Genomic DNA, 56,383 nt, shown 5'->3' with positions numbered 1-56,383 from the left:
AGTCCCCCGCGCCCCCTTGAGCGGACCGGCCTGTGGCGCGAGCCACCCGCCGCCCGGGAACGGTCGTGTCCCGAGTACCGGTCGTCGCGGCCGGGCGCGCCGTTCCCCGCGCCTCTTCGGGCACGCCGCCAGAGCGGGGCCCGGCTGGTGTGGGGCACCCGCCGGCGCGGGTGGGCGTTCGGGTCAGAGGGTGCTCGGGAGGGTCTTCCACAGGGCCGGGCGGTCGGGGGCCGTGCGCAGGGCGGTGAGGACCGCCGGGTGGGGGGCGGCGTAGAGGCCCGGGTAGTCCCTCTCGTCCGCCGCGGGGTCCGGGATCCAGGCCAGTCGTTCGCCGGTCAGGGAGAACCGCGCGTCCACACCCGGCTTGTTGCCGCGGGGGTCCTGCCGGTGCCAGGCGCCGTGGAAGCGCACGGCGACCAGGCCGTGGAGCAGATGGCCGCCCGCGTCGTCGGTCAGCCGCTGGTAGCACAGGGCCGTCGGGATGTCCTCGGCCCGCAGCAGGGCGGCCAGGGCGTGGGACTTGGCGTGGCAGATGCCGGTGCCCAGGGTCAGGACGTCGGAGGCGCGCCAGGTGACGCGCGGGTCGCCGGAGTCCGCGGAGTGCGGGATGGTGTCGCGTACGAACTCATACGCGGACCGCGCATATTCATACGAGTCGGTGACCTCGGCCGCGAGACGGGCGGCGGTCTCGCGGACCACCGGGTGATGGTGGTCGATGGCCTCGTCCGCGGCCAGGTAGGCGGACAGGTCGGCGGTGTTCTGGATCAGCTCCATGGCCGCAGAGCATAGGAACGCGATCACCCGGGCGTCAATGACTTTCCAGGTGATCGCATATCTATGCAAGAAGTCAGCGGGCCATCTCCTCCTTCAGCGCCGCCACGAACAGATCGACGTCGTCCTCCGTGGTGTCGAAGGAGCACATCCAGCGCACCACCCCGGCCGCCTCGTCCCAGAAGTAGAACCGGAACCGCTTCTGCAGCCGCTCGCTCACGTCGTGCGGAAGCCGGGCAAAGACACCGTTGGACTGCACCGGGTAGAGGATCTCCACGCCGTGCACCGCGCGGACGCCCTCGGCGAGCCGCTGGGCCATCTCGTTGGCGTGCCGGGCGTTGCGCAACCACAGGTCCTTGGCGAGCAGGGCCTCCAACTGCACCGAGACGAAGCGCATCTTGGAGGCCAGCTGCATGGACATCTTCCGCAGGTGCTTCATCTGCCGCACCGCGTCCTGGTTGATGACGACGACGGCCTCGCCGAACAGCGCGCCGTTCTTCGTCCCGCCCAGCGAGAGGATGTCCACGCCGGCCGCGTTGGTGAACGTCCGCATGGGCACGTCGAGAAAGGCGGCGGCGTTGGCTGTCCGGGAGCCGTCCAGGTGCACCTTCATGCCGTGCGCGTGGGCGTGCTCGCAGATCGCGCGGATCTCCTCGGGCGTGTACACGGTGCCGAGTTCGGTCGACTGGGCGATCGACACGACCTGCGGCATGGCCCGGTGCTCGTCCTCCCAGCCCCAGGCCTGCCGGTCGATCAGCTCCGGGGTGAGCTTGCCGTCGGGCGTGGGCACGGTGAGCAGCTTCAGCCCGCCCATGCGCTCGGGGGCGCCGCCCTCGTCGACGTTGATGTGCGCGCTCTCGGCGCAGATCACCGCGCCCCAGCGGTCGGTGACCGCCTGGAGCGCGACCACGTTGGCGCCGGTGCCGTTGAAGACCGGGAAGGCCTCCGCGGTGGCGCCGAAGTGGCTGCGGACGATCCGCTGGAGGTGCTCGGTGTAGTCGTCCTCGCCGTACGCCACCTGGTGGCCGCCGTTGGCCAGGGCCAGGGCGGCCAGCACCTCGGGGTGGACCCCCGCGTAGTTGTCACTGGCGAAACCGCGGACCTGCGGGTCGTGATGGCGACGCGCGTCGGTCTTGGGAGGGTTCACGGCTTCTCGGTCAGCCACAGACGGTTTCCGTTCACTTCTGCGGCGGGCTTGCTCCAGACGTCCTCGATGGCCTCGGCCAGGTCCTTGACGTCCGTGAAGCCCGCGAACTTCGCGGTGGGGCGTTCGGCGCGCATCGCGTCGTGCACCAGCGCCTTCACCACCAGGATGGCAGCCGCCGAACGCGGGCCCTGCTCGCCCCCGGCCTTGCGGAAGCCGTCGGCCATGGCGAGCGTCCAGGCCTCGGCGGCGGCCTTGGCGGCGGAGTACGCCGCGTTGCCCGCCGTCGGCTTCGACGCGCCGGCCGCGCTGATGAGCAGGTACCGGCCGCGGTCGCTGCGCTGGAGGGCGTCGAAGAAGGCGAGGGAGGTGTGCTGGACGGTGCGGACGAGCAGCTTCTCCAGCAGGTCCCAGTCGGCGAGGTCGGCGTCGGCGAAGGTGGCGCTGCCGCGCCAGCCGCCCACCAGGTGGACCAGGCCGTCGATCCGGCCGTGGTCCTTCTCGATGCGCGCGGCCCAGGCCCGGGTGTCCGCCAGGTCGAGCAGGTCGACGGTCTCGCCGGTGACCGTGGCGCCGCCGCGGGCGTAGCGCGCCGCGTCGACGGCCTCCGCGAGGCGTTCCGGGTTGTTGTCGGCGCCCACGACGACCGCGCCCGCCTCGGCGAGCCGGACCAGCGCCGCGTGCCCGGCGGGGCCGCCCGCGCCGGCCACCGCGATCACCGCACCACTGAGAGACCCGTTGTTCGCCACGTTCTTCCCCTCTTGAACCGTGTTGTGGACGCGGACGCTCATGCGGCGGTCCGCTCGGCGCCGTCCGCCGTGATGCCCTTGGTGGAGGCGATCACATTCTTCAGTTTCTTCGCCAGCGCCTCATAGAACATGCTCAGCGGAAACTCGTCCGGAAGCACGTCGTCCACCAGCTTGCGCGGCGGCTGGGTCAGGTCCAGGGCGTCGGGGCCCTTGGCCCACTTGGAACCGGGATGCGGGGCGAGGTAGGTGGAGACCAGTTCGTAGCCGGCGAACCAGTGCACCAGCTTGGGGCGGTCGATGCCGTCCCGGTAGAGCTTCTCGATCTCGGCGCACAGCTGGTTGGTGACCCGCGGAGCGCGCTCCCAGTCGATGGAGAGCCTGTTGTCGGTCCAGCGGACGACGTCGTGCCGGTGCAGGTAGGCGAAGAGCAGCTGGCCGCCGAGGCCGTCGTAGTTGCGGTTGCGGTCGCCGGTGACGGGGAAGCGGAACATGCGGTCGAAGAGGACCGCGTACTGCACGTCACGCGCCTGCGGGACGCCGTCCGCCTGGAGCTTGACGGCCTCCTTGAAGGCGGTGAGGTCGCAGCGCAGCTCCTCCAGGCCGTACATCCAGAACGGCTGGCGCTGCTTGATCATGAACGGGTCGAACGGCAGGTCGCCGTGGCTGTGGGTGCGGTCGTGGACCATGTCCCACAGCACGAAGGCCTCTTCGCAGCGCTTCTGGTCGTGCACCATCGCGGCGATGTCCTCGGGCAGCTCCAGGCCCAGGATGTCCACGGCGGCGGCGGTGACACGGCGGAACCGGGCGGCCTCGCGGTCGCAGAAGATGCCACCCCAGGAGAATTGTTCCGGCGCCTCCCGGACGGCGATGGTCTCCGGGAAGAGGACGGCGGAGTTGGTGTCGTAGCCCGAGGTGAAGTCCTCGAAGGTGATGCCGCAGAAAAGCGGGTTGTCGTACCGGGTGCGCTCCAGTTCGGCCAGCCAGTCCGGCCAGACCATGCGCAGCACGACCGCTTCGAGGTTGCGGTCCGGGTTGCCGTTCTGCGTGTACATGGGGAAGACGACCAGGTGCTGGAGACCGTCCACGCGGTGCGCCGCGGGCTGGAAGGCCAGCAGCGAATCCAGGAAGTCCGGGACCTCGAACCCGCCCTCGGCCCAGCGGCGCAGATCCTCCACGAGGGCCTGGTGGTAGGCGGCGTCGTGCGGGACCAGCGGGGAGAGCCGCCCGACCGCGTCGGCGACGCGCTCGACGGCCGCCACGGCGTCGGCCCGCGACGGGGCGCCCTCGGCGTCGAAGTCGATCGATCCGTCCTTCGACTGCCATGGCCGGATCCGCTCCACGGCATCCTTGAGCACGGTCCAGGCCGGGTGCTCAACCACCCTGGTCAGCGAAGGAACCCGCTCCTCCACGCCTGCCTGCACAAGAATTTCCGTCATGTCCCATCCTCCACGGGAGAACCTCGCGTGTGGTCACCGTAAGCCGTCCCTGTTTGCTTCAGCAAGAGCAGGGGCCGGAAATTCTTCTGCCCACCTCCATGGTCACCGATGTTTTTCCTGCCACAAACCGTGATCGCGCTCACTTTCGCCGACGGCGCGCGCTCCCCGGCGTGACGGCGCACCGGTCGGTCAAGGAGACGGGAGACACGCCCACGCGAGGGCGACGGCCGGGGCGGTTACCGGCCAACCGGCACTTGCCCGGGCTCCCCGATGCCCGGCGCAACCGCGGGTCCATCGCACGCCCCGGCCATTAGGCTGCGGCCTTGCCGCGTGGACGACGACGTCCGGGCACGGGTCCGTCGGTCCGCGCGTCGCCGAGCCGCCGTCGACGGAAGCGAGTCGAACCTTGAACTTCCTTACCATCGGTCATCGCGGGGTCATGGGCGTCGAGCCCGAGAACACCCTCCGTTCCTTCGTCGCCGCGCAGCGGGCCGGCCTGGACCTGATCGAACTCGATCTGCACCTGAGCAAGGACGGCGCCCTGGTCGTCATGCACGACGCCGAGGTGGACCGCACCACCGACGGCTCCGGAGCGATCGCCGAGAAGACCCTCGCGGAGCTGCGCGCCCTGGACGCGGGCCGCGGCGAGCGGGTGCCGGTCTTCGAGGAGGTGCTGGAGGCGGTGCGCACGCCGTTGCAGGCCGAGATCAAGGACGTGGCGGCGGCCCGGGCGCTGGCCGAGGTGATGCGCGCGCGGGACCTGACCGCCCGGGTGGAGGTGTCCTCGTTCCACGACGAGGCGATCACCGAGATCGCGCGCCTGGTGCCGGGGGTGCGTACCGCGCTGGTCGCGAGCCGGTACGGCACCGAGGTGGTGGACCGCGCGGTCGCGGCGGGCGCCGCGACCGTGTGTCTGAACGTCCGCCGGCTCACCCTGGAGATCGTCGAGCACGCGCGCGCGTCCGGGCTGCGGATCCTCGGCTGGGTGGTCAACACCCAGGAGCAGCTGCGGCTGGTGCGCGCCCTGGAGCTGGACGGGGCGACGACCGACTACCCGGAGATCAAGCGCACGGGCCGGTTCACGGCGTAGGCCCCGGCTTCACGGCGTAGGCCCCGGCGGCGGAACGCTCACGCGAGCTTCTTGACCAGCAGCTCGAACTCCAGGTCGGCACGGCGCGGGATGCCGAAGCGCTCGTCGCCGTACGGGAACGGGGACGTCTGTCCCGTACGGCGGTAGCCGCGGCGTTCGTACCAGGCGATCAGCTCGTCGCGCACGGAGATCACCGTCATGCGCATCTCGCCGACGCCCCAGGTCTCCCGGCAGCGGCGCTCCGCCTCCGCCATGACGGTCTTGCCGAGTCCGGCGCCCTGGAGGCCGGGGCTCACCGCGAACATGCCGAAGTAGGCGTGGTCGCCGCGGTGCTCCAGGTGGCAGCAGGCGACGATGCGGCCGTCCCGCTCCACCACGAGCAGCCGGCTGTCCGGCGACTTGATCACCTCCAGCACGCCCTCGGGGTCGGTCCGCTGCCCCTCGAGGATGTCCGCCTCGGTGGTCCACCCGGCACGGCTGCTCTCCCCCCGGTACGCCGACTCGACCAGCGCGACGAGGGCGTCCACGTCGGCGTCGGTGGCGTCGCGGAAGGTGAGTCCGGTGGCGGGGGTGTCCATGACGGTGGTCTCCGATCTCGGGCGTGGCCGGGGCACCGAAGAGGGTAACCCTGCTGCATGGTGCATGTACTCAGCAGCCGGATCCTGATCCGGCCCTCCGATCCCGAACGCTCCCGCGCCTTCTACGGCGAACAGCTGGGCCTTCCCGTCTACCGCGAGTTCGGGACCGGCCCCGAGCGCGGCACGGTGTACTTCCTCGGCGGCGGCTTCCTGGAGCTGTCCGGCCGGTCCGACGCCCCGCCCGCGCCCGCGGTGCGGCTGTGGTGGCAGGTCGAGGACGTGACGGCCGCGTACGAGGAGCTGCGGGAGCGGCGGGTGACGATCACGCGGCCCCCGGTGAAGGAGCCGTGGGGCCTGGTCGAGATGTGGATCGAGGACCCGGACGGCACGCCGGTCGTCCTGGTGGAGATCCCGGCGGACCATCCCCTGCGGTACCGGCCCGGCATCTGAGGTCCGCCCCGAGGACGTGCCCGGGGCGGCGGCAGCCGTCACCGGGCACGTTCGCGGGCCGGGCGGCTGCTTGCCTTCGAGGGCGCTCCAGCTCCTGACGTCGGCCGTGCCGCGGGTGAGGGCCTGCGGCCGTCCGCGAAGGGGGAGAAGCACCCGTGCGGTACACGCTGTCCGGACGGACCGGGCTGCGCGTCAACGAGCCGGCGCTGGGCACCATGACCTTCGGGGAGGACCGGGACTGGGGCGCCGGCAACGCCACCAGCACCGGTCCTCGACGTCTGAGCCGACACGGGCTGCACCTTCGTCGGCATCGCCGACCACTACACCATCCGCGCGGGCAAGGTCCTCTACGTGGGGGCGCCGGACTGGCCGGCCTGGGAGATCGCGGGGGCCGACACCCTCGCGGAACTGCGCGGTTGGACGCTTCGCGGGCCCGCAGCTGCGCTACAGCCTGCTGGAGCGCGCCCCGGAGCGTGAACTGCTGCCGCAGGCCCGGGCGTTCGACCTCGCCGTGTTCGCCCGGGCGCCGTCGGCGGCGGGGCGGCTCACCGGGAAGTACCGGCGCGGCGAGAGCGGGCGGCTGGAGCCCGGCGCAGGTGGCCCTGGCCCGGCGGCTGGGCCGGCCCGGGAACGTCGTGCCGATCGTGTCGGCCACCCGGCCGGAGCGGCTCGCGGACAACCTGGCGGCACCCACGGGGTCCGGCTCGACGCGGACGCGCGCCCGTCTGGACGAGGTGAGCGCCGCCCCGCTGGGCTTCCCGCACGACTTCCTCCGGGAGGCGCCCATCACCCGCACTGTGTACGGCGACCGCTGGCCGGAGATCGTCCACCGCCGCTCCACGTACCGCCGCACGGTGCGCGACGTCCTGTGACGTCCGGCGGGTCAGGCCCGCAGGGCGCCCATCCGGCCCTCCAGGCGGTCCAGCAACTCGGCGAGCAGGCCGGCCAGTCCGTCCTGGTCGCCGGGGGGCAGGACGGACAGCACGGCCGTCTCGTAGGCGAGTTGCTCGGGCAGGATGCCGTCCACCAGGCCGCGGCCGGCCTCGGTGAGCCGGACGTGGGCCACGCGCCGGTCGCGGGTGTCGCCGCGCCGCTCGACGAGGCCGCGCTCGGTCAGCTGCTTGAGCCGTTTGGTGACGGCGGCCCCGGAGGAGAAGGTCTCCCGGGCCAGTTCGCCGGGGGTCAGCTCGTGGCCGGTGCGGCGCAGCGCGCCGAGCAGGTCGAACTCGGGGCGGCTCAGGCCGGCCCGGCGCAGCGGGGCGTCCTCGGCCTGCTGGAGCAGGGCGGCGCAGCGGTTGATCCGGCCGATGATCTCCATCGGGCCGGTGTCCAGCTCGGGGTGGACGGCCTGCCACTGGCGGACGACGGCGGAGACGGTGTCACCGCGCGCGGCCCCGGGGCCGGGACCGGACCGCTCTCCGGTCGCGTCGCTTCCGGGCGTCGGTCCGCCGTTCGTCGCCGTCATGGCCGTATGTCCTCCGTCGTCCTGTCCGGGTTCCGGTCGCCGCCCGGCGCCCGGCCCGGGTGCTCGTCCCGGTCCCGCGGTACGAGCCCCTGGCGCCGTACCGTCGCCGCGAGCGTACGGTGTCCGGCCTGCTCGGTGAGCACGACCCGGTCCTCGGGCAGGGCGCGCTGCCACCACTCGCCGGCGGCGGCGTCGGCCGTGGCGCGCAGGTCCACCAGCGCGCCGGCCAGGGTGCGGCGGGCGGACTCCAGGGCGCGGGGCTCCGGGCGCGGCTCGGCGAGCAGGCGGGCGGCGTGCTCGCGGGCGCGTTCGGCGGCGGTCAGCGCGTGCTCCAGGCGGGCGCCGGCGCGCCGGTTGGTGACGGCGACGGCGGCGGCGAAGCCGACCAGCGCCCCGATGAGGGTGTCGACGACCCGGTCGGTGATCAGTTCGGCCGCGTCCTGGCTGCGCGCGAACTCGGTGATGAGCAGCGCCATCGGGGTGACGCAGACGCTGCCCAGCCAGTAGTTGCGGCCGATCAGTGCCTCGGCGCCGAAGTTGAGGGCGAGCGAGACCAGCACCAGGGCGGCGGGGTGCAGATGGGTGAGCGGGGCGAGGGCGGCGAAGACGAGGACGCCCACGAGGTTGCCGACGACCCGCTGGACGGCCCGGTTCCAGGTGAGGGTGACGTTGGCCTGGTAGAGGGAGGCCGCGGTGACCAGCGCCCAGTAGGGGCGGCCGACGCCGAGGGCGAGGGCGGCGTAGCCGGCGAGGGCGCAGCCGAGCGCGGTGCGTACGGCCAGCGGGGCCAGGGGGGCGAGGCGGCGCCGGAGGGAGGGGGACGGCAGGGACTGCTCGGCGGCGACGCCGAGGAGTTCGTCGGCGGAGGCGGCGGTCGGCGCGACGCGCGGGACCCGGCCGGTGCCGCGCAGGGCGCGGGCCCAGGCGCGCAGCCGCTCGGGGTCGGTGTCGGCGGGCGCGGCGAGGGCGACCTCGGCGCGGACCAGGAGCTGTTCGAGGGCGCGGCGGGTGCCGTCGGGGCGGGCGCCGGCGGCGAGCAGCGACTGCCAGGCGGCGTGGATGGCGGCGGCGCAGGCGGCGCGGGCCCGGGCGTGGCCGTCGCCGGTGCCACGGGTGCCGGCGTACGCGGCGGCCGCGTTCAGGGCCTGGGCGGTGGCACGGCGCTCGGGGCCGTGCGGGCGCAGCAGCCCCGGCGCCATGCAGACCAGCCAGGCCCAGGCGCCGGCGGCCAGGGCCAGCCCGAGGTGGCCCGGCAGCCCGCCGAGGGCCTGCGGGACGAAGAGCGAGGCGGAGCTGATGAAGGTGAGGACCACGTTGCCGGGCGGTCCGACCCGGGTGGCGTCGCAGACGGTCTTCTGGACCGCGGCGAGGACGGCGCCGACGGTGACGAGGACGACGGCGCTGGTGGTCAGCGCGGCGGCGAGCAGGGACACGGCGAGGCCGCCGACCATGCCGAGCACCACCCAGGCCAGGGTGCGGGCGCGGGCGGCGTAGGGCCGGTTGTGGCCGTAGAGCGCGCACAGCGAACCGGCCATCGTGTACATGGCGAGATCGAGCCGGCCGAGCGCGAGGAGCGTCAGGTTGGGCGGGGCGACCGCGACGACCGCGCTCAGCGCGGGCTTGAACCAGATGTCGGAGGGGCGGCCGAGGCGGAGCACTCCGGCGAGGGGAAGACGGTGGGGCGTCGCACTGCTCATGCCATCAAAATTAGCACGTGTTTTACTCGTAAAATAATCTGCCCGGCCAGAGTGTGACGGCGTGTGCTCCCCCGGATGCTCCCCGCGTACCTCCTTGCGCTCGCGTGCACCCCGCCGCCCTTGGGCATGGCGTCCCTGGAGAACGGGCCCGGAGCGTTTCCGGAGCGACCGTCGAGCGGGAGGTGCGCATGCACGGACCGGTGTCGGCAGCCTGGCTGCTGGTGGCGCTGTGCGCGGCGACCGGGGCCTACTGCCTGCTGCGGATGCGCAGCGGTGTGGCGGAGCAGCGCCGGGCCGCGGGCGGCGAGGCGCTGATGGGCTTCGGCATGGCCGCGATGGCCGTGCCGGCGGCGGTGTTCACCCCGCCGGGGTGGGCGTGGCCGGTGTACGCGGCGGTGTTCGGCGCGGCGGCGCTGCGCGCGCTGTGGACCGTGCGCGGCGGCCTCGCCCATCTGCACCACCTGGTGGGCAGCGCGGCGATGGTCTACATGGCGGTGGCGATGGCCGGGGCGCCGCCCGCCGCCCACCACGGGCACGGCGGCACCGGCGTACCGCTGCTGACCGGCGCCCTGCTGCTCTACTTCACCGGCTATGTGCTGTTCTCCGGCGCCCGGCTGGTGCCCGCCGCCGCCCCCCTGGCCGGGACCGCACCGGACCGCTGGGGCGACCGCCCGGAACTGGCCCGGGCCTGCCGGCTGTCGATGGGGATCGGCATGGTGACGATGCTGCTGGCGATGTGAGGACGCCGCGCCGCGGGCCCGTGCGGGGGCGCCCCGCCGTGCCACGCGGGCTCGTGTTCCGCACCGCGCGGCGCTCGCTCGTGGACGCGTACGCCCGCGCTCCCCTCCGGCCTCCGGCCATGCCGGGCTTGGCCGTGGCTCGCGCATCCACAAGGATCACGGCATGCGCGATCGTCCCACCACTCCCCCTCCGCCGCCACCGCCCTCCCCCGGCCGGCCGCCGCACCGCACGGCCGCCTGGGCCGCCGTGGTGCTCGGGGCCTGCTCGGTCCTGCTGCTGGCCCTCGTCGCGGTGCGCTGGCACCCGCTGCTCACGCTGGACGGCGACATCGCCCGCGCCGCCCACCGCTGGGCGGTCCGCGACCGGGCGGTGACGCGGGCGTGCCGGGTGCTGACGGACTGGGTGTGGGACCCGCTGACCATGCGCCTGGTGTGCGCGGCGGCCGTCGTGTGGCTGGTCCGGCGCCGCGCGGCCTGGTGGACGGCGCTGTGGCTGGCGGCCACCGTCGCGGTGGCGACGCTCGTGCAGCAGTCGGTGAAGGCCGCGGTCGGCCGCCCCCGGCCGGTCTGGCCGGACCCGGTCGACTCCGCCCACTACGCGGCCTTCCCGTCCGGTCACGCGCTGACCGCGACCGTGGTCTGCGGCCTGCTGCTGTGGCTGCTGCGCCGAAGTGGCGCCGGCCGTGTCCTGTGGCGTACGGCGGTGACGGCGGCGGTCGTCTCGGTGGCCGGGGTGGGTGTCACTCGGGTCTGGCTGGGCGTCCACTGGGCCTCGGACGTGGTCGGCGGCTGGCTGTTCGGCGCGCTGCTGGTGGCGCTGGCCGTGCTGGTCCACGAGCGGCCTCGCAAGGGGCCGGGGGCTGCGGAGCACCGGCGCGGGTAGAGTCGCGCGCATGACCGCTGTGTTGTTCGACTTCTCCGGGACGCTGTTCCGCGTCGAGCCCACCGAGTCCTGGCTGCGCGCGGTACTGACCGAGTCCGGACACCGCCTGCCCGAGCCCGAACTCACGCGCCTGGCACGGGCGTTGGAGGAGGCCGGCGCGCTGTCGGGCGGTGCCGCGCCGAAGGAGGTGCCGGCGGACCTGGCCGGCCTCTGGGCGGTCCGGGACAAGAGCGCGCGGCTGCACCGGGCCGCGTACACGGGCCTGTCCCGCCGGGTGCCGCTGCCGGATCCCGCCCTGCACGACGCCTTGTACGAGCGGCACATGACACCGGCCGCCTGGACGCCGTACCCCGACGCTCCCGAGGTGCTGCGCACGCTGCGCGAGCGCGGGATCGGCGTCGGCGTGGTCAGCAACATCGGCTGGGATCCGCGCCCGGTGTTCCGCGCGCACGGGCTCGACCGGTACGTGGACACCTACGTGCTGTCGTACGAACACGGCGTGCAGAAGCCGGATCCGCGGCTGTTCGCGGTCGCCTGCGAGGCGCTCGGGGCGGATCCGCGGCGGGTGGTGATGGTCGGTGACAGCAGGGCGGCGGACGGCGGCGCGGCCGCGCTCGGCTGCCGGGTCCACTTCGTGGACCATCTGCCCGTGAACCGGCGCCCGGACGCGCTGCTGCCGGTGCTGGACCTGGTGGTTTGAGCGTGCGCGCCGGTGTCCGGCGCCCCGTGCCGTCCGTCTGAGACGATCCCCCGCGTCGCCCCAGACGGACGGCTGCTCCGGGCGATCCCGAACACACGGGTGCCCCGATGCGTTGAGTATAGTTGGCTGGCAGCCAGTCAACGCAGGAGTTACAGGATGTCCCCGCGCAGCGCTTCGGTCAATGAAGAATTGCGGCGGCGTTCCAGAGAACGGCTGTTGCAGGCCGCCGTCGAACTGGTGGGCGAGCGTGGGTTCGACGCCACGACGCTGGGCGACATCGCCGACCGGGCCGGCTCGGCACGCGGACTGGTGTCCTACTACTTTCCCGGCAAGCGCCAGTTGGTGCAGTCCGCCGTCCACCGGCTGATGCACCGCACGCTGGAGGAGGCGCTGGAGCGGGACCCGCGCACCGAGGACGGGCGGGAGCGGCTGGCCCGGGCCATCGACGCGATCCTGGGCCTGGCCCGGGACCGGCCGGTGCTGATGCGCCAGCACATGGCGGGCCTGCTGCACGCCGAGGGCTTCGTGCAGTGCCCGGAGCAGCGCCGGCTGGCGGAGCTGCTCGGCGAGACCGTGGCCCGCTACGGCTCGCAGACGGTCTCGGCCGACTACCCCATGCTGCGGGCCCTGTTGATGGGCGCGGTGTACGCGGCGCTGGTGCCGGGCGTGCCGATGCCCGTACCGGTGCTGCGGGCCGAGCTGTTCCAGCGGTACGGGCTGGACTGGGAGATGGGCACGCCCCCGGAGAGCGCGCCGTGCGCGGGGGCGGAGGACGAGGACCTGTCCCGCTTCTTCGCGACGGAGGAACGGCCAGAGCACCCCTGACCGGGCCACGCCCGGCCGCCCCGGTCACACCCGCCGACCCGGACACACCCCGTTGTCCGGGCCGCCCTCGTCGACCCGGCCGCCCCCGTCGACCCGCGCGTATCCGTCCGGATCACTCCACCGGCCCTGCCCGCCCGGAGCCGCCCGGTGCCATGCTGGACGCGTCCGCACGCCCCTCCTTCGGGCAAGGAGTACCGCAGTGCTGCGTGTCGCCGTCGTCGGGTCCGGGCCGAGCGGGTGTTACACCGCCCAGAGCCTCGTCCAGCGCGATCCGGAGGTCCTGGTGGACGTCCTGGACCGGCTGCCGTGCCCCTACGGCCTGGTCCGCTACGGCGTCGCCCCCGACCACGAGAAGATGAAGTCCCTCCAGGGCAGCCTGCGGACGGTGCTGGAGCACGAGCGGGTGCGGTTCCTCGGCGGGGTCCGGGTGGGCGGCCCCGGCGGCCTGCCGGTGCGGCGGCTGCGGGAGCTGTACCACGCGGTGGTGTACTGCGTGGGCGCCGCCGCCGACCGCCGGCTGGGCATCCCCGGCGAGGACCTGCCGGGCAGCTTCCCGGCGACCGGGTTCGTCTCCTGGTACAGCGCGCATCCGGACGCGGCCGACCCGGACTTCCTGCGCGGGGTGCGGTCGGCGGTGGTCATCGGGGTCGGCAACGTCGCGGTGGACGTCACCCGGATGCTGGTCCGGGGCGCGGCGGAGCTGCGCGGCACGGACATCCCGCAGGCCGCGCTGGACGCGCTGGCGGCGAGCGGGCTCACCGAGGTGCACATGGTGGGCCGGCGCGGTCCCGCGCAGGCCCGCTTCACCACCAAGGAGCTGCGCGAGCTGGGCGGCCTGCCCGGCACCGAGGTGAGCGTGGACAAGGCCGACCTGGCGCTCGAGCCCGCCGGCCCCGGCGCGCTGCCGGCCGGGCAGCGCCGCAATGTGGAGGTGCTGCGCGACTGGGCGGCACGGCCCGCCGGGACGGCCGCCCGGCGGATCCGGCTGCGGTTCTTCCTGCGCCCGGTGGAACTGCTCGAGGCCGGCGGCCGCGTGGGGGCCGTCCGCTTCGAGCGCACGGCACCGGACGGCCGGGGCGGCGTGCGGGGCACCGGCCGGTACGAGGACGTGCCCGCGCAGTTGGTGCTGCGCTCGGTGGGCTATCGCGGAGTCCCCCTGGAGGGGCTGCCGTTCGACGCCGCCGGCGGCACGGTCCCGCACCGCGGGGGACGCGTGCTGCGGGACGGCGCGCCCGCGCCGGGCGAGTACGTCGCCGGGTGGATCAAGCGCGGCCCGACCGGGGTCATCGGCACCAACCGGCCCTGCGCCAAGGAGACGGTGACCTCGCTCTTCGCGGATGCCCCCGCCCTCGGCCGGGCGGACGTGCCCGCGGATCCGGTCGCCGCGCTCCGGGCGGCCGGTGTCGACCCCGTGCCCTGGCGCGGCTGGCTGGCGATCGAGCGGGCCGAGGCCGAGCTGGGGGCGCGGCTGGGGCGGAGCGTGGTCAAGCTGGCCGACTGGGAGACGCTGCTCGCGGCGGCCCGGGTGCCGTAGGCGTCGCGCGAGTGCCGTAGTCGTCGCGGCGGAGCGGCGGCGGGCGGCGGCGGCGGGCGGCGGTGTTCCGCGCGCGGGACACACAGCGGCAACAGGCCTGAAATCAACAGACTGTTCAAGGCCCCTACGGTCTCGTCCTGACCGGCTGACCGGCTGACCGGCCGGCCGGATCCCGCTCCCCCACCCGCCCGCAGATGGAGACCTCATGGCCACGACCGCGGACACGCACCCCGTCGACGAGATACCCCCCGCCCGCCACCTGGCCGCCTTCGGGCTCCAGCATGTGCTCGCGATGTACGCGGGTGCCGTCGCGGTGCCGTTGATCGTGGGCGGCGCGATGCGGCTGCCACCCGCCGACCTGGCCTACCTGATCACCGCGGACCTGCTGGTGTGCGGGATCGCCACGCTGATCCAGTGCGTGGGGTTCCGGTGGTTCGGGGTACGGCTGCCGGTCATGCAGGGGTGCACGTTCGCGGCCGTGTCGCCGATGGTGCTCATCGGGACGACGGACGGCGGGCTGCCCGCGATCTACGGCTCCGTGATCGTCGCCGGGCTGGCCATCATGCTGCTGGCGCCGGTCTTCGGCAGGTTGCTGCGCTTCTTCCCGCCGCTGGTGACCGGCACGGTCATCCTCATCATCGGCGTCTCACTGCTGCCGGTGGCGGGCAACTGGGCGGCGGGCGGCGCCGGCGCGAAGGGCTTCGGCGAGCCGCGGAACCTGGCGCTGGCGGGCTTCGTCCTGGCCGTGGTGCTGGGCGTGCAGCGGTTCGCGCCCGCCTTCCTGTCCCGGATCGCCGTGCTCGTCGGCATCGCGGCCGGGCTGGCGGTCGCCGTGCCGCTGGGGTTCACCGACTTCGGCGGGGTCGCCGACGCCGCATGGGTGGGCGTCAGCACGCCGTTCCACTTCGGGGCGCCGGAGTTCCGGGTCTCCGCCATCGCGTCCATGCTGGTCGTGGCGCTGGTGAGCATGACCGAGACCACCGGTGACCTGATCGCCGTCGGCGAGCTGACCGGGCGGAGGGCCGAAGCGCGCACGCTGGCCGACGGGCTGCGCGCGGACGGCCTGTCGACCGTGCTGGGCGGGGTGTTCAACACCTTCCCGTACACGGCGTACGCGCAGAACGTGGGCCTGGTCGGCATGACCCGGGTGCGCAGCCGCTGGGTGGTCGCTGCGGCGGGCGGCATCCTGGTGCTGCTCGGACTGCTGCCCAAGCTGGGCGCGGTGGTCGCGGCGATCCCGGCGCCGGTGCTCGGCGGGGCCGGGCTGGTGATGTTCGGGACGGTCGCGGCGAGCGGGCTGCGGACGCTGAGCCGGGTGGACTTCCGGGGCGACGGCAACCTGACCGTGGTGGCCGTGTCAGTGGCGATCGGCATGCTGCCGGTGGGCGTGCCGACGGTGTACGCGAGGTTCCCGGACTGGTTCCAGACGGTGATGAACAGCGGCATCAGCGCGGGCTGCCTGTCCGCGATCGTGCTGAACCTGCTGTTCAACCACCTTCCGCGGAAAGGCGGTTCACCCGTCGAGCGGGATCCGGCCGTCGTCGCCGAGCCGGACGGCCTGCCGTTCGGCCGCGTCGAGGACGCTGTCGAGCAGCCCCGGGAAGAGGTTCTCTAGATCGTCCCGGCGCAGGCCGTTCATCTTGGCCGTGCCCCGGTAGACCTGCCGGACCACCCCGCTCTCGCGCAGCACCCGGAAGTGGTGCGTGGTGGTGGACTTGGTCACCGGCAGTTCGAAGTGCGAGCAGGCCAACTCCACTTCCTGCGCGGCCAGTTCGCGCACGATCTGCAACCGCATCGGGTCGGACAGCGCGTGCAGCACGGATTCCAGCCGGATGTGCTCACGGTCCGGGTGCGGCAGCGCGCGGCCGGTGGTGGCTGTCTCGGTCACGGCGACCGCCCTTCGTCGCGGGACTTCTTCGATGACCATCGTACGAGATCCCTCGTAATTTGACACCTCTCGTACTTTCACGTTCCTCGTAGTACGATGAGCGCCGTACGAAGGAAGCAAGCCATCCGTGACGAAATGGAGTCCGTCATGTCCGCGCTCTTCGAGCCTCTCACCCTGCGCGAAGTGACCATCCCGAACCGGGTGTGGATGGCCCCGATGTGCCAGTACTCGGCCGAGCCGGAGGGCCCGCTCGCCGGCGTGCCGCACGACTGGCACTTCGCGCACTACGCGGCGCGGGCCACCGGTGGCACCGGTCTGATCGTGGTCGAGGCCACCGCGGTCGCGCCCGAGGGCCGGATCTCCCCGTACGACCTCGGACTGTGGAACGACACCCAGGTGGAGGCCTTCCGGCGGATCACCGGCTTCCTCAGCGCGCAGGGCACCGTGCCGGCCATCCAGCTCGGTCACAGCGGCCGCAAGGCGTCGACCGAGCGGCCGTGGAAGGGCGGCGCGCCCGTCGGACCGGAGGCGCACGGCTGGCAGCCGCTCGCCCCGAGCGCGGTGCCGTTCGCCGAAGGCCACCCGGTGCCGGCCGAGTTGAGCACCGAGCGGATCCAGGAGATCGTCGGCCAGTTCGCCGCCGCCGCGCGCCGGGCGCTGGCCGCGGGCTTCGAGGCCGTGGAGCTCCACGGCGCCCACGGCTACCTGATCAACGAGTTCCTCTCCCCGCACTCCAACCACCGCACGGACGCGTACGGCGGCTCGTACGAGAACCGCACCCGGTTCGCGCTGGAGGTCGTGGACGCCGTGCGCGAGGTATGGCCCGCCCAGAAGCCGCTGTTCTTCCGCATCTCCGCCACCGACTGGCTGGACGAGGCCGGCTGGACGCCGGACGACACGGTCCGCTTCGCCCGCGACCTGCACGCCCACGGCGTGGACCTGCTCGACGTGTCCACCGGCGGGAACGCGAGCGGCGCCAGCATCCCGACCGGGCCCGGCTACCAGGTGCCGTTCGCCGCGCGGGTGAAGACCGAGACCCCGATGCCGGTCGGCGCGGTCGGGCTGATCACCGAGGCCGGGCAGGCGGCGAAGATCCTGGCCAACGGCGAGGCCGACGTGGTCCTGCTCGGCCGGGAACTGCTGCGCAACCCGTCCTGGGCCCGGCAGGCAGCCCGCGAACTGGGCGCGGAGGTACGGGTACCGGACCAGTACCACCGGTCGGTCTGACACCGGCCGCCGGCCCCGGGGTCCGCATCACGGTCCGCGTCACGGGCGGGTCCGGCGCACGGGCGGGTCCGGCGCACGGGCGGGTCCGGCGCACGGGCGGCCCGACGCCGGCCGACCGGTCCGACGGTCCGCACCACCGGCCGGTCCGTCACCGGTCGGCCGGGGGCGACTGCGGTTCCGACGGCCGTACCGCCGCCCGGTGCGGCGCAGGCCCGATGGCCGTACCGTCGGCCGGCGCCGGGCCCAGCGGGCGTACCACTGATCGGTCCGGCCCGTACCACGGTCATACCCCCGGCCGGGCCGGGCCGCAGTCCTTCCCGAGCCGCAGCCGTCGGCCCGTCACCTCGTCGGCAGCAGTCGTCCCACGGTCCGCTCCAGGCGCGGCAGCGTCCGCTGGCCCGCCAGGGCGAGGGCGATCGCGGCCACGACGCCCGCCCACGCGACCGGACCGAGCGGGGTGCAGCCGAAGGCGCGGCTGAGCACCGGGGTCTGGACCACCGCGACGAGCGCCAGCGCCGAGCCCAGCGAGGTGACTTGCACCAGCCGGCTGTCCCGCCGGTCGAGCAGGGTCTGCACCAGCTGGGTGCCGACCACCCCGCACAGGGCCATGGTGCTGGAGCGCCGGGCGGTGCCCGGGGTGAAGCGGCCGATCAGCCAGGCCGTGACCGCGCCGAGGCAGGTGGTCAGCGCCCGGTGCCGGATCTGCCGCAGCAGCGGGGCGCCCAGCACCGCCGAGGCGTCCTCCGGCGCCCCGCCCCGCGCCCGGACCGTGCCCCGCCCGTCCGCCTTCTCCGTCACCGCCACGGCCATCGACGGGAAGAGGTCGGTGAACAGGTTCACCATCAGCATCTGCCGGGTGGACAGCGGCGCGCGCCCGGACAGCAGGGTGCCGATGATGCCGAAGGCGACCTCGCCCGCGTTGCCGCCGATCAGGATGGCGATGGCGTCGGCCACGCTGTGCCACAGCGCGCGTCCCTCGCCGACCGCGTCGACCAGGACCGTCAGATCGTCATCGGTCAGCACGATGTCCGCCGCGTTGCGGGCGGCGGCCGAGCCCCGGGCGCTGATGCCGACGCCGATGTCGGCGGCGCGGATCGCCGCGGCGTCGTTGGCGCCGTCGCCGACCATGCCGACCACCCGGCCCGCGTCCCGCAGCGCCTCCACGACCTGGAGCTTCTGCTCGGGCGCCACCCGGGCCACCACGCCCGCGTCACGCAGCATCCGGGCCCGGGCCGCGCGGTCGGCGGCGGCCAGTTCGTCGCCGGTGACCACCACGGTGTCGGCGGGCCAGCCCAGATCCGCGGCGATGGCCCGTGCGGTCTGCGGATGGTCGCCGGTGAGCATCACCGGCCGTACGCCTGCCCCGTCGAGCGCGTGCACCAGCGCCGTGGAGGTGTCGCGCGGTACGTCGGACAGCGCCAGCAGGCCGATGAACTCCAGGTTCTCCAGCGGCCGTTCGAGGGCCTCGTCCTCCTGCTCGCCCTCGTCGAGCCGCCGTTCGGCCACCGCGAGCACCCGCAGTCCGTCCCCGGCCAGCGCGTGGGCGGTGTCGGACGCGTGCCCCGGCAGCCCGGCGCAGGCGGGCAGGACGGTCTCCGGGGCGCCCTTGACCACCAGCGCGGACGGGCCGTCGCCGACGCGGCCGACGGCGGCGGCGTAGCCGCGCGCGGCCTCGAACGGCAGCTCGGCGAGCCGGGTCCAGTGCGGGTCGGGCGGCGCGGCGGCGAGCACGGCCTCGTCGGTGGCGTGCACCGGCCGGCCGGCGCCGCCGTCCGGCCGCGGACAGGCCCGCGCGGCGGCCCGCACGGTGTCCTCGGCGCCCGCCTCGGTCACGGCGTGGACCTCGCCCCCGGCGTCGGCGGTGCGGACCAGGCGCAGCCGGTTCTCGGTGAGCGTGCCGGTCTTGTCGAAGCAGACGGTGTCCATCCGGCCCAGCGCCTCCAGCGAACGCGGCGTCCGCACCAGGACACCGCCCCGGCTCAGCCGCCGGGCCGCCGCGAGCTGGGCGACCGTCGCCACCAGCGGCAGCCCTTCCGGTACGGCGGCCACGGCCACCGCCACCCCGCCGCTGACCGCCTCGCGGATCGGGGTGCCGCGCAGCAGTGCCAGACCCGTCACGGCGGCACCGCCCCCGAGGGTCAACGGCAGCGCCTTGCGGCTGAGTTCCTGGAGCCTGGCCTGCACGCCGCCGGCCGGTGGGGTGCGTGCGGCGAGGTGGACGGCGCGGGCGGCCTCGGTGCGGTCGCCGATGTCGACCACGACGGCCCGGGCCTCGCCCGCCACCACCGTCGTGCCCTCGAAGACCATGCAGCGCCGGTCGGCCACGGCGGCGTGCGGGGTGGGGTCCGTCTGCTTCTCCACCGGCAACGACTCGCCGGTGAGCGCGGACTCGTCCACTTCCAGGCCCTCCTGCCACAGCAGCCGGGCGTCGGCGGGCACCACGTCGTCCGCCTGGAGCTGGATCACCTGGCCGGGCCGCAGCCGGCCCGCCTCCACGGTGCGGGTGCCGCCGGCCGGGGCCTCGGCCTGGGGCGGCACCAGGCGCGCCTTCTGCTTCTGTTCCGCGACGAGCCCGGACAGCGCCCGTTCGGCCCGTAGCCGCTGGAGGCCGCCGACCAGGGCGTTCAGATCGAGGGCGCCGACGACGAGCAGCGCGTCCACGACCGAGCCGAGGAGCGCGGACGCCGCCGACCCGACGGCCAGGACCGGGGTGAGGGGGTCCTGGAGTTCGCTCCGGACGGCCCGGCCGAGCCGGTACGACCAGCGGACGGGCGCGGCGGCCGGGTGCCCGGCGACGCCCGTCGCCGCCTTGCGTACCCGGGTGGTCAGCGCGTCGGGCCCGGTGTCTGCGGCCGGTTCGCGGGCCAGCCGGTCCCGGGCCTCGTCCGGGCCGAGTTCGTGCCAGTGCACCCGGGGACGCGGGTGCGGGGCACGGGCCGCCGCCACTCCGAGCGCGGCGCGCACCCCGGACAGCAGCGCGGAGGCGGCGCTCGCGTCGACCGGCGCGTGCCGCAGCCCCGGCAGCAGCGACCGGCGGCCTCGTCCGCCGCCGGACTCGCCGACGGCGACGAGCAGCCCGGACAGCGCGGCGCCGGAGCGGGCCAGCGTCTGGGCCCGGCGGCCGACCCGGCGGGCGGCCGGAATCGCGGTCAGGACCCGCCAGACATCGGGCAGTCCGTGCGGGGCGAGCAGATCCGCGCCCCATACGACCGCGCCGTCCCGGTCGGTCAGGGCGAGGGCGATGTCGGCGGCGCGCAGGGCGGCCAGCACATCGTGCTCGCCGGCCCCGCGCACCCGCGCGACCACCAGGACGGCGCCCTCCTCGCCGCGTGCCTCGTACACCACGTCGTCCAGCGGCCGGCGGGGGTCGACGACCTGGTCGGCGAGGCCGGTGAAGTCCTCCAGGGCCGGATCGTCCACCAGGACGACCCGCAGTCCGGCCCGGCGGGCGGCGTCCAGCACCGGCTCGGCCCACGGGTCGGCCTCGCCGTCCCCGGTGCGCAGCGCGTCCGGGTGCAGCACGACGGTGCCGGCCAGCTCGAGCTGGCGCAGCCGCTCCGGGGCGCGGACCAGTACGCCGGTGCGGGCCAGGGCGCCGGAGAGTACGGCGTGGAAGGCGGCCGGGCCGTAGCGGGCGGCCTTCGGCGAGCCTGCCAGCACCGCTTCCGCCGCCTCGGCGGCGTCGTGCTTGACCAGCAGGGTGGCCGCCGCGCCCAGCACGCTGCCGGCGGAGGCGTGGGCGGCGTACTCCTGCGCCGGGGAGACGTGCAGCGCGGGGCGGGGCGGGCCGGACGGAGCGAGGCTGACGCGGTTCGGGGCGCACAGCTGGTCGTGCACGGCGTCGAAGGCGGCCGAACGGGCCACCGTCTCGGCCACCTGGCAGGCCCGCAGGGCGCCGTCGAGCACGAGCGAGGTGGGAGTCTGCCCGGCGCCGTGCACGGCCGCGTTGGCGCAGGCCAGGGCGAGGTCCATCCCGGAGTCGCCGAGCCGGGCGCGCAGCCGGTCGCGGAAGCGCGGGTTCTCCCGCAGCAGGGTGACGACGGCGGTCACCATCCGGGGGGAGGGCGGCAGCCTGAGGGTGTAGGCGGTCAGGGCCGTGGCGATGCCGACGGCGTCGGCGGCGAGGGGGGCCACGGCGGCGCGCACCCCGGCCGGGTCGGCCGGGTGCGTGGTCCCGTCCTCGTCCCCGCCGGCCAGCGTCAGGCCGTGCCGTTCGGCCAGGTCCGCGGCGTGCGCGAGGACCCGGTCGGCGGCCTGCTCGCCCGTCGCGGTGATCACCAGGCGGGCGAGTCCCTGGTCCCAGTAGGCGACGAGCACCTCGGGGTGTTCCCGCAGTGCCTCGGCCAGCCGGCGCGCCAGGTGCACGGTGCCGCCCGCGCGCCGGGCCCGGTCCGGCTCCAGGGGGCGTACGGCCAGGTGGGCGCGGGCGCCGGAGCGCCAGTGGGCACCGGCGCCGGGCAGCGCGTTGCGGACCACCCGGGCGACCCGTGCGGCGGCGTCCGCGCCACGTACACCGGCGCGCGCGGTACCCGCGGCAGCTCCGGCGGCCACGCCGACCGCCGGTGCCGCCGCCCGCGCGAGCAGGCGCGGTGCCGCGGGCAGCAGCCGTACGGCGGCCGACGGTGCGGTCAGCAGACCGGCCACCATGACCTCCTAGAGCGTGGTGCGGTCGGGCCGGGCGGTCGGCCCGAGGGGACCGGAGGACGCCCTGCTCGCGGACGTTCCGCCGCCGTGGCCCGGTCCGGGCCCGGGCGCGCCGGAGTGCCCGGCTCCTCCGGTCCGGCCGGCCGGGGCGGTCCCGCTGCCGCCGGGCGCGCCCTCGACCGGCCGGCCGTGTCCGGCACCGGACCTGAGGGCCGCGGTCCCGAGGTCGTGCGCGGGCTCGGGATGCCGCCCGCCCGGGTCGCCGCCCTCGCCCGGCCGGTCGGGCCTGGGCTGGGTGAGCCAGGCCACCGCCGCGCCGGTGAGGGCCACGGGCCACTCCACCACGCCCGCCGCGCCGAGCACCCCGGCGCCCGTGTACACCGCGATGCGCCGGCCTCGGGGCGAGACCGCGCCGATCTTGTCGAGTGTCTCCTCGGCGGCCCTGCCGACCGTTCCGGCGCCGGGCACCCTGCGCAGGACCGAGGCGGCGCCGCGCAGGGGCGCCGTGAGGGCCGACGACGACTTCTGCTCAGCCATGACTCTCCTCGGGTGAGATCCCCGTACGTGCCCCACCGAGTGCCCGCGACCGCGCAGGCCATCCCCTTCTTCCCCGGGAACGCCCACTGCTACCAGGGAACTCCTTTGGCGCACCCGACGCCACCCTCCCCGCCCGCGGGCATGCCGGACGGTGCCCGGGACGCCGGGCACCTCACGGTCGTACGCCGGGTGCGCGCCCGGTGATCAGCCCACCGTGCACGCGCTGCCGTTGAGGCGGAAGGCCGTCGGGGCCGCGCTGTTCCCGGTGTGGGCGGCCTGGTAGCCGAGGGTGACGCTCGCACCGGGGGCGATGCTGGCGTTGTACGTGACGTCGGTCGCCGTCACCGTGCCGGTGCGGGGGCTGTAGCCGGCGTTCCAGCCGTTGGTGATGGTCTGGCCGGCCGGGAGGGTGAAGTCGAGTCGCCAGCCGTTCACCGGGGTGGTGCCGGTGTTGGTGACGGTCAGGGAGGCGGTCAGGCCGGTGCTCCAGGCGCTGGTGCCGGCCGTCACCGCGCAGGGACCCGGGCGGCTGCGGATCGGTGCCGCCGCCGTCGTCGTCGTCGAGGCCGAAGAAGGTGAGGGCGCGGGAGGCCATGCCCCAGCTGTAGAGGTTGTGGCCCACGCCCTGGAGGCTGATCGCCTCGACGGGCGCCCGCTCACCGGTGCCGCCGTAGCGGGTGCGGGACCAGCCGGCGGCGGGGGTGTCGGTGGCGGCGGGGGTCTGGCTCACGCCGAGCACGTTCGTCCACTGCTTGATCTCCTCGCCGAAGTCGGCGTAGCGCAGGGTGTCGTCCTCGGTGCCGTGCCACAGCTGCATGCGCGGGCGAGGGCCGGTGTAGCCGGGGTAGGCGGCGCGCACCAGGTCGCCCCACTGCTGCGGGGTGCGGATGAGGGTGCCGCCGGAGCAGGCGCTGTTCCACTCGGAGCCATCGGTGGTGGCGAAGCAGCCGAAGGGCACGCCGGAGAAGGCGGCGCCCGCCGCGAACACGTCGGGGTAGTCGCCGAGCAGGACGTTGGTCATCATCGCGCCGGAGGAGATGCCGGTGACGAAGATCCGGCCGGTGTCGGCCGCGTAGGCGCGGGTCGTCCAGTCGACCATGGACCGGATGCCGACCGGGTCGCTGCCCCCGTCGTGGCGCAGTGCCTGTGGGGAGGCGACGTCGAAGCACTTGCTGGCGCGGGTGACGGAGGGGTAGACGAGCACGAATCCGTGCTGGTCGGCCAGGGAGGGCCATTCGGTGCCGGAGTACATGGCGGAGGCGGAGCCGCCGCACCAGTGCACGGCCACCACGACCGCGGGGTGCGGGCTGACGTTCCGCGGCACGTGGACGTACATCTGGAGGTTGCTGGGGTTGGCGCCGAAGCCGGTGACCTCGGTGAGGGTGGCCGCGGGGACGGCCTGGGGGCGCGCCTCGGCCGGGGGCGCGGCGAGGGCGAGGGCCGCGAGGAGCGGCAGCAGGGCGCCCAGTAGGGCGACGAGCGACTTGCGGAGACCGGTTCTCGGGCGGGGCGGTGTGGGGGGCACGTCACCTGTCCCTTTCTGATCGCGGGTCGTACGGAGGCGTACTGCGTGCGTGCGCGTCGCGCGAACCGTGCGTGTCACGCGAAGGAGAACATCGGGCATCGTGGCATGCACACGCCCGTCATGGAAGCGCTCCCACACCGCTCCCACACCACCGCCCCGCGTCCCCGCGAGGCCGGAAAGAGTGCTGCGCGACCCGTTGACTAGAAAGCGCTTGCATCCTACGGTCCGTTCATCAGCGTGACCGATCGGCACGCAAGGCAGTCGTTCCGGCCACGCGAGCCGCAGTCTGCGTTCCACGTGACGAACGCCATTCACGTACACAACCCCCACAGGGCAGCACCCCACGGAAGAAGGCATTTCGGGACATGACCTCATCAGCGACCTCGCGCGGTCTGCTCGGCGGACTCGCCACCCTCGGACTCACATTTGGCATGCTCATGACTTTCGGAGCACCGGCGGACGCGGCCACCTGGCCCACTCCGAACGGCAGCCAGGCGGTCTCCTCCACGATCTCGGTGTCCGGCACCAAGGACTACGGGATGAAGCGGCTGTACGGCAGCGGCGACCTCGGCAGCGACAGCCAGGACGAGGACCAGGGACCCCTGCTGGAGCTGGCTCCCGGCGCGGTCGTCAAGAACGTCGTCATCGGCTCCCCCGCCGCCGACGGCATCCACTGCCTGGGAAGCTGCACGCTGCAGAACGTGTGGTGGGAGGACGTCGGCGAGGACGCGGCCACCTTCCTCGGCTCCTCGTCCTCCAACGTCTACACCGTCAGCGGCGGCGGGGCGAAGGAGGCCAGCGACAAGGTGTTCCAGTTCAACGGCGCCGGCACGCTGAACGTCTCGGACTTCGCGGTGAAGAACTTCGGCACGTTCGCCCGCTCCTGCGGCAACTGCAAGACGCAGTACAAGCGGACGATCAACCTCAGCGGCATCGAGGCGACCTACAAGGGCAGCAAGCTCGTCGGCATCAACACCAACTACGGCGACAGCGCGACCCTGCGGAACATCACCATCGTCGGCGACACCAGCAAGAAGATCATTCCCTGCCAGAAGTACATCGGCAACAGCACCGGTGCGGAACCGACCACCAACGGCTCGGGCCCGGACGGCACCTACTGCAAGTACTCCGGCTCGGACATCACCTACAAGTGAGCCCGGCGGGCCGGGCCGCCGGGGGCGGCCCGGCCGTGGATCAGGCGTCCGCCGTCCGCCCGCGCCGGTGTCCGGACAGGACGAGGTGGGCGGCGACGCCGAGGACGAGGCCCCAGAAGGCGGAGCCGATGCCGAACAGGGTGACGCCGGAGGCGGTGGCGAGGAACGTGATCAGCGCCGCCTCGCGGTCCCGCTCCTCCTTGACCGCGCCGGTGAGGCCCCCGGCGAGCGCCCCGAACAGGGCGACCCCGGCGACGGCCGCGACCAGTTCCCCGGGCAGTCCGGTGAAGAAGGCCACCAGCGTTGAGCCGAAGGCACCGACCAGCAGGTAACAGGCCCCGCAGGAGACACCCGCCACGTACCGCCGCCGCGGATCGGGGTGCGCCTCCGGGCCGGTGCAGATCGCGGCGGTGATCGCGGCCAGGTTGACCGCGTGCGACCCGAAGGGGGCGAGCACGGTGGACGCCACCCCGGTGGTGCCGATGAGCAGCCGGTCCCCGGGCCGGTAGCCGGAGGCGGAGAGCACCGCCATGCCCGGGGCGTTCTGCGAGGCGAGGGTGGCCACGATCAGCGGCACCGCGATGCCGACGAGCGAGGCGAGGGAGAACTCCGGGACGGTGAACACCGGCCGGGCCGGCTCGATCGTGCCGACGTGGACGTGCAGCCGCGAGGTGACCGCACTGCCGGCCACCCCCGCGGCGAGCGCGATCAGCACCGCGTACCGGGGCAGCAGCCGCTTGGCCAGGAGGTAGGCGAACAGCACGGATCCGGCGATGACCGGCGCCGTCTTCAGCGAGGTGAAGACATGGGTGCCGAAGGCGAACAGGATGCCCGCCAGCATCGCCGAGACCACCGCCGCCGGCACCTGGCGCATCAGCCACCCGAACACCCCGGTCAGCCCGATCAGCGTGATGACCACGCCGGTGACCAGGAAGGCGCCGACGGCCTCGGCGTAGGAGTACGCGCCCAGGCTCGTCACCAGCAGCGCCGCGCCCGGTGTCGACCATGCGGTGATGACCGGCATCCGGGTGCGCAGGCTCAGCCCGACGCAGGTCAGGCCGCTGCCTATGCAGATCGCCCACACCCAGGAGGTGGTCTGCGCAGGGTCGAGGTGTCCGGCCGAGGCCGCCGCCAGCACGATGACCAGCGTCCCGGAGCAGGAGACGACGACGGCCACCAGCCCCGCCAGCACGGCGGACGGCGACGCGTCGCGCAGCAGCCGGGGCCGGCCGTCCGGTCCCTGTTCTCCGGCCGGTGGCCCGGCCGGACCGCCGGCGGCGGGCGCCGGGTCCGTCGGGGTGTACGTCTCGGGGGACTCAGGGCTCAACTGTCTTCCTCCACCGCCCTTTCGGGCCTGTTCCAGGTCGGCGACGCCCCCGACCGTACAGCGGCGCCCGCGCAAGGACGCCACGGAATGCGCTCCTCCGCTACGCCCCGAGCCCCGCGCCCAGTTCCCGTCGGTAGCCGGCGTACGCCGCGCGCAGTTCCTCCCCCGGCCAGCCGGCGGGCAGCAGGGCGTCGGGCAGGACGGGGTCGGCGAGCAACTGGCGGACGGCCGCCGCGTAGGCGGTGAACCGGTCCGCCGGGTGGCCGGCCCGGGTGGCACGGTCGAGCAGGAAGCGGGCGGTGGCCGCCCAGCCGGCCAGCGGCCACAGCCGGGCGGCCAGTTCACGCGGCGGCTCGTCGGGACGGGCCGTGTACGTCAGCGCCACCCGGTGCACCTCGGCGGGCAGCGGCCGGTCGAGGTTGGCCGGACGCAGCCACACGCCCTCGCGCAGTTCGGCCAGGCGCAGCGCGGTCAGCCGGTTGCGCAGCTCGGCGCGTTCGGCGGGGCCGCGCCCGGTCGCCGTGATCACCACCATCTCCCAGTCGCCGTGCCACGCGCGCGTGCGCGGCCGTACGGCGTCGTCCTGGCGCCGCTGCCGCTCCAGCAGCCGGTCGCTGAGCCGGTAGACGGCGTCCGTGCGCCGCAGATCGCCCGCGGCCACCATCCGGCTGAGCGCGGCCCGCAGCGTGGAGCCGCCGATCCCGAACGGCTCCACCAGCCGTACCAGGTCCCGCACCGGCAGCTGCGGCGGGTGCACGCCGAGGAGCAGGCTCAGCACCACCGACCGGGCGGACAGCGGGCGCAGGGCCGCCGCGTCCGGCACCGGCCCCGGCCCCTCCGGAAGGTTCACGCACATGGATCCGTACTGTACGTGGCGCTGCTTGTTGCACCATTGCTACGGCCGCATGGAAGGTGCAACATGCTCGTATGGTCTCGATTCCCGCGCAGTCGCCGATCCAGCCGCAGTCCGTGACGCACGACGTCACCAACCAGCCCCCGCCGCTCGCCCCGTACGACGCCTCCGACGACCCGGCCCTGCTGGAGGGGGTGCGCCGGGAGGGCGCCGGGTGGGCCGAGGAGGACCTCCGTCGGCTGGGGGCGCGTGCCGGGAGCGCGGAGGCGCAGGAGTGGGGCGAGCTGGCGAACCGGTACGAGCCGGTGCTGCGCACCCACGACCGCTACGGCCACCGCGTGGACGAGGTCGACTTCCACCCCTCCTGGCACCACCTGATGCGGACGGCGGTCGCCGAGGGCCTGGCCGGCGCGCCGTGGGCCGACGCCCGGCCGGGCGCGCACGTGGCCCGGACCGCGGGCGGCCTGGTGTGGGGGCACACGGAGGCGGGGCACGGCTGCCCCACCTCGATGACGTACGCCGCCGTACCCGCCCTGCGCGCCCAGCCGGACCTGGCCAAGGTGTACGAACCGCTGCTCACCAGCCGGGAGTACGACCCCGAGTTGCGCGTGCCCGCCGACAAACCCGGGCTGCTCGCCGGGATGGGCATGACGGAGAAGCAGGGCGGCTCCGACGTCCGCACGAACACCACCACCGCCACGCCCACCGGCGAGCCGGGCGTGTACACGCTGCGCGGGCACAAGTGGTTCACGTCGGCGCCGATGTGCGACGTCTTCCTGGTGCTCGCCCAGGCCCCGGGCGGGCTGTCGTGCTTCCTGGTGCCGCGCGTCCTGCCGGACGGCAGCCGCAACACCTTCCGCATCCAGCGGCTGAAGGACAAACTCGGCAACCGCTCCAACGCCTCCTCCGAGCCGGAGTTCGACCGGACCGTGGCCTGGCTGGTGGGGCCGGAGGGGCGCGGGGTGAAGACCATCATCGAGATGGTCAACTGCACCCGGCTGGACTGTGTGATGGCCTCGGCGACCCTGATGCGCAAGACACTGGTCGAAGCGGGTCACCACGCCCGGTACCGCCGCGCGTTCGGCGCCCGGCTGATCGACCAGCCGCTGATGCGCAACGTCCTGGCCGATCTCGCGCTGGAGTCGGAGGCCGCGACGACGCTCACGCTGCGGCTGGCGGGCGCGGCGGACCGCGCGGTGCGCGGGGACGCCGGGGAGCGCGCCTTCCGGCGCATCGCCACCGCCGTCGGCAAGTACTGGGTCACCAAGCGGGGTCCGGCGTTCACCGCCGAGGCCCTGGAGTGCCTGGGCGGCAACGGGTACGTCGAGGACTCCGGCATGCCCCGGCACTACCGGGAGGCCCCGCTGCTGTCGATCTGGGAGGGCTCCGGGAACGTCAACGCGCTCGACGTGCTGCGTGCCCTCGGCCGGGAACCGGACACCGCTCAGGCGCTGTTCGCCGAACTCGCCCTCGCGCGCGGGGCGGACGCCCGTCTCGACGCGACCGTGGCCGCGCTGAAGGACGAGTTGGCCGGAACCGATCAGGTGGGTGCCCGCCGGCTGGTCGAGCGGATGGCGCTCGCGCTCCAGGCCTCCCTGCTGGTGCGGCACGCCCCGCACCCGGTCGCGGACGCCTTCTGCGCGTCCCGCCTCGGCGGCGACTGGGGCCACACGTTCGGCACCCTGCCCGCCGGAACCGACCTCGACCCCATCCTGACCCGCGCCCTCCCCGACCGGGACTGACCGGGGGCCACCCGGACGGCCCGGGGCGCCGAGACGCACCGGGCCGCGGGAACCGCCCAGGCCCCTGGGACTGACCAGGCCGCTGGACTGACCAAGGCGCCGAGGCCGACCGGGGCGCCTGGGCCGACGGGCGCGGCGGCCGGGGGGCCAGACGGCCGACCGGAGGGCTCGGCGACGCAACGGACGCGGGCAGGCGGCCAGGTGGCCGGTGGGCGAGGTGGTTGACCGGTTGACGGGATGGTTGGCCGGCGGGCGAGGTGGTTGGCCGGTGGACGGGGCGGCCGAACCACGGCCCGCAGACCGTGTGGTCCGCCGGCCGCCAGCGGGCCAGCGACGCAACCGACATGACGGCCCTGCGGCGCACCGGGCGCCGGCCGACGGGCGAGACGACCGGTGGGGCGAGGTAACCGGCGGGAGAGCGGTCGGCTCGAACCCGCAGGGCCTGTGACGCACCGGGGGCGAGCCTGCGGGCGACGAGGTCGCACCGGGCGCCTGCGGACGCGGCGGCCGACCGACCAGCCTGCCCGGTGACGCACCGGGCACGACCCGGCTGGCGACGCGACCGATCCGCGGACCCGCGGGCCCCGCGGCCCACCGGGGCGTCGGCCGGTGGGCCAAGTGGCCGATCGGTGGGCCCCGTGGCGCACCGGGCGCGGGTTCCGGCCCTGGTGAGGGGCCTGCGTCTCCGTGCTGGGACTCGGGCGGCGGCAGGGGTCAGACCATGCGTCCCCACTGGGGGCCCAGGCGGGCCCATTCCGTGTCCCACGCCCGCATGCGGCGGCGTTCCAGGCGGCCCCGTACGGCCAGGCCCGCGACGCAGGGGACGGCGGCGGCGCTCACGCCGACCAGAAGGCCGACCAGCGTTGCCCGGAGGGCGGCCTCGGAGGCGGTGACGGGTCGGCTGACGATTCGGCCGCGCGGGTCGGTCCAGACGGTGACCGGCGTCCCGGGCCCGCTGCCGGACGGTACCCGGACCCGGCCGGTACGGGACGAGCCGTCAGCCGCCGTCCAGCGGACCACGGTCCGGACCCGCGCCCCCTCCGGAGCGCGCTCCCCCCGCGCGGAGGACTTCGCCGGGCCCCCTGAGACCACCCGGGCCACGGTCGGCCTGCGCAGGGCCCGCTCGCGGGCGAGCCCGTGCTCCACCGAGCCGGCCGTGAACAGGCCCGCCAGGACCCCGCCCAGGACGGTCAGTACGAAGGCACCGAGCACGACCCAGGCCTCCACCACGTCGGCCCGGCGTCTGAGCGGGTTCCGCCGCCAGCGCCACAGCCACACCTTCGGACCACGGAACGCCTTCAAGGGCATCCTCCTCACGAGCGCACCGACCGGCCGGACCGCCCTCCCGTAAGGAGGGATCGCTCCGCTGCTCACGACGAGCCGTCAACCGACGGTCGCACGAGAGACCCTTCTTGCGCAGGCGTACCGCACAGGAACCGGCCGATCTTCGCCACGGCCGGTGAACTCAAGTCGTGGCCTGCACGGATGCCCGGGTTGAGGGTGATTGTCAGTGGTGGGGTGCACACTGGCCGACATCTGACGACACCATGGACAGGCGAGGTCACGTCGCCCGCCCCCCACGGACGAAACCGGCAGCCCCCGCCGGTGAACCCGGCCGCACACCGGTGCCGAGGACGGCCGGTGACGGTGGCCGGTCCCGGTCGTGGTCCGGCCGTCGATTGATCGGCGGCGGGTGTACGGCAGTAGGGTGACGCCCGTGGCACCACGACCGTTGCATGAAATCGTCGAACCGGGCTGGGCGAAGGCCCTGGAACCCGTCGCCGGACGGATCGCCGAGATGGGCGACTTCCTGCGCGCGGAGATCGCCGCGGGACGCACGTACCTCCCCGCCGGACCGAACGTCCTGCGGGCCTTCCAGCAGCCCTTCGACGAGGTCCGCGTCCTGATCGTCGGTCAGGACCCGTACCCCACCCCCGGGCACGCGGTGGGGCTGTCGTTCTCCGTCGCGCCGGAGGTACGCCCGCTGCCGCCCAGCCTGATCAACATCTTCCGCGAGCTGCACACCGACCTGGGACTGCCGCAGCCGTCCACCGGAGATCTCACCCCGTGGACACAGCAGGGCGTCCTGCTGCTCAACAGGGCGCTGACCACCGCGCCGCGCCGCCCGGGCGCCCATCGGGACAAGGGCTGGGAGGAGGTCACCGAGCAGGCGATCCGGGCCCTGGCGGCCCGTGGCAAGCCGCTGGTGTCCATCCTCTGGGGCCGGGAGGCCCGTAATCTGCGTCCACTGCTCGGCCGTCTGCCGGTCGTCGAGTCCTCGCATCCCTCGCCCAAGTCTGCCGACCGCGGCTTCTTCGGCTCGCGCCCGTTCAGCCGGGCCAACGACCTGCTGATGCAGCAGGGCGGACAGCCGGTGGACTGGCGCCTGCCGTGACGGCCTCCGGGTATCTCGCCGTGGATTCCGGCGGTTCCGGCCTCCGGGTCGCCGTCGGTGTGCCAGGGCGGGAACCCTCGGCGCGGGGCGAGACGCGGGAGCCGGTCCGCACCGGTGCCCGGGGCATCGACCCCGCCCATCTGATGGACCAGCTCGTGCCGGTGGCGCGCGCCTTGGCGGCCGAGGCGGGACTCGGCGCCCTGGACACGGCGGTCGTCGGGGCGGCCGGGTTCGCCAGCCTCGGCGACGCCCTGCGCGCCGAACTGCCCGGCGCCCTCGCCGGGGAACTGGGCGTGCGGGCCATGGCGCTGGCCGCGGACGCCGTCACCGCGTACGTCGGCGCCCTCGGGCCGCGTCCGGGCGCCGTACTGGCCGCGGGCACCGGACTGATCGCCCTCGGCACGGACCTGACGGGCTGGCGGCGGGCCGACGGCTGGGGGCATCTGCTGGGCGACTGCGGCGGCGGCGCCTGGATCGGTCGGGCCGGTCTGGAGGCCGCGCTGCGTGCCCACGACGGCCGGGACGGCGGTTCCGCGCCGCTGCTGGCCCGCGCCGAGGAGCGGTTCGGCCCGGTGCGCGGCCTGCCCGGCCTGCTGTACCCCCGGTCCGACCGGGCCGCCGTACTGGCCTCCTTCGCGCCCGAGGTGGCCGGGTGCGCGGCCCTCGACCCGGTCGCCGCGGACATCCTGCGCGCGGCGGCCCGGCACCTGACCGACTCCGCCGCCGCCGTGTGCCCGCCCTGCGGCGCCCCCGAAGTGGCGTTCACCGGCGGTCTGTTCAAGCTGGGCGACCCACTCCTCGTACCGCTGCGCGAGGAGCTGGGGCGCAGGCTGCCGCATGCCCGGCAGGTGCCGGCCGAGGGAGACCCGCTGCACGGCGCGGTGCGCATCGCGACGGACCTGGCGACGGACCGGCTCGCCCTGCCGGGCGATCCGGCGCTGCTGTGCGTGATCCGCATCCGCGACCGGAACGACTGAGGTCTCCGTTCGGGACGGTTCCGTCCCGGTGCGGGGTCATGCGTCCGTCATGTACCCGGACCGGGTGGTTTCCGCGCACAACTCATCAGACAAAACCGGACGGATACCGCTCACCTGCACCCTCCCCGAACGGAGGAGCCCACGAAACCAGTAACATGCGGCGCCATGAGCTCCCCCACTGGACCCGCGTCCGGCCTGCCCGTACGAATGCCGCGCCCCCGCCAGCCCGGACGGCACCGCCGCCCGGAGCCGCTGGTGGCTCCCGAGGGCGCGCCCGCGCTCGTCCTCGCGGTGCCCGGCGCGCCCAGCGCCGGCACCCGTGGCCTCGCCGAGGAGGTCGTGAGCATCGCCCGCTCCGAACTCCCCGGCCTGGACGCCCGGATCGGGTACCTGGACGGGGACGACGCCGAGTTCCCCGCGCTCAGCTCCGTGCTGGCGCGCACCGCCGAGGAGCGCACCGCGCGGTACGAGCAGGCGGTCGCCGCCGGGATCGAGGGGGTCACGGAGCCCGAGGGGCCGGCCGCCGTCGTCGTTCCGCTGCTGGCCGGTCCGGACAGCGCGCTGCTGCGGCGGATCCGGCAGTCCGTGATGGACAGCCGGGTCGCCGCCGAGCTGACCGATGTCCTCGGACCGCACCCGCTGCTCGCCGAGGCGCTGCACGTACGGCTGTCCGAGGCGGGTCTGGCCCGGGCCGACCGTGCCCGGCTGTTCACCGTGGCCACCGCCGCCGACGGCATCGTCCTGGCCGCCGTGGGCGGCGAGGAGGCCGTGCAGGCGGCCGGGATCACCGGCATGCTGCTCGCCGCGCGCCTGGCCGTGCCGGTGATGGCGGCGGCCCTGGACCAGGAGGGCTCCATCTCCTCCGTGGCCGAGCAGTTGCGTTCGGCGGGCTCGCAGCAGCTGGCCCTGGCGCCGTATCTGATCGGCCCGGAGATCGACCCGGGGCTGCTCGCCGCGGCCGCCGAGGAGGCGGACTGCGCCACCGCGGAGGCACTGGGCGCGTACCCGGCGGTCGGCAAGCTCGCGCTCGCCAAGTACACGACGGCGCTGGGCATCGCCCCGCAGCAGCCGCAGGGCGTCCCGGTCCGCTGACCCGCCCGGCCACCGGCCGCGGCACGGTTCGGGGCTCGTGTACGACCCGCGGCCGGCGTACGACACGGGGCCCGCTCCCTCCCGGAGCGGGCCCGTCGTCGTACCCGGGTGATACGCGCGGCCCGGCGGTCCGGTCCCGTCCTCAGCCGAAGACGACGCAGGAGGCCGCGGCGACCCGTACCGAGCCGTCGTAGCGGGGGATGCCCGTCGACGGGTCCAGGGTGAACCAGGAGACGTCGCCGGAGCGCTCGTTGGCCGCGTAGAGGAAGCCGTTGTGTTCGGCCAGCGCGCGCGGCCAGTGCCCGCCGCAGGGCACCGTGCCGGTCAGCCGCAGCCCGTCCGCCTCGACGGCGAGGACCGAGAGGACGTCCTCGCCGCGGGTCGCGGTCCACACGAAGCGGCCGTCTGGCGAGACGACGATCCCCGACGGGTAGGCGTCGCCGGCCGGTGCGTCGCGCAGCACCGGGACCTCGGTCAGGGGCTTGAGCGTGCCGTGCCCGGCGTCCCAGCGGCACACCGTGACCGTGGGGGTCAGTTCGTTGACCACGTAGGCGCGCGTGCCGTCCGGGTGGAAGGCCAGGTGGCGCGGGCCGGAGCCGGGGCGCAGGGCGAACTCGCGGTGCACGGCGGGGCTGCCGTCCGCCAGGGTGCACACCCGGACCGAGTCCGTCCCGAGGTCGACGCTGACGGCCCACCGGCCGCTGGGGTCGGGCTGCACCTGGTGGGCGTGCGGGCCGCGTTGCCGCCGGTCGTGCGGGCCGGAGCCGGTGTGCTGGAGCCGGCCGGAGGGCGCGCCGGCGAGCGAGCCGTCCGGGCGCAGGGGCACGGCGGTGACGCTGCCGCAGCCGTAGTTGGCGGTCAGCACGTGGCCGGCGTACAGGCCGAGGTGGGTGGGGCCGCTGCCGCCCACCGGCACCGGGGCGCCGGCGGGTTCCGGCCGGTCACCGGTGACGCGGTAGGCCGCGACGGCTCCCTCACCGGTCTCGCTGACCGCGTAGAGGGTGTGCCCGTCCGGCGAGAGGGCGAGGTAGGAGGGGTCGGGGACGTCCTTGACGGCGGACAGCAGGGTGAGGGCCCCGCCGCCCGGCGCGACCTCGGCGGTCACCAGTCCGGGGCCGCCCGCCGCCGTGAACGATCCGATGAACGCCCGGCGCCTGCCCGCCCTGTCGTCCCCTGCCACCGCTGTCCCCTCTCGGTCGAGCCCGTCGAGCCGGTCCGGGGCCGACGGTAGCAGCCCCCGCCGGGCGGTCTAGACCAAGAGGGTTCGGTGGCAGGGCGGTTCGTGCCGTACCGGGCGCTCAGGCTCCGACCAGCCGGGACCGGGACGGCGGGCGCAGCGGCTCGGCGAGGTCGGCGAGGGCCCGCTCCAGGCCGTGCAGGTGGGCGAGGGCCGGTTCGGCGAGGGCGCGCTCCAGACCGTGCAGCGAGGCGAGGGCGGGTTGGGCGGGCGTTTCGGCGGGGTGGCAGACGGGCTCGGCGGGCGTTTCGGCGGGCTGGCGGACGGGCCCGGCGGACTCGGCGGCAGCGTGCCGGACGGGCTCCGCGCGGCCTGCGGTGAGGGCCTCGACGGCCGCTTCCACACGCCAGCAGGCGGCGGCGAGGCGGGCGTCGTGGGAGGCCTCGGGGTCGGCGGCGACCGCGACCAGGCCCCGGACCTCGCGGGCGCAGTCGTCGAGCAGCGCCAGGACCCGGCGGGCCCGCGCCTTGCGGGCCGGTATCGGGTTCAGCGGGTGCACCAGCGGCGCCACCGACAGCCGTACCCGGCCGAGCAGCTGCTCCAGTTCGGCGACGCGCGGGGCGGGGTCGGCCGTGGCGGAGCCGGCGAGCCGGGCCGCGGCCTCGGCGGTGCAGGCGTGCACACAGCGCAGGGCCCGCTGGATCCAGGCGTCGGTGGTGGCGTGGGTGGTGACCGGGAGCACGCACAGGACGGCGAGCGCGGCGCCCAGCGCGCCGACCCCGGTCTCGGCCAGCCGCAGCGCGAGCAGTCCGGGGCTGAGGACGCCCAGCAGGCCGTAGAGGGAGGCGGCGAGCAGGGTCACCCAGAGCATCATCCAGGTGTAGGAGACGGCGGCGGTGTAGAAGATGCCGAAGACGCAGGCGGCGACAAGGACGGCCGTCGGGACGGGCGCGCCGTGCACGGGGACGGCGACGAGGAGCCCCAGGCCGATGCCGAGCACCGTGCCCAGGACCCGGCGGAAGCCGCGCACCAGGGTCTCGCCGCGCGAGGCGGTGTTGACGAAGATCCACCAGGTGGCGCCGACGGCCCAGTACCAGCGCTGTCCGGACACCAGCTGTCCCGCCAGGAGCGCGAAACCGGCCCCCGCGGTCGCCTGGACGGCCTGCCGGGTGGTCACCCGGGCGAGGCCGGTGCCGCCGAGCGGGGCGGGCGGTGCGGCGGCCGGGGACAGCCGGCGCTCGTAGCACCACAGGCCGAAGCGGACGCCGGCCGCCGTGAGCACGGAGAGCAGCACGGCGGCGTACAGCTCGGGCAGCCGGTCCGGGGTGGCGTGCAGGAACTGGGCCACGAAGAAGGTCATGAACGCGAACACGCCGAGGCTGTGCCCGCGCGGGCCCCACCGGCGGGCGTAGACGCCGGCGCCGACGACGGCCAGGAAGGTGAGGTCGCGGGCGACGGGGTGGTCGTGCAGTCCGGCCGCCGCGGCGAGTACCGGGACGCCCACGACGGGCAGCAGCGCGGTGGTCACCGCCTGGCCGCGCACGGTCGGGTCGGCGACCGTGAACAGGGCGAGCAGCGCGGCGAGCCCCCCGGTGACCGCTCCGGGGAGGGAATGTCCGGCCAGTGCGCAGACCACGACCGCCAGCCCGATGCCGAGGACGGCCCGCGCGGCGAAACGCAATCGCGCCCGCCCTGGGTCCGGTGCCACGAACATCCTCTTCAGCACTGCTGCCCTCCCCTGGGAACACCGATACGGAAAAGGCGCCGCGGGGACCCGCAGCGCCATTGACACGTCCATGAGAGCATCACCGATCCCACTGGCTCAAGTGATCCCGAATTCACCATGCCATTGGCACAGCACCAGCCCGTCAGTCACACCTGCCGGAATGCCAACGGACCAGGTCGGGGGGTCTGCGGGACCCCGCCCCGGCTGGACCATTGGTACAGTCGTCCGTCATGGCCGTGGACGAACTCGACACCCGCATCCTGCGGCTGCTCCTGGAGCAGCCGCGCACCAGCGTGCGCGAGTACGCCCGCATCCTCGGCGTGGCCCGGGGCACCCTCCAGGCCCGGCTGGACCGGATGGAACGGGACGGCGTGATCACCGGAACGGGCCCCTCCCTCTCCGCCGCCGCGCTGGGCCACCCGGTGCTGGCGTTCGTGCACATCGAGGTCACCCAGGGCCACCTGGACGACGTGGGGGACGCGCTGGCCGCCGTGCCGGAGATCGTGGAGGCCTTCTCGATCACCGGCGGCGGGGATCTGCTGGCCCGCGTGGTGGGCCGGGACAACGCGCACCTGGAGGACGTGATCCAGAAGCTGATCAGCCTCCCGGGCGTGGTGCGCACCCGTACCGAGGTGGCGCTGCGCGAGCGGGTCCCGTACCGGCTGCTGCCCCTGGTGGAGTCGGTCGGCCGGGCGACGGCGCGCGGCTGACGGCGGGCACGCTGGACGCCATGAGCGATCCCGGCACCCTCTCGGTCATCTTCGATCTCGACGGAACGCTCGTGGACAGCGAGCCGAACTACTACGAGGCGAGCCGGCAGACCCTGGCCGCCCACGGCGTCCCCGGCTTCACCTGGGCGGACCACGAGGGCTGCGTCGGCATCAGCACCCGGGAGACGGTACGGCTCTGGCGGGAGCGCTACGGCCTGCGCGCCTCGGTGCCGGAACTGCTCGCCGAGACGAACCGCCGCTGTCTCGACCTGGCCCGCACCCGCACCCGCGCGTACCCGGAGATGCGCGCGTTCGTGGAACTGCTGGCCGCCGGGAACGTCCCCATGGCGGTGGCCTCGGGCTCCTCCCCGGAGGCCGTCGAGGCCGTCCTCACGGGCACGGGCCTCGCCTCCCGCCTGCGGACCACGGTCTCCGCCGACGAGGTCCCCCACGGCAAGCCGGCCCCCGGCATCTTCCTGGAGGCGGCCCGCCGCCTCGGCGCGCCCCCGGCCGCCTGCGTGGTCCTGGAGGACGCGGCCCCCGGCGCCGCCGCGGCCCACGCGGCCGGCATGCGCTGCATCGCCCTCCCGTCCGTCCCCGCCCAGGCGGACGCCCCCGAGTTCGCCACCGCGTCCCTGCTGCTCCCCGGCGGCCAGGCGGACTTCAGGGCGCGGTCGGTGCACGCGTGGCCGCGCGACGGGGCCCGCTGAACGGTTCCGCTACGGACGGCCCTCTGCGCGTGCGCCGTCGGCCGGGGCTGCTTAGCGTGACCCCATGAGCACAGTCCAGACACGGCCCGCCCCCGACGAGCGGCGATGGAAGGCGCTCGGGGTCTGTCTGGCGGCGGGATTCATCTCGCTCCTCGACACCTCGATCGTGAACGTGGCGCTTCCCTCCCTGGAGCACGGGCTGGGGGCCTCCGAGGCGGTCCAGTCCTGGGTGGTCTCCGGGTACGCCCTCACCTTCGGGCTCGCGCTGGTCCCGGCCGGCCGGCTCGGCGACATGCGTGGCCGGCGCCAGGCGTTTCTGTGGGGCCTCGCCCTGTTCACGGTGGCCTCGCTGGCCTGCGGGCTCGCCTCCGGTCCCGGCTGGCTGGTGGTGTTCCGGCTGCTCCAGGGCACGGCGGCGGGCCTGGTCGCGCCGCAGACCTCGGGACTGATCCAGCAGATGTTCCAGGGCGCCGAGCGGGCCAAGGCCTTCGGTGTGCTCGGCACGGTCATCGGGGTGTCCACGGCGGCGGGCCCGCTGGTGGGCGGGCTGCTGATCGACGCCGCCGGCACCGACGACGGCTGGCGCTGGGTGTTCTTCGTCAATCTGCCGATCGGGGTGGCCGCCTTCGTCGCCGGGCTGCGGCTGCTGCCCCGCTATCCGGCGGCGGGCAAGCGCGAGGAGTTCGACCTGTTCGGGGTGGCGCTCCTCGGCGCGGGCGTGTGCGCGCTGATGCTGCCCCTGGTGCAGGAGCAGCAGTGGACCGGGCGGGAGAAGTGGGCGCTGGTGCCGCTGGCGCTGGTGCTGCTGGGCGCGTTCTGGGTCTGGGAACGGCGGCAGGGGCTGCTCGGGCGCGCTCCGCTGGTGGACCTGGGCCTGTTCTCGCTGCGTTCTTTCACGCTCGGATCCCTGATCAGCCTCACCTATTTCGCGGGTTTCACCACCGTCTTCTTCCTGTACGCCCTGTACCTGCAGAACGGCGTGGGCTACAGCGCGCTGGCGTCGGGGCTGACGGTCCTGCCGTTCGCGGCGGCCTCCGCGGTCGGGGCGGCCGCGGGCGGCCGGCTGGTGGTGCGGTTCGGCCGCAAGCTGGTCGTCCTGGGGCTGGCCGGCGTGGCCCTCGGGTTGCTCGGCGTGATGGTGGCGGTGGCCCTCGTGCCCGGGCCGAACCTGGGCTGGGCGTCGGCGCTGCCGCTGCTCGTCGGCGGCATCGGGTCCGGGCTGACGGTCTCGCCGAACACCACCCTCACGCTCACCCGGGTTCCCGTGCAGCGCGCGGGCGCGGCCGGAGGCGTCCTCCAGACGGGTCAACGCGTCGGCTCGGCGGCCGGGATCGCGGTGGTGGGCTCGGTGTACTTCGCCCACCTCGCCAACCACGGCCGCACCGATACGGCGATGCAGCTCGGGTTGCTCTCCGCGGTGGGCATCATCCTGGTCGCCCTCCTGCTGGCGGTCGCCGACCTGCGGGAACGCCAGGTGCGGCCGGAGCCGGAGAAGACCGCGGAACCGGTCGGGCGGGGCCGCGGGGAAGACGGCGTGGAGGAGGGGGTACGGCCCGGAAGGTGAGGGGAGGGGGAGGGAGACGGGCGTACCGTACCGGCTACCGGCCGCGCTCAGCGCCGCGCACGGCAGGACGCCCCCGCGACTTCCGGCGCCGCGTACGGTACGGCGTTCGCCCGCCTTCCGGCGCCGCGTACAGCACGACGCCCGCACGGCTTCCGGCAAGCGTCAGACGGGCGGGCGGGCGACGCTCTCGTCCCGGCGGGCGCGTGTCAGGCCGTACGCCGCTGCGGCGCCGCACCGCGGGGCGCGTGAGCACCCGAGTGAGGCGGTCCCCCGCCGCGCCCGGCCTAGCGCCGGCCCCGTACCGCCCCCGCGGCCCCGGGCCCTGTCAGGCCGTGTGCCCCCGCTGTCTCCGGCCTGCTCCGGCTGAGGCGGCCCGCCCTGGTACCGGCGGGTGCCGCGTCCGGCGGCCCGCCTCACGACCTCCGGCGCGGCTTTCCCCGTTTGGCCGGTCTGGCCGGCCGGGCGCCGCCGGCGCGGGCACCCGCCGTACGGCCCGCCGGTTTCCCTGACGACGACTTCGCCGACGCCTTCGATGACGACTTGCCGGAGGACTTCCCCGCCGGTTTCTGCTGGTCGCCGCGCGTGCGCCGGGCGTCGGTCCCGGAGGTCGCCGTCGTACGGCCCCGCGTGCTGTTGACCGTGCGGCCGCGGACGATGCCGATGAAGTCCTCGACCAGGTCGGTGGTCGCCTCCTCCGGCCAGCACAGGGCGACGCCCGACTGCGGTGCGTCGGTGACCGGGCGGTAGGTGAGGTCCCGGCGGTGGTACAGGCGGGCCAGCGACTGCGGTACGACCAGGAGGCCGACGTTCGCCGCCACCAGCTCCACGGCGTCCGGGGTCGTGGCCGGGCGCTCGAAGGCCGGCTCGCCGGGCGGGGCGTCCCAGCCGAGGACGTCGTCCAGGGGGTGGAAGAGCACCTCGTCGGCGAGGTCGGCCAGGGTGACCTCCTCCGCCGCTGTGATCAGGTGGTCCTTGGGGACGATGACGACCGTGGTCTCGGTGTACAGCGGAATCGCGCTGAAGTACGTACGGTCGACCGGCAGCCGGACGAGACCCGCGTCCGCCTCGCCCGCGCGCAGTACCCCGGGCGCCTCGGCGGCCGGGACCTGGACGAGGGTGAGCGGGATGCCGGGCAGCCGCTCGTTCCAGATCCTCACCCACTTGGCGGGCGTCACCCCGGGAACGTACGCGAGCCGGAACGACGGTGATTCCTCCGAGCCTGTCACCAGGCCAGACTACCGGCCCCCGGCCTCCGCCCGGTCCCGGCCGTGGTCGGCGCCCGCGCAGGCGGCCGATACCCTTGACCTCATGAAGTCGCAGCAGAGCACCCAGACGATGAAGCCCGCGACCGCGGCGAAGAAGCTGGGTGTGTACCTCCCCGCCACCCCCGCTTCCTTCCAGGAGGGTGTGGTCACCCGCGCCGAGCTGAACGAGCTCCAGGCCAACCCGCCGGAGTGGCTGCGCGAACTGCGGCTCAACGGTCCCCACCCGCGCCCGGTGGTGGCCGCCAAGCTGGGCGTGTCCATCGCGGGCCTGGCCCGGGGCGGCGTCACCGAGGCGCTGACCACCGAGCAGATCGAGGCGCTCAAGCAGGAGCGGCCCGAGTGGCTGGAGAAGGAGCGCGCCACGCAGGCCGAGGTCCGCAAGGAGGCCGTGCGGCTGAAGAACGCGAAGAAGGAGAAGGCGGAGCAGGAGGGCGCCGCCGAGCGCCCCTGACCCGTCCGGCCCCGCCTCGCAGCGGGGCCGTTCCATGCCGCCCCGGGAGCGGGCCCGTCCTCGGGCGCTCAGCCCAGGAAGCTCAGCCGCACCCGGCGGTCGGGGTTGTCCTTGTTGGTGTCCACCAGGCACACCGACTGCCAGGTGCCGAGTTCCAGGCGGCCGTCGATCACCGGGAGGGTGGCGTGCGGCGGGACGAAGGCGGGCAGCACATGATCGCGTCCATGGCCGGGGCTGCCGTGCCGGTGCTGCCAGCGGTCGTCGGCGGGCAGCAGGGTGTGCAGGGCCGCGAGGAGGTCGTCGTCGCTGCCAGCGCCCGTCTCGATGACGGCGATCCCGGCGGTGGCGTGCGGGACGAAGATGTTGAGCAGGCCGTCCCGGCCGGCCGCCGCCTCCCGCAGGAATTCCTCGCAGTCGGCGGTCAGATCCACGACACGTTCCCGGGAACCGGTGGAGACGTTCAGCATGCGCGTGGTGAAGGCATCGGACATGCCCCCATCCTGACCCATACGCCGGTTTCCACACGTCCCGGCGTCGCCGTTTTCTGATACGGCCGGTCCATCACACGAGACGCCGTTGACCTGTGCACGTCCACCTGGCTAGGTTCGGCGGCATGTCGCGTTCAGCCCTGCTCACCACGCGCGGTCACATCGACCTGCTGCGGGTGGCCTCCGCCGCGTGTCGCACCGGCCGCTGACGCCTTTCCCCCTGCGCTTCTTCCCGCGCTTTTTTGCGCTTCCTCCTTCGCTCGGACTCCGGGTCGCCCCGCCTGCGCATGCGCCTGAACCGCCATCGACCTGAGCACGGCGGTGCGGCGCGGAGCGGCCCCCTCCCCCTGGAGCGTTCATGAGCATCAGCCACGCCCCACCCAACCCTCCTTCAACTGACATTTCCGGTATCTCCGGATCTGGCAACCCGAACCGGGGCGCCTCCCCCGATCTCCATCCCGTCGTCCCCGTCTCCGCCCGGCGCGCCCGGGTCCCCCGCTGGCTGCGCCGCGCCACCGGTCCGCTTCTGCTGCTGGTCCTGTGGCAACTCTTCAGCGCCACCGGGGTGCTGGCCCCGGACGTGCTCGCCTCGCCGGGGCGGATCGCGCAGGTCGGCCGGGACCTGGTGAGCGACGGTTCACTGCCGTCGGCCATGGCGACCTCGCTGCGGCGGGTCGCACTGGGCCTGTTGTTCGGCACGGTGACCGGCACCGGACTCGCCCTGGTCGCGGGGCTGTTCCGGATCGGCGAAGACCTGGTGGACGCGCCGGTGCAGATGCTGCGGACGGTGCCGTTCGTCGGTCTCATCCCGCTGTTCATCATCTGGTTCGGGATCGGCGAGGCCCCGAAGACCGCGATCATCACCCTCGGTGTCACCTTCCCGCTGTACCTCAACGTCTACGCGGGCATCCGCGGTGTCGACACCCAACTCATCGAGGCGGGCGAGTCGTTGGGGCTGTCCCGGTGGGGTCTGGTACGGCATGTGGTACTGCCGGGCGCGCTGCCCGGGGCACTGACCGGACTGCGTTACTCGCTCGGCATCGCCTGGCTCGCGCTCGTCTTCGCCGAGCAGGTCAACGCCGACGCCGGCATCGGCTTCCTGATGGTGCAGGCGCGGGACTTCCTGCGGACCGACGTGATCGTGGTCTGCCTGATCGTCTACGCCTTCCTCGGCCTGCTCGCCGACTTCATCGTCCGCTCCCTCGAAAGGCTGCTGCTGCAATGGCGACCGACGTTCACCGGACGGTGACCGGACCCGCGGTCCATGTCGAGGGGCTCACCCGGTCCTTCGACGGCCGCGCGGTCATCGACGGCCTGCACCTCGACATCGCTCCCGGCGAGTTCGTGGCCCTTCTCGGCCGCAGCGGATGCGGCAAGTCGACCCTGCTGCGCATCCTCGCGGGCCTGGACCGGGACATCGAGGGCACCGCGCTGGTCCCGCGCCGCCGGGCCGTCGCCTTCCAGGCGCCCCGGCTCATGCCCTGGAAGAAGGTGTGGCGCAACGTCCTGCTCGGACTGCCCGGCAGACCCGGACGGGCGGTCGCCGAGCGGACGTTGGACGAGGTCGGCCTGGGTCACCGCGTCGACGCCTGGCCGAAGACGCTGTCCGGCGGCGAGGCCCAGCGCGCCTCCCTCGCCCGCGCCCTGGTGCGCGAACCCGATCTGCTGCTGCTCGACGAGCCGTTCGGCGCGCTCGACGCGCTCACCCGGATCCGGGCCCAGCGCCTGGTCGGAGAGGTGTGGCAGCGCCGGGGCTGCGCGGTGCTGCTGGTCACGCACGACGTCGAGGAGGCCGTACTGCTCGCCGACCGCGTCCTGGTGATGGACCGCGGCCGGATCGCCCATGAGCAGACCGTCGACCTCGACCGGCCGCGGGAGATCACCGATCCCCGGTTCGCCGCGCTCCGCGCCCGGCTGCTCGGACTGCTCGGTGTCGACACCGCCGCAGAAACCGCCTGACCCCGCACTCCCTCGTACCCGAACGGAACCGACATGCGACGACGACTCGTCCCCGCCGCGCTGCTCCTGCCCTTCGTCCTCCTGCTCACCTCCTGCGGCGGCAACTCCTCCGCGAGCACCGGCACCGACGGAACGGGCCCGGTCACGCTCGGCGTCGGCGACCAGAAAGGCGGTTCGGAGGCTATCCTGCGCGCCGCCGGCGAACTGGAGAACCTGCACTACAAGATCAAGTGGTCGACGTTCACCTCCGGCCCGCCGCTGCTGGAGGCCGTGAACGCCCGGGCCGTCGACATCGGCGGGGTCGGCAACACCCCGCCCGTCTTCGCGGCCGGCGCGGGTTCGAGGATCACCGTCGTGGCGGCCTGGCACGGCACCTCCCGCGGCGACACCATCCTCGTGCCCAACGGCTCTCCGCTGACCGGGACCCGCCAGTTGAAGGGCAGGTCCGTCGCCGTCGCCCAGGGCTCGTCCGCCCACTACCAGCTGGTCGCCTCGCTCGAGAAGGCCGGGCTGAGCCTGTCCGACGTCAAGGTGAAGTACCTCCAGCCGGCCGACGCGCTCGCCGCGTTCACCTCCGGCAAGGTCGACGCGTGGGCGGTCTGGGACCCGTACACCTCGCAGATCCTCCAGGCCCGGCAGGGCAGGGTGCTGACCACCGGCGACGGCGTCACCAACGGACTCTCCTTCCAGGTCGCCTCGCCCACCGCGCTCAAGGACCCGGAGAAGGCCGCCGCCATCAAGGACTATCTCGCGCGGCTGCGTCGGGCCACGGACTGGGTGTACGGCCACCAGGAAGAGTGGGCGAAGGTGTGGGCCAAAGACACCGGTCTGCCGTACGAGGTGGCTCTGGCCTCCGTGCGGCGCACGAACTCCACCCGCGTGGCGGTCGCCGTCGACGAGCCGCTGGTCGCCTCGGAGCAGCGGATCGCGGACGCCTTCGCCGGGCTGCGGCTCATCCCGCACAAGGTCGACTTCGCCGCCTTCGTGGACCGGCGCTACAACGCCGGCCTGCCCCCGTCCACGACCCCGGCGAAGGACTGAGGGGGACTGAGGGGGACTGAGAAGACGGGACGGAACGGCACCGGCCGTACGACCACACCGGCACCCACTGCCCGACGGCGACGGCCACACCACGCCGCACCACGCCCGGCCGAGGCGTGCGCCACACCCTGGCGGCTCCGCCGCACCCCTACCGGCGACGGCACTGTCTGTGAGGGTCCCGGTGCCCGGTGCGCGCACGGGTGCCGAACCGCCGGGTCCCGGGCACCGGCGTCCACCCGGACGCGGAGTTCGGGCGTCCGCCGGAGTCCGGGGCCGGGTATCCGCCCGGGATGCGGGGCCTGGGCGTCCGCGGGGGCCGCGCCCGAGGGTCCGCCCGGGTGTGGGGCCCGTGCGTCCACCGGCACCCGGTACCCGGATCTCCGGGGCGCGCACGGCTGTCGGGCCGTCGGGAAGATCCGGGCGCCGGTTCCCGTTGGGGACTGGCGTGAACGCAGCGCGCGAGGTCGAGGTCGTCGTCATCGGCGCGGGCCAGGCAGGCCTGTCCGCCGCCTACCACCTGCGGCGGTCCGGTTACGAGCCCGACCGCGACTTCGTGGTGCTCGACCACTCCCCCGGACCCGGCGGCGCCTGGCAGTTCCGGTGGCCCTCGCTGACCTTCGGCAAGGTTCACGGGATGCACGCGCTGCCCGGCATGGAGCTGACCGACGCCGACCCGGCGCGGCCCTCGGCCGAGGTGGTCCGGGAGTACTTCGACCGGTACGAGCGCGCCTTCGGCCTGCGGGTACGGCGTCCCGTGGACGTCCGGGCGGTGCGCGAGGGCGCCGGAGGACGGCTGCTCGTGGAGACACCGGACGGCACCTGGGCGACTCGGGCCCTGATCAACGCGACCGGCACCTGGGACCGGCCGTTCTGGCCGCGCTACCCCGGCCAGGAAACCTTCGGGGGGCGGCAGTTGCACACCGCGCAGTACGCCGGCCCCGAGGAGTTCGCCGGCCTGCGGGTCGTGGTGGTGGGCGGTGGCGCCTCGGGCACCCAGCACCTGCTGGAACTCGCCCCGTACGCCGCCGCGACCACCTGGGTCACCCGGCGGCCCCCGGTCTTCCGCGAGGGACCGTTCGACCAGGAGGCGGGCCGCGCGGCCGTCGCGCTGGTGGAGGAGCGGGTGCGCCAGGGGCTGCCGCCGCGCAGCGTGGTGTCGGTCACCGGACTGCCGCTGAACGACGCGATCCGACAGGGTCTCGCGGACGGGATCCTGGACCGGCGGCCGATGTTCGACCGGATCACCCCGGACGGCGTGGAGTGGCGGGACGGCCGGAAGGCGGCGGCCGACGTGATCCTGTGGGCGACCGGTTTCCGCGCCGCGCTCGACCATCTCGCGCCGCTCGGGCTGCGCGAGCCGGGCGGCGGCATCCGGCTGGAGGGCACCCGCGCGGTCGCCGATCCGCGGGTCCACCTCCTGGGCTACGGCCCCTCGGCCAGCACCATCGGCGCCAACCGGGCCGGACGCGCGGCGGTCCGGGACATCCGGCGGCTGCTCGACGGGGAGCCCGTCGCCGCGTGACGTTGCGCCGCTCAGCCGCCCGAGGGCTGTGCGGGGACCGGGGAGGGCGAGGACCAGGGCACGCCGCCGTCGGGCTGGGCCTGCGCCGCGCTCTGGTGGACGGCGTGGAACTCGGCCACGTTCCGCAGGTGCTCGTCGTAGTCGGCGGTGAAGCGGGTGTCGCCGGGCCGGACCGTGACGAAGTACAGCCAGTCGCCCGGCGTGGGGTTGAGGGCCGCGCGCATCGCGTCCGCGCCGGGGTTGTCGATCGGGGTCGGGGGCAGGCCCATGCGCTGGTAGGAGTTGTACGGGCTCTGCACCTGACCGTCGCCCTGGCCGGTGCGGACGGGGTCGTGCTCGAGCGCGTAGCTGACGGTGGAGTCCATCTGCAGCGGCATTCCGCGGGCCAGCCGGTTGAGGATGACGCGGGCGATCTTGCCCATGTCCGCCTTGGTGTCCGCCTCGGCCTGGACGATGCTTGCGACGGTGACGGCCTGGTGGAGGTTCATCGCGTTGCGCTGTGCCCCCGCCGTGACCGGCGCGAGGCCGTACTTGTCGTTGGCGGTGTCGACCATGGTGCGCAGCAGTGACTCGGGGGTGGCTCCTTCCGGGATCGGGTACGTCGCCGGGAAGAGGTAGCCCTCCGGGTTGCCCTCGGCCTCGCCGGGCAGTCTGAGCGCCGCCTTGCCGAGCGACTTGCGGGTGCTGCCCGGGGGCAGCCGGAGCGCCTTGTCGACCGCGTCGTACACCTGGCTCGCGCGCCAGCCCTCCGGGATGACCAGGGTGGCGGGCCTGGCCTGGTCGCGGTCGCCCGCGAGCAGCAGCAGCGGCACCGCCACGGCGGTGCCGGCCGCGACGGCGCCGGCCACGATGGTGAGGAGTCGGCCCCGGCGTGTCAGTCGGATCGTGCTCCGTGGCGGAGTGTTCGTCTGCATGCGGGAACGTTAATACGCACATCGTCATAAACCTGGCATATGTTCAGTCTGTCGGTCGCAGTTGCGCATCGCGGCGCACCAGGGCCGCGTACCGGCCGTTCCGCTCGAGGAGTTCCTCGTGCGTGCCGCGTTCGGCGACGCGTCCGGAGTCCAGCACCACGATCTGGTCGGCGTCGCGGACGGTGGACAGCCGGTGGGCGATGGTGATGGTGGTGCGGTCCGCCGAGAGCGCGTCGATGGCCCGCTGGACGGCGGCCTCGGTGCGGGTGTCGAGCGCGCTGGTCGCCTCGTCCAGGATGAGGACCGGCGGGTCGCGCAGGATGGTGCGGGCTATGGCCAGGCGCTGCTTCTCGCCGCCGGAGAAGCGGTGGCCGCGTTCACCCACGACCGTGTCGTACCCGTCGGGCAGCGCCGTGATGTGGTCGTGGATCTGCGCCGCCCTGGCCGCCGCGTGCAGTTCCTCGTCGGTGGCGTCCGGCTTGGCGAAGCGCAGGTTGTCGGCGACCGAGGCGTGGAAGAGGTACGTCTCCTGGGAGACGACGCCGACGGCGCGGGCGAGGGTGTCGAAGTCGAGGTCGCGGACGTCCACCCCGTCCAGGGTGACCCGGCCGCCGGTGACGTCGTAGAGGCGGGGCACGAGACAGCCGAGCGTGGACTTGCCGGCGCCGGTCGGGCCGACGACGGCGAGGCTGCCGCCGGCCGGCACGGTGAGGTCGACGCCGTCGAGGACGGGGCCGCCCTTGTCGTCGTAGCGGAACTCGACGTCCTCGAAGCGGACCTCGCCCTTGACCGTGTCGAGTCGGACCGGCCGCTCGCGCTCGGCGATGTCGACCGGCAGGTCCAGGTACTCGAAGATACGCTGGAAGAGGGCCAGCGAGGTCTGGATCTGGACGCCGGTCGCGAGCAGGCTCACGGCGGGGCGGAACAGGCCCTGCTGGAGGGAGACGAAGGCGACGATGGTGCCGAGGGAGACGTCGGGCCCGCCGAACCGGAGGGCGAGGCCGGCGGCCCAGTAGATGACGGCGGGCATCGCGGCCATCACGATCGTGATCACGGCCATGCGCCAGCGCCCGGCCATGTTCGCCCTGACCTCCAGGTCCACCAGGCGTTCGGACTCCGTGGCGAAGGACGCGGTCAGCGAGTCGGAGCGGCCCATGGTGCGGCCGAGCAGGATGCCGCTGACGGAGAGCGACTCGGTGACCGTGGCCGCCATGGCGGCCATCTGTCTCTGCCGCTGGGTGGTGATCTTCTTGCGTTCGTTGCCGACGCGGCGGCTGATCCAGACGAACGCCGGCAGCAGGACGAGCGAGACGATCGTCAGCCGCCAGTCCAGGGCGACCATCGCGACGACCGTGGCGACCACGCTGGTGACGTTGGAGACCAGGGAGGTGGCGGTGGAGGTGACGGTGGCCTGCATGCCGCCGATGTCGTTGGCGATGCGGGACTGCACCTCGCCGGTGCGGGTGCGGGTGAAGAAGGCGAGCGACATGCGCTGGAGCCGGCCGTAGACCGCGGTGCGCAGGTCGTGCATCACCCGCTGGCCGACGGTGGTCGAGATCAGCGTCTGGAGCACGCCGAAGACGCCGGCCAGGACGGCGCTGAGGATCATGCCGAGCGCGAGCAGGCTCAGCAGGCCCGTGCGGCCCTCGGGGATGGCGACGTCGAGCGTCTCGCGCAGCAGGAAGGGCGTGGCCACCGAGACCAGCGACGAGGCGCCGACGAGCAGTCCGACGACGGCGAGGCGCCCGCGGTAGGGGCGGAAGAGCCGCAGGATGCGGCGCACCTGCCGGGGCTGCTCGCCGGCGTCGGCAGGTGGGGTCCAGGAGGTTTCGCGGTCGGGGTGCATGGGCTCCTACGGAGGGGAACGGGGCCGGCCCGGGACGGCCGACGATGCCTGACTGATCGTAGCTCATTGTTACCTATACTCACAATGAACGGCATCCTGATATTGTTCCCGCATGACCACCCCCGATCCGGACGGCCTGCTCGCCGAGCAGTTGCTACGGCTCACCCGCCGGGTGCACCGCATCCAGAAACACCATCTGGAACAGCGCGACCTGGGCGTCACCCCGGCCCAGTCCCGGCTGCTGCGCACCCTCGCGCACTATCCCTCGCCGCCGCGCATGGCCGACCTGGCCGAGCGGCTGGAGGTCGTGCCCCGCGCCGTGACGACCCTGGTCGACGGGCTGGAGGCGAGCGGCAAGGTCCGCCGGGCCGCCGACCCGGCGAACCGGCGCGTGACCCGGATCGAGCTGACGGACGAGGGCCGCGCCACCCTGCGCGAACTGCGCGGCGCCCGCCGCTCGGCGGCCGAGGAGATACTGGCGCCCCTCACGGAGAAGGAGCGCCAGGTACTCGGCGTACTGCTGGACACACTGATCGACGGGGACGTCGCGCCGCGCTGCTGAACGTGCGGCCCGCGACCTGCGCGGAGCTGCCGCGGGCTCGCGTCAGCAGCGACCGCGGTCCTCCGTCAGCACGCCCTGGACGGTGGTCAGCGAGCGGTCGTAACAGCCCGCCGAGCCGAGCAGGCGGTAGCGCTCGGTCGAGGTGCCCACCGCGTGCCGCTGGTCACGCGGGACATCGAGCGTGTACGCGGCGTCGCCGCTGTAGGTGTCGTCCAGCCGTGACCAGGCGGTGCGCCGGCCGCCCTCGCGCGTCACCGCCGAGGCCCGGTCGCCGACGGTGAGCACGGTGCGCAGCCGGCCGCCCGGGCCGAGGGTGACGGTGCCGTTCATGGTGTGCGTCCGGTGCGTGCGCGTCGTCCGCGTGGGTCCGTGACCGGCGGTCCTGACCGACTCGTCGTCACTCCAGGAGGCGTCCAGCCCGTCCGTGGTCTCGCCGTCGGTCCAGCGGTGCACGGAGGTGTGGGCGAGCGTGCGGGTGACGGTGGTGGTCACCCGTCCGTGGGAGGTGTCCAGGTACCCCGAGACGGTGAGCCGGTGTCCGGCCCCGGTGTCCACCCGGTGCTCCGGGCCGGGGGTGTACACCGAGGAGTCGGTGAGGTCGCCGGCGGTGTCCCCGGTGAGCGCGCCGGGCACGCGGGCGCGGCGCGGATCCTGCCAGACCAGCACGTTCACCGGCGTACTCCACCCCGGCCCGCCGGCCGGCGCCCCGGCGACGGACACCTCGACGCGGTGCGGGCGGCCGTCGTTGAGCAGGCCGGCGAAGGGCGTGAGGTCGTACTCGACGGGCCGGACGTCGAAGGCGCGCGGGGCCGGGACGACGTACCAGAGGAAGGGGTTGGACCAGCCGCCCGTCCACACGTGCGGGTACGGCGCCGCGATGCCGGCGAGCCGTCCGTCGACGCTGATCCGCACCTCCCGGTACGGTCCGTGGTCGGCCTTGCAGGAGTACGGCGCCGGGTCGGCGACGGTCAGGTACCAGAACTCCTCGCAGCCGCCGCCCGAACCGGTCGCGTACACCTCGGCGACGATCCGTTCGCTGTTGCGCGGCGTGGTGAGCGTCGTACCGGCGGGCGTGTCGGCGAGGGTGAGGACACGGTCGGGCGCGGGGGCCGCGGGACGCCCCGCGTAGAAGGTCAGGGTGACGTGCACGTCGATGACCCCGGTGTAGGTGTCGTCCACCACGTTGCCGATCAGCATCTCGACGTCGCGGGCGGCACGGAAGGTGTCGCTGTAGCGGGTGACGTCCTTCTCGACGTGCCACTCGATGCCGTCGGGCGAGGGTTCCGGGGTGGAGGTGCGCAGGACCTCGACGCCGCCGACCCGCAGATAGCCGAGCCGGTCGTACTGACGGCCCTTCACCTTGCCGTCGAGGCGCAGCACGACCTTGCTCCAGCGGTCGCCGCAGCCCTCGGGGGGCGCGTAGACGCCGCGGTAGGGCGTGAAGTCACGGAAGCGCGCGTCGGCGATGGTGACCCGGCAGGAGCGGGTGTGCGGCCGGGCGACGGTCGGGGCCGCGGTCACCGGGTCGTGCCAGTCGGTGCCGAACTCGGCGGGGACGTCCACCGCTCGGGCGGCCGGCGCGCCCGTACCGAGGAGCGCGCTCACCAAGAGGGTCGCCCCGGCGAGCATGGACATGACTAACTTTCTTCTCATGGGCGTGTTCTACGGGGAGACAGCCCCGCCCCGCAATGACGCCTCGGGGGACCGGACCGATACGGACGGCCGTCACGGAACACCGCACCGACACCCAGAGAAGTGACATTCAGTCATATAAGCGCATACTCCTGGCATAGTGCGGGCATGGAGATCACGACCGCCGGCGGCGCTCCCGCCGGGCGCACGGCCGCGAGCCCCGCCCTCCGCGCCGCCCACGGACTCCCGCGGTGAAGGCGCAGGCCACGGACCCGCCGGGACGGCACCGCCGGACCGTCCGCACGCTCACCGGGGCCGTCGCCCTCACCGGGGCCCTCGTCGCCACCGGTACCGCCCTGTTCACCGGCCCGGACCCGGGTCCGCTCCCCGCCCCCGGCGGGACCGCGACCGGACCGGACCCGTCACCCGGCGCACCCGGCATCGGCGACCCGCTCATGCCGCTCGCCGGCAACGGCGGCTACACCGTCCGCCGTTACACGCTCGACTTCGACTGGCGCGCGCCCCGCACGCCCTTCCAGGCAGGCGCCACCCTCAGCGCCACCGCCACGCAGGCCCTGTCCCGTTTCGACCTGGACTTCGCCGGCAACACGCTGCACCGCGTGACCGTCGACGGGGCACCGGCCACCACCGAGCGCCACGGTGACGAACTCGTCGTCACCCCCGCGCGGCCGATCCCGCGCGGCAGCGCGTTCACCGTCCACGTCGCGTACACCGCCGACCCGGCCCAGGGACGCCACCGCGACGACGCGATCCAGGACTACGGCTGGGTGCCCACGTCCGACGGGACCCTGGTCTGCGCCCAGCCCGACGGCGCACGGATGATCTTCCCGGCCAACGACCACCCGAGCCTGCGGGCGCCCGTCACCTTCCGCGTGACGACCCCGCCCGGACTGAGCGCGGTGGCCAACGGCCGCCTCGTCACCACCGTCCGGCAGCCCGACGGCCGCACTCGGTGGACGTACGACTCCGAACAGCCGATCGCCCCGCAACTGGTCCAGCTGGCGATCGGCAGGTTCACGTTCGTCGACAGCGAGGGGCCGCGCGGGCTCCCCGTCCGGGACGTGGTGCCGGACGGCCTGGTCGCGGACACCGAGGAGTACCGCTCGCTCACCCCGGACCATCTGGCCTGGCTGGAGCAGCGGCTCGGCCCCTATCCGTTCCGCCGCTACGGAGTGCTGGTCGGGGACACCGATCTGCCGGTGGCGCTGGAGACCCAGTCGCTCTCCGTCCTGCCCCGGGACGACCTGCTGGGCGACCGGGTCGACGCCGAACGCAACCTCGTACACGAACTGACCCACCACTGGACGGGCGACAGCGTCGCCCTCCGGCGCTGGTCCGACCTGTGGCTGAGCGAGGGTCACGCCCGTTTCTACGAGCGCCTGTACTCCGCCGAGCACGGCGGGACCGATCTCGAGTCCGTGATGCGGGCGGCCTACGAGCAGCACGACCAGTGGCGGCACGACGAGGGAGCGCCCGCCGAGCCCACCGACGCGACGCTGTTCAAGGTGATGCGGTACGACGGCTCGGCGCTGGTGCTGTTCGCGCTGCGCGAGAAGGTCGGCGAAGAGACCTTCGGCCGGATCGAGCGGGCCTGGGTGACGGCCTACCGGGGCCGGGCGGCGGGCACCCGGGACTTCGTCGCGCTCGCGTCCCGGGTCGCGGGCGAGGACCTCGGCCCGTTCCTGGACCCGTGGCTGTACGGGGCGCACACCCCGGCGATGCCGGGGCATCCCGACTGGCGCGTGGACCCGGTGGAGGACTGAGCATTCGGGTGGCCGGGCGACCGGGCCGGGACCGGACGGCGCGTCATGTTTGGTTGCCCCGGGCAGCGGAGTCGCTGCCGCCGACCGGGTGGCCTGTGGGGGGCCGCTGGTCCACCCCGGTGACGCTCGCCACGACACGGCGCGCGGGGCACGGAAACGTACGAGGGGTGGCGCGACGGGCGACTCCTCCGCCCTGGTTGCGAACGAGCGTGGTTGGGAGAGCCCCTGCAATGAGAAGAACTGTCGTTGCTCGTATCCCCGGTGCCGTCCGGAGATGCCGTCGTACGGCCTGTGTGATCGCGGGGGCGGCACTGCTGCCACCGCTGCTGATCCTCCCGATGTCCGGCTGCGCCGACCCGTCCGACCGGCGGCTGCAGGACGCCTTCACGGACGCGGCGCGCGAGTTCCAGGTGCCGCGCAGTGTCCTCATGAGCGTGTCGTACCTTCAGTCGCGCTGGGACTCCCATCCCGACGCGCCCAGCGTCGCGGGCGGTTTCGGACCGATGCACCTGCTGGATCCCGACCTCGTCGCGACCCCGGGGCCTTCCGCCGGCCCGCAGGCGGTGGACGGCGTCCACGCCCAGCCCCGCGCCGCGGCCCCCGGACCGGCCGCCGCGGACGGCGCCGCCCCCTCGTCCGGCCACGCCGTGCAGCCCGCGGACCTGCCCCACGCGGCACGGCTGATCCACGTCCCGGCCGAACGCCTGCGCAAGGACGCCGTCGCCAACGTGCGCGGCGGCGCGGCGCTCCTGGCGGCCACGCAGCGGCAGCTCGGCAAGCCCCTCAGCGCCGACCCGGCGGACTGGTGGGAGGCGGTGGCACGCTTCCCGGGCACCCGTGACGTCTCGTCGGCCGCCGCCTACGCCGACGATGTCTTCGCCCTGATCCGCCGGGGCGCGCACCGCACCACCGCCGAGGGACAGGAGGTCACGCTCCCCGCCACGCCCCGCGTCCGGCCGCGCCACCGGACCACCGCCGCCGAGGGACCGCAACGGCAGGACGTCGAGTGCCCCGCCGAACTGGCCTGCGACTGGCTCGGCGCGCCCTACGAGGAGATCGACGACAGCGCGTACGGCAACCACGACCTGGCCGACCGCCCCAGGGACCAGCCGATCGAGTACATCGTCATCCACGACACGGAGGCGGAGCTGCCGAGCATGCTCCAGACCGTGCAGGACCCCACCGAGTCGTCGTGGCACTACTCGATCCGCTCCAGCGACGGTCACATCACCCAGCACGTCAAGACCAAGGACGAGGCCTGGCACTCGGGCAGTCAGTTCGTGAACGCCCGCTCCATCGGCATCGAACACGAGGGGTTCCTCACCCATCCGGGGACCTGGTACACGGAGCGGATGTACCGGGCCTCGGCGCGCCTGGTGAAGTACCTGGCGAAGAAGTACGCCATCCCGCTGGACCGGCAGCACATCTTCGGCCACGACAACGTGCCGGCCCCGACCGCCGACAGCATCCCCGACATGCACGACGACCCCGGCCCCTTCTGGGACTGGCGCCACTACTTCGACCTCCTGGGCGCGCCGCTGCGGGCCACGGCGGGACCGGACAGTGACATGGTGACCATCCTGCCCGACTACACCACCCACAAGCCGGAGTTCACGGGTTGCACCGGTAGTGGTTCACCGTGTCGGCCGCACGGCTCCAGCGCCGTCCGCCTGTACACCGAGCCGAGCGAGCGCGCCCCGCTGATCCAGGACCCGGGCCGCAAGCCGGAGGGCGACGACTCCACCGTGGACGTCAACGACCTGGGCTCGCGGGTCTCCGCCGGTCAGACCTTCGCCGTCGCCGACCGCAGCGGCGACTGGACGGCGATCTGGTTCCAGGGCAACAAGGCCTGGTTCAAGAACCCGCGGAGCCGTCCGACCGCCGTCGGCGCGGCCGGGCGCATGATCACCCCGAAGGAGGGCCTGGACGAGATCCCGGTGTACGGGCGTGCCCTCCCGGAGGAGGAGGCGTACCCCGACGACATGGACGAGCCGGACGAGTCGCCGCTTCCGTACAGCCTCGAGGCGGGCCAGCGCTATGTGACGCAGTCCGGCGTCGGCAGCTCCTACACCGCCAAGTCCTTCACCGACACGCCCAACCCGGTGGTGTGGGGCCGGGAGAAGTACTACGAGATCCAGTTCGGCCACCGGCTCGCGTACGTCCGGGCCAGTGACGTGGACCTCGTGACCTCGACCGCGGCCTCGGGCCCCCAGGACAGCCCGGCCGCTCCGTCCGCCCCGGCTGCTCCGGCCTCTCCGTCCACCTCGGCCGGTTCCGCCGGTTCCGCCGGTTCCGCCGGTTCCGCCGGACGATGACCGCACGGCAGCCGGGGGTCAGGGCTCCCGGCTGCCGGTCGGCGGTGCCCTGGCCGGAACACGGCGCATCCGAAGGGCCGTCGGGAAAACTGTTTGAAATTCACCACTGCATGACGTCAACCTTTCACGGCTTGTTGCCGCTCGCCGCGGCCTTCCGCTTCCCTGCCCTGACACGAGCCACTGGGACGTCATGCAGATCCAAGACCTTCCGTATCCCGATCCGGGCGTGCCCGACGCACGCTCGGGTCCCCGATTCCTGTGGTGGCTCTGGCGCAACCAGCTGGGCGGGCAACTGAAGTCGCTCGCCTGGGGCCTGCTCCACTTCGTCTCCGTCTCCGCCCTGCCCTTCTGCGTCGGTCTCGCCGTGCAGGCGGCCGTCGACCGCTCCGGCACCCGGCTGGCCCTGACGGGGTGTCTGATGCTGCTGTGCGGAACGGGCCTCGCCGTCGGTGACACCTTCCTGCACCGCACCGCCGTCACCAACTGGATCACCGCCGCCGCCCGCGTCCAGCAACTGCTGGCCCGCAAGGCCGCCCACCTCGGTTCCGCCCTGACCAGGCGCGTGGCCGCCGGCGAAGTGGTGTCCGTGTCCACGGCTGACGTGGAGAAGATCGGATGGTTCGTCGAGGCCGTCTCCCGCTTCACCGCCGCGGCCGTGACGGTGGTGATCGTCGGCGTCGGCCTGGTCGTGTACCAGCCCGCGCTCGGCGTGGTGGTCGCCGTGGGCCTGCCCGTCGTGGCGCTCGCGGTGCTGCCGCTGCTGCCCCGGGCGACCCGCCGCGCCGATGTGCAGCGCGAGAAGGCGGGCCGGGCCACCGAGCTGGCCACGGACACGGTCGCGGGCCTGCGGGTGCTGCGCGGCATCGGCGGCGAGGAGCTGTTCCTGGACCGCTACCGCCGGGCCTCCCAGGAGGTACGGCACGCCGCCGTGCGCAGCGCCCGGATGTGGTCGCTGATCTCCGCCGTACAGGTACTGCTGCCCGGGCTGCTGCTGATCGCGGTCGTCTGGCGCGGCATCGGCCTGGCCCGCGAGGGCCGGATCGGCGTGGGCGAGCTCGTCACCGTCTACAGCGCGGTCATGATCCTCAACTACCCGCTGCGGCACTTCGAGGAGATCGCGATGGCGTACTCCTTCTCCCGCCCGTCGGCCAGGCGCGCCGCGCGCGTGCTGTCACTGGAGCGGCCCACGGACACCGGCGGCACCCGCGAGGCCGAGGTGCCGGGCGGCGACCTGTACGACCCGGTGACCGGTCTGCTCGCTCCCGCCGGCCGGTTCACCGCCGTGGTGTGCGGC

At 74.2% G+C, this 56,383-nt stretch carries 49 protein-coding genes and 1 pseudogene (1 of these 50 running past the window's edge); 29 read left to right on the top strand and 21 right to left on the bottom strand.

Annotated features, from left to right (window positions below):
* Positions 1–183 precede the first annotated feature (183 nt).
* From AB0E62_RS21295 to AB0E62_RS21280, 4 genes are all read right to left on the bottom strand, one after another.
* Positions 184–774, bottom strand: a complete 591-nt coding sequence (locus AB0E62_RS21295; RefSeq protein WP_362195778.1) for a transglutaminase family protein — start codon at positions 772–774, stop codon at positions 184–186.
* 73 nt (positions 775–847) lie between these two features.
* Positions 848–1,918 carry a low specificity L-threonine aldolase gene (locus tag AB0E62_RS21290; protein ID WP_362195774.1) on the bottom strand — a complete coding sequence of 357 codons (1,071 nt, stop codon included), beginning with the start codon at positions 1,916–1,918 and terminating at the stop codon, positions 848–850.
* Entirely contained in the window at positions 1,915–2,706 is a 792-nt protein-coding gene (locus AB0E62_RS21285) for an SDR family oxidoreductase (protein WP_362195771.1), read from the bottom strand. The genes AB0E62_RS21290 and AB0E62_RS21285 overlap by 4 nt, the downstream gene beginning before the upstream one ends.
* Positions 2,703–4,100, bottom strand: a complete 1,398-nt coding sequence (locus AB0E62_RS21280; protein WP_362195768.1) for a DUF6421 family protein — start codon at positions 4,098–4,100, stop codon at positions 2,703–2,705. The genes AB0E62_RS21285 and AB0E62_RS21280 overlap by 4 nt, the downstream gene beginning before the upstream one ends.
* Before the next feature lie 406 nt (positions 4,101–4,506).
* Here AB0E62_RS21280 and AB0E62_RS21275 point away from each other — a divergent pair, with 406 nt between their 5' ends.
* Positions 4,507–5,190 (top strand): glycerophosphodiester phosphodiesterase family protein, encoded by a 684-nt coding sequence (locus AB0E62_RS21275; RefSeq protein ID WP_362195765.1) that lies wholly within the window; start codon positions 4,507–4,509, stop codon positions 5,188–5,190.
* A gap of 38 nt (positions 5,191–5,228) precedes the next feature.
* Here the strand turns inward: AB0E62_RS21275 and AB0E62_RS21270 are convergent, their stop codons facing one another.
* Positions 5,229–5,768, bottom strand: a complete 540-nt coding sequence (locus AB0E62_RS21270) for an N-acetyltransferase (RefSeq protein WP_362195762.1) — start codon at positions 5,766–5,768, stop codon at positions 5,229–5,231.
* Positions 5,769–5,825: 57 nt separating this feature from the next.
* Here AB0E62_RS21270 and AB0E62_RS21265 point away from each other — a divergent pair, with 57 nt between their 5' ends.
* On the top strand, positions 5,826–6,218 hold the full coding sequence (locus AB0E62_RS21265) for a VOC family protein (RefSeq protein ID WP_362195759.1): 393 nt from the start codon (positions 5,826–5,828) through the stop codon (positions 6,216–6,218).
* Positions 6,219–6,814: 596 nt separating this feature from the next.
* A complete protein-coding gene (locus tag AB0E62_RS21260) occupies positions 6,815–7,090 on the top strand; it encodes a hypothetical protein (RefSeq protein ID WP_362195756.1) in 276 nt (91 codons plus the stop codon).
* A gap of 11 nt (positions 7,091–7,101) precedes the next feature.
* Here the strand turns inward: AB0E62_RS21260 and AB0E62_RS21255 are convergent, their stop codons facing one another.
* Positions 7,102–7,683 carry a MarR family transcriptional regulator gene (locus AB0E62_RS21255; RefSeq protein WP_362195753.1) on the bottom strand — a complete coding sequence of 194 codons (582 nt, stop codon included), beginning with the start codon at positions 7,681–7,683 and terminating at the stop codon, positions 7,102–7,104.
* On the bottom strand, positions 7,680–9,380 hold the full coding sequence (locus AB0E62_RS21250) for an FUSC family protein (protein WP_362195750.1): 1,701 nt from the start codon (positions 9,378–9,380) through the stop codon (positions 7,680–7,682). The genes AB0E62_RS21255 and AB0E62_RS21250 overlap by 4 nt, the downstream gene beginning before the upstream one ends.
* Positions 9,381–9,568: 188 nt before the next feature.
* On the opposite strand from AB0E62_RS21250, the gene AB0E62_RS21245 reads away from it, so the two are divergent.
* The 6 genes from AB0E62_RS21245 (at position 9,569) to AB0E62_RS21220 (ending at position 15,677) form a co-directional block, all read left to right on the top strand.
* A complete protein-coding gene (locus AB0E62_RS21245; RefSeq protein WP_362195747.1) occupies positions 9,569–10,120 on the top strand; it encodes a DUF5134 domain-containing protein in 552 nt (183 codons plus the stop codon).
* Positions 10,121–10,283: 163 nt separating this feature from the next.
* On the top strand, positions 10,284–11,003 hold the full coding sequence (locus AB0E62_RS21240; RefSeq protein WP_362195744.1) for a phosphatase PAP2 family protein: 720 nt from the start codon (positions 10,284–10,286) through the stop codon (positions 11,001–11,003).
* Positions 11,004–11,013: 10 nt separating this feature from the next.
* Positions 11,014–11,703 (top strand): HAD-IA family hydrolase, encoded by a 690-nt coding sequence (locus tag AB0E62_RS21235; RefSeq protein ID WP_362195741.1) that lies wholly within the window; start codon positions 11,014–11,016, stop codon positions 11,701–11,703.
* A 156-nt stretch (positions 11,704–11,859) separates the two neighbouring features.
* The gene (locus AB0E62_RS21230) at positions 11,860–12,528 is read left to right on the top strand and encodes a helix-turn-helix domain-containing protein (RefSeq protein ID WP_362195738.1); all 669 of its coding nucleotides are present in this window, start codon (positions 11,860–11,862) and stop codon (positions 12,526–12,528) included.
* Positions 12,529–12,727: 199 nt separating this feature from the next.
* Positions 12,728–14,062, top strand: coding sequence for an FAD-dependent oxidoreductase (locus AB0E62_RS21225; protein WP_362195735.1), 1,335 nt, complete (start codon positions 12,728–12,730; stop codon positions 14,060–14,062).
* Positions 14,063–14,267: 205 nt separating this feature from the next.
* Complete coding sequence (locus tag AB0E62_RS21220) at positions 14,268–15,677, top strand: nucleobase:cation symporter-2 family protein (protein WP_362195732.1); 1,410 nt, start codon at positions 14,268–14,270, stop codon at positions 15,675–15,677.
* Here the strand turns inward: AB0E62_RS21220 and AB0E62_RS21215 are convergent.
* The gene (locus AB0E62_RS21215; RefSeq protein ID WP_362195729.1) at positions 15,576–15,950 is read right to left on the bottom strand and encodes a helix-turn-helix domain-containing protein; all 375 of its coding nucleotides are present in this window, start codon (positions 15,948–15,950) and stop codon (positions 15,576–15,578) included. The two genes, AB0E62_RS21220 and AB0E62_RS21215, sit on opposite strands and share 102 nt — an antisense overlap.
* Positions 15,951–16,097: 147 nt before the next feature.
* On the opposite strand from AB0E62_RS21215, the gene AB0E62_RS21210 reads away from it, so the two are divergent.
* A complete protein-coding gene (locus AB0E62_RS21210; RefSeq protein WP_362195726.1) occupies positions 16,098–17,177 on the top strand; it encodes an NADH:flavin oxidoreductase/NADH oxidase in 1,080 nt (359 codons plus the stop codon).
* A gap of 339 nt (positions 17,178–17,516) precedes the next feature.
* On the opposite strand, the gene AB0E62_RS21205 is transcribed toward AB0E62_RS21210, so the two are convergent.
* Positions 17,517–21,824, bottom strand: coding sequence for a cation-translocating P-type ATPase (locus AB0E62_RS21205; protein WP_362195723.1), 4,308 nt, complete (start codon positions 21,822–21,824; stop codon positions 17,517–17,519).
* A gap of 6 nt (positions 21,825–21,830) precedes the next feature.
* Positions 21,831–22,358 (bottom strand): hypothetical protein, encoded by a 528-nt coding sequence (locus AB0E62_RS21200; protein WP_362195720.1) that lies wholly within the window; start codon positions 22,356–22,358, stop codon positions 21,831–21,833.
* Between the two features lie 12 nt (positions 22,359–22,370).
* Between AB0E62_RS21200 and AB0E62_RS21195 the strand changes: the two genes are divergently transcribed.
* Positions 22,371–22,562, top strand: coding sequence for a hypothetical protein (locus AB0E62_RS21195; protein ID WP_362195717.1), 192 nt, complete (start codon positions 22,371–22,373; stop codon positions 22,560–22,562).
* Here AB0E62_RS21195 and AB0E62_RS21190 read toward each other — a convergent pair.
* Positions 22,563–23,883: pseudogene (locus AB0E62_RS21190) on the bottom strand (PHB depolymerase family esterase).
* A gap of 365 nt (positions 23,884–24,248) precedes the next feature.
* Here AB0E62_RS21190 and AB0E62_RS21185 point away from each other — a divergent pair.
* Positions 24,249–25,037: a pectate lyase gene (locus AB0E62_RS21185; RefSeq protein WP_362195714.1), complete on the top strand. Its 789-nt coding sequence runs from the start codon at positions 24,249–24,251 to the stop codon at positions 25,035–25,037.
* 40 nt (positions 25,038–25,077) lie between these two features.
* Here AB0E62_RS21185 and AB0E62_RS21180 read toward each other — a convergent pair whose 3' ends face one another.
* Complete coding sequence (locus tag AB0E62_RS21180; RefSeq protein ID WP_362195799.1) at positions 25,078–26,256, bottom strand: benzoate/H(+) symporter BenE family transporter; 1,179 nt, start codon at positions 26,254–26,256, stop codon at positions 25,078–25,080.
* A gap of 208 nt (positions 26,257–26,464) precedes the next feature.
* Positions 26,465–27,220: a PaaX family transcriptional regulator C-terminal domain-containing protein gene (locus AB0E62_RS21175; RefSeq protein WP_362195712.1), complete on the bottom strand. Its 756-nt coding sequence runs from the start codon at positions 27,218–27,220 to the stop codon at positions 26,465–26,467.
* Positions 27,221–27,291: 71 nt separating this feature from the next.
* Between AB0E62_RS21175 and AB0E62_RS21170 the strand changes: the two genes are divergently transcribed.
* Entirely contained in the window at positions 27,292–28,959 is a 1,668-nt protein-coding gene (locus AB0E62_RS21170; RefSeq protein WP_362195709.1) for a DNA alkylation response protein, read from the top strand.
* A gap of 714 nt (positions 28,960–29,673) precedes the next feature.
* Here the strand turns inward: AB0E62_RS21170 and AB0E62_RS21165 are convergent.
* Positions 29,674–30,267 carry a hypothetical protein gene (locus tag AB0E62_RS21165; RefSeq protein ID WP_362195706.1) on the bottom strand — a complete coding sequence of 198 codons (594 nt, stop codon included), beginning with the start codon at positions 30,265–30,267 and terminating at the stop codon, positions 29,674–29,676.
* A gap of 409 nt (positions 30,268–30,676) precedes the next feature.
* Here AB0E62_RS21165 and AB0E62_RS21160 point away from each other — a divergent pair, with 409 nt between their 5' ends.
* From AB0E62_RS21160 to AB0E62_RS21150, 3 genes are all read left to right on the top strand, one after another.
* A complete protein-coding gene (locus tag AB0E62_RS21160) occupies positions 30,677–31,354 on the top strand; it encodes a uracil-DNA glycosylase (RefSeq protein WP_362195703.1) in 678 nt (225 codons plus the stop codon).
* On the top strand, positions 31,351–32,331 hold the full coding sequence (locus AB0E62_RS21155; RefSeq protein WP_362195700.1) for a BadF/BadG/BcrA/BcrD ATPase family protein: 981 nt from the start codon (positions 31,351–31,353) through the stop codon (positions 32,329–32,331). The genes AB0E62_RS21160 and AB0E62_RS21155 overlap by 4 nt, the downstream gene beginning before the upstream one ends.
* A 165-nt stretch (positions 32,332–32,496) precedes the next feature.
* A complete protein-coding gene (locus tag AB0E62_RS21150; RefSeq protein ID WP_362195697.1) occupies positions 32,497–33,423 on the top strand; it encodes a hypothetical protein in 927 nt (308 codons plus the stop codon).
* Positions 33,424–33,565: 142 nt separating this feature from the next.
* Here the strand turns inward: AB0E62_RS21150 and AB0E62_RS21145 are convergent, their stop codons facing one another.
* Entirely contained in the window at positions 33,566–34,603 is a 1,038-nt protein-coding gene (locus AB0E62_RS21145; protein WP_362195694.1) for a lactonase family protein, read from the bottom strand.
* A 118-nt stretch (positions 34,604–34,721) separates the two neighbouring features.
* Entirely contained in the window at positions 34,722–36,326 is a 1,605-nt protein-coding gene (locus tag AB0E62_RS21140; protein WP_362195691.1) for an FUSC family protein, read from the bottom strand.
* Between the two features lie 230 nt (positions 36,327–36,556).
* Here AB0E62_RS21140 and AB0E62_RS21135 point away from each other — a divergent pair, with 230 nt between their 5' ends.
* From AB0E62_RS21135 to AB0E62_RS21125, 3 genes are all read left to right on the top strand, one after another.
* Positions 36,557–37,036 (top strand): Lrp/AsnC family transcriptional regulator, encoded by a 480-nt coding sequence (locus tag AB0E62_RS21135; protein WP_181797548.1) that lies wholly within the window; start codon positions 36,557–36,559, stop codon positions 37,034–37,036.
* Between the two features lie 20 nt (positions 37,037–37,056).
* The gene (locus tag AB0E62_RS21130) at positions 37,057–37,746 is read left to right on the top strand and encodes an HAD family phosphatase (protein ID WP_362195688.1); all 690 of its coding nucleotides are present in this window, start codon (positions 37,057–37,059) and stop codon (positions 37,744–37,746) included.
* A 64-nt stretch (positions 37,747–37,810) separates the two neighbouring features.
* Positions 37,811–39,310 (top strand): MFS transporter, encoded by a 1,500-nt coding sequence (locus tag AB0E62_RS21125; protein ID WP_362195685.1) that lies wholly within the window; start codon positions 37,811–37,813, stop codon positions 39,308–39,310.
* A 413-nt stretch (positions 39,311–39,723) separates the two neighbouring features.
* On the opposite strand, the gene AB0E62_RS21120 is transcribed toward AB0E62_RS21125, so the two are convergent.
* The gene (locus AB0E62_RS21120) at positions 39,724–40,536 is read right to left on the bottom strand and encodes a LysR family substrate-binding domain-containing protein (protein WP_362195682.1); all 813 of its coding nucleotides are present in this window, start codon (positions 40,534–40,536) and stop codon (positions 39,724–39,726) included.
* A gap of 82 nt (positions 40,537–40,618) precedes the next feature.
* On the opposite strand from AB0E62_RS21120, the gene AB0E62_RS21115 reads away from it, so the two are divergent.
* Complete coding sequence (locus tag AB0E62_RS21115) at positions 40,619–41,026, top strand: DUF5997 family protein (protein ID WP_362195679.1); 408 nt, start codon at positions 40,619–40,621, stop codon at positions 41,024–41,026.
* 68 nt (positions 41,027–41,094) lie between these two features.
* Here AB0E62_RS21115 and AB0E62_RS21110 read toward each other — a convergent pair whose 3' ends face one another.
* On the bottom strand, positions 41,095–41,517 hold the full coding sequence (locus AB0E62_RS21110) for a secondary thiamine-phosphate synthase enzyme YjbQ (protein ID WP_362195676.1): 423 nt from the start codon (positions 41,515–41,517) through the stop codon (positions 41,095–41,097).
* A gap of 122 nt (positions 41,518–41,639) precedes the next feature.
* On the opposite strand from AB0E62_RS21110, the gene AB0E62_RS21105 reads away from it, so the two are divergent.
* The 5 genes from AB0E62_RS21105 (at position 41,640) to AB0E62_RS21085 (ending at position 46,036) form a co-directional block, all read left to right on the top strand.
* Positions 41,640–41,723, top strand: coding sequence for a putative leader peptide (locus AB0E62_RS21105; RefSeq protein ID WP_350968097.1), 84 nt, complete (start codon positions 41,640–41,642; stop codon positions 41,721–41,723).
* Positions 41,724–41,872: 149 nt separating this feature from the next.
* A complete protein-coding gene (locus AB0E62_RS21100) occupies positions 41,873–42,763 on the top strand; it encodes an ABC transporter permease (protein WP_362195673.1) in 891 nt (296 codons plus the stop codon).
* Positions 42,736–43,473 (top strand): ABC transporter ATP-binding protein, encoded by a 738-nt coding sequence (locus tag AB0E62_RS21095; RefSeq protein WP_362195670.1) that lies wholly within the window; start codon positions 42,736–42,738, stop codon positions 43,471–43,473. Before AB0E62_RS21100 ends, AB0E62_RS21095 begins: the two co-directional genes overlap by 28 nt.
* A gap of 33 nt (positions 43,474–43,506) precedes the next feature.
* Positions 43,507–44,514, top strand: a complete 1,008-nt coding sequence (locus tag AB0E62_RS21090; protein ID WP_362195667.1) for an ABC transporter substrate-binding protein — start codon at positions 43,507–43,509, stop codon at positions 44,512–44,514.
* A 445-nt stretch (positions 44,515–44,959) separates the two neighbouring features.
* The gene (locus tag AB0E62_RS21085; protein ID WP_362195664.1) at positions 44,960–46,036 is read left to right on the top strand and encodes an NAD(P)-binding domain-containing protein; all 1,077 of its coding nucleotides are present in this window, start codon (positions 44,960–44,962) and stop codon (positions 46,034–46,036) included.
* 11 nt (positions 46,037–46,047) lie between these two features.
* On the opposite strand, the gene mltG is transcribed toward AB0E62_RS21085, so the two are convergent.
* Complete coding sequence (gene mltG / locus AB0E62_RS21080) at positions 46,048–46,950, bottom strand: endolytic transglycosylase MltG (protein WP_362195661.1); 903 nt, start codon at positions 46,948–46,950, stop codon at positions 46,048–46,050.
* 43 nt (positions 46,951–46,993) lie between these two features.
* Positions 46,994–48,796 (bottom strand): ABC transporter ATP-binding protein, encoded by a 1,803-nt coding sequence (locus tag AB0E62_RS21075; RefSeq protein ID WP_362195658.1) that lies wholly within the window; start codon positions 48,794–48,796, stop codon positions 46,994–46,996.
* Positions 48,797–48,908: 112 nt separating this feature from the next.
* On the opposite strand from AB0E62_RS21075, the gene AB0E62_RS21070 reads away from it, so the two are divergent.
* Positions 48,909–49,358 (top strand): MarR family transcriptional regulator, encoded by a 450-nt coding sequence (locus AB0E62_RS21070; protein ID WP_362195655.1) that lies wholly within the window; start codon positions 48,909–48,911, stop codon positions 49,356–49,358.
* Between the two features lie 42 nt (positions 49,359–49,400).
* On the opposite strand, the gene AB0E62_RS21065 is transcribed toward AB0E62_RS21070, so the two are convergent.
* A complete protein-coding gene (locus AB0E62_RS21065) occupies positions 49,401–51,011 on the bottom strand; it encodes a peptide-N4-asparagine amidase (protein ID WP_362195652.1) in 1,611 nt (536 codons plus the stop codon).
* 230 nt (positions 51,012–51,241) lie between these two features.
* On the opposite strand from AB0E62_RS21065, the gene AB0E62_RS21060 reads away from it, so the two are divergent.
* The 3 genes from AB0E62_RS21060 to AB0E62_RS21050 form a co-directional block, all read left to right on the top strand.
* The gene (locus AB0E62_RS21060; RefSeq protein ID WP_362195649.1) at positions 51,242–52,774 is read left to right on the top strand and encodes a M1 family metallopeptidase; all 1,533 of its coding nucleotides are present in this window, start codon (positions 51,242–51,244) and stop codon (positions 52,772–52,774) included.
* Between the two features lie 293 nt (positions 52,775–53,067).
* Positions 53,068–55,089, top strand: coding sequence for a peptidoglycan recognition family protein (locus tag AB0E62_RS21055; protein WP_362195646.1), 2,022 nt, complete (start codon positions 53,068–53,070; stop codon positions 55,087–55,089).
* Positions 55,090–55,279: 190 nt separating this feature from the next.
* Positions 55,280–56,383 carry the 5' portion of an ABC transporter ATP-binding protein gene (locus AB0E62_RS21050; RefSeq protein WP_362195643.1) on the top strand. 702 nt of this gene lie beyond the right edge of the window, so 1,104 of the gene's 1,806 nt are visible here — the first part of the coding sequence; the start codon lies at positions 55,280–55,282; its stop codon lies off the right edge, out of view.

Source organism: Streptomyces sp. NPDC038707, from assembly GCF_040636485.1.
In the GTDB taxonomy this organism is placed as follows: Bacteria; Actinomycetota; Actinomycetes; order Streptomycetales; family Streptomycetaceae; genus Streptomyces.
This window is presented reverse-complemented; position numbering and strand designations above follow the sequence as displayed.

Excerpts from the sequence above, each read along its gene's own strand:
- AB0E62_RS21295 (WP_362195778.1), bottom strand. The coding sequence starts at position 774 with ATGGAGCTGATCCAGAACACCGCCGACCTGTCCGCCTACCTGGCCGCG.
- AB0E62_RS21285 (WP_362195771.1), bottom strand. The coding sequence starts at position 2,706 with ATGAGCGTCCGCGTCCACAACACGGTTCAAGAGGGGAAGAACGTGGCG.
- AB0E62_RS21280 (WP_362195768.1), bottom strand. The coding sequence starts at position 4,100 with ATGACGGAAATTCTTGTGCAGGCAGGCGTGGAGGAGCGGGTTCCTTCG.
- AB0E62_RS21270 (WP_362195762.1), bottom strand. The coding sequence starts at position 5,768 with ATGGACACCCCCGCCACCGGACTCACCTTCCGCGACGCCACCGACGCC.
- AB0E62_RS21265 (WP_362195759.1), top strand. The coding sequence starts at position 5,826 with ATGGTGCATGTACTCAGCAGCCGGATCCTGATCCGGCCCTCCGATCCC.
- AB0E62_RS21255 (WP_362195753.1), bottom strand. The coding sequence starts at position 7,683 with ATGACGGCGACGAACGGCGGACCGACGCCCGGAAGCGACGCGACCGGA.
- AB0E62_RS21250 (WP_362195750.1), bottom strand. The coding sequence starts at position 9,380 with ATGAGCAGTGCGACGCCCCACCGTCTTCCCCTCGCCGGAGTGCTCCGC.
- AB0E62_RS21245 (WP_362195747.1), top strand. The coding sequence starts at position 9,569 with ATGCACGGACCGGTGTCGGCAGCCTGGCTGCTGGTGGCGCTGTGCGCG.
- AB0E62_RS21240 (WP_362195744.1), top strand. The coding sequence starts at position 10,284 with ATGCGCGATCGTCCCACCACTCCCCCTCCGCCGCCACCGCCCTCCCCC.
- AB0E62_RS21235 (WP_362195741.1), top strand. The coding sequence starts at position 11,014 with ATGACCGCTGTGTTGTTCGACTTCTCCGGGACGCTGTTCCGCGTCGAG.
- AB0E62_RS21230 (WP_362195738.1), top strand. The coding sequence starts at position 11,860 with ATGTCCCCGCGCAGCGCTTCGGTCAATGAAGAATTGCGGCGGCGTTCC.
- AB0E62_RS21220 (WP_362195732.1), top strand. The coding sequence starts at position 14,268 with ATGGCCACGACCGCGGACACGCACCCCGTCGACGAGATACCCCCCGCC.
- AB0E62_RS21210 (WP_362195726.1), top strand. The coding sequence starts at position 16,098 with ATGTCCGCGCTCTTCGAGCCTCTCACCCTGCGCGAAGTGACCATCCCG.
- AB0E62_RS21205 (WP_362195723.1), bottom strand. The coding sequence starts at position 21,824 with ATGGTGGCCGGTCTGCTGACCGCACCGTCGGCCGCCGTACGGCTGCTG.
- AB0E62_RS21200 (WP_362195720.1), bottom strand. The coding sequence starts at position 22,358 with ATGGCTGAGCAGAAGTCGTCGTCGGCCCTCACGGCGCCCCTGCGCGGC.
- AB0E62_RS21185 (WP_362195714.1), top strand. The coding sequence starts at position 24,249 with ATGACCTCATCAGCGACCTCGCGCGGTCTGCTCGGCGGACTCGCCACC.
- AB0E62_RS21175 (WP_362195712.1), bottom strand. The coding sequence starts at position 27,220 with ATGTGCGTGAACCTTCCGGAGGGGCCGGGGCCGGTGCCGGACGCGGCG.
- AB0E62_RS21170 (WP_362195709.1), top strand. The coding sequence starts at position 27,292 with ATGGTCTCGATTCCCGCGCAGTCGCCGATCCAGCCGCAGTCCGTGACG.
- AB0E62_RS21165 (WP_362195706.1), bottom strand. The coding sequence starts at position 30,267 with ATGCCCTTGAAGGCGTTCCGTGGTCCGAAGGTGTGGCTGTGGCGCTGG.
- AB0E62_RS21150 (WP_362195697.1), top strand. The coding sequence starts at position 32,497 with ATGAGCTCCCCCACTGGACCCGCGTCCGGCCTGCCCGTACGAATGCCG.
- AB0E62_RS21135 (WP_181797548.1), top strand. The coding sequence starts at position 36,557 with ATGGCCGTGGACGAACTCGACACCCGCATCCTGCGGCTGCTCCTGGAG.
- AB0E62_RS21130 (WP_362195688.1), top strand. The coding sequence starts at position 37,057 with ATGAGCGATCCCGGCACCCTCTCGGTCATCTTCGATCTCGACGGAACG.
- AB0E62_RS21125 (WP_362195685.1), top strand. The coding sequence starts at position 37,811 with ATGAGCACAGTCCAGACACGGCCCGCCCCCGACGAGCGGCGATGGAAG.
- AB0E62_RS21115 (WP_362195679.1), top strand. The coding sequence starts at position 40,619 with ATGAAGTCGCAGCAGAGCACCCAGACGATGAAGCCCGCGACCGCGGCG.
- AB0E62_RS21110 (WP_362195676.1), bottom strand. The coding sequence starts at position 41,517 with ATGTCCGATGCCTTCACCACGCGCATGCTGAACGTCTCCACCGGTTCC.
- AB0E62_RS21105 (WP_350968097.1), top strand. The coding sequence starts at position 41,640 with ATGTCGCGTTCAGCCCTGCTCACCACGCGCGGTCACATCGACCTGCTG.
- AB0E62_RS21100 (WP_362195673.1), top strand. The coding sequence starts at position 41,873 with ATGAGCATCAGCCACGCCCCACCCAACCCTCCTTCAACTGACATTTCC.
- AB0E62_RS21095 (WP_362195670.1), top strand. The coding sequence starts at position 42,736 with ATGGCGACCGACGTTCACCGGACGGTGACCGGACCCGCGGTCCATGTC.
- AB0E62_RS21090 (WP_362195667.1), top strand. The coding sequence starts at position 43,507 with ATGCGACGACGACTCGTCCCCGCCGCGCTGCTCCTGCCCTTCGTCCTC.
- mltG (WP_362195661.1), bottom strand. The coding sequence starts at position 46,950 with ATGCAGACGAACACTCCGCCACGGAGCACGATCCGACTGACACGCCGG.
- AB0E62_RS21075 (WP_362195658.1), bottom strand. The coding sequence starts at position 48,796 with ATGCACCCCGACCGCGAAACCTCCTGGACCCCACCTGCCGACGCCGGC.
- AB0E62_RS21070 (WP_362195655.1), top strand. The coding sequence starts at position 48,909 with ATGACCACCCCCGATCCGGACGGCCTGCTCGCCGAGCAGTTGCTACGG.
- AB0E62_RS21065 (WP_362195652.1), bottom strand. The coding sequence starts at position 51,011 with ATGAGAAGAAAGTTAGTCATGTCCATGCTCGCCGGGGCGACCCTCTTG.